Genomic DNA, 56652 nt, shown 5'->3' with positions numbered 1-56652 from the left:
GGGAACGCCAGCAGCACGTCCATCGTCCGCATGATCACGTTGTCGGTGACATCGCCGTAGTAGGCGGCGACGATGCCGAGGCCGACCCCGAGCACCGTCGACGCGCCGACGGTCACCGTCCCGAACAGCATCGCGTACCACGCGCCGTACGCGACGCGGGGAACGAGGTCTCGCGCCTGCCCGTCGGTGCCGAACGGGTACTCCAGGCTCGGCGCGGCGCGGTTCGGGTTCGTGCCGAGCTGTGTCTGGGAGATGACGTCCAGATCGAGCGTCAGGCGGGCGTAGATCGCGATCACGAGCATCGCGACGATGATGGCGAGGCCGGCCAGCGCGAGTCGGTTCGACAGCAGCTGTGAGAGGAACGGCGAGGCGCGGATCCGATCGACGAGCCCGCGGCTCGTCGTCTCCCCCTCGCCGTCTCTGAGTGTTTCGGTGCTCATTGTTGGATCCTCGGATCGAGGTACGAGTAGGTGATGTCGACGACGAGGTTCACGAGAGTGAACAGGAACGCGAACATCAGGACGGTCCCCTGAACGATCGGGTAGTCGCCGACCTCGATCGCCTCGACGAGCAGCGTCCCGAGCCCGCCGATGGCGAACACGGTCTCCGTCAGCACCGCGCCGCCGAGCAGCCCGCCGAACTGGATCCCGATGATCGTGACGACGGGGATCAGCGCGTTACGGAACCCGTGTTTCAACACGGTGATCTTCGCGCCCTGGCCCTTCGCGCGGGCGGTGCGCATGTAGTCCTGCCTGACGACCTCCAGCATCGACGAGCGCATCATCCGCGAGATGAGCGCCATCGAGTACACGCCGATGACGAGCGACGGCAGGAGCATGTGCCTGACCGCCGATTTGAACATGTCCCACTCGCCGGCGAGCAGCGTGTCGATCGTCACCATCCCGGTGACGCGAATGGGAGAGACGCTGAACGTCGACGAGATCCGCCCGCTGGTCGGCAGCACGCCGAGCACCTGTGCGAACAGCAGGATCAGCAGCGGCCCGCTCCAGAAGATCGGGACGCTGATCCCGGCGAGCGCGCCGACGCGGGTGCTGTGATCGGTGAGTGTGTCCTGTTTCACCGCGCTCAACACGCCGAGCGGGATGCCGAACAGGATACCGAACAGCTGCCCGTACAACGCCAGTTCGAGCGTGACGGGGAGCGTGTTCGCCATGATCTCCCGAACGGTCGTGTTCCGGTTGATGACGTACGACTCCCCGAAGTCGAACCGCACGACTTTCCCGAGGAAGTCGATGTACTGGACCCAGATTGGGTCGTTGAGCCCGAGGTCGGCGCGGATGCGCTCGACGAACTCCTGGCTCGCGCGCTCCCCGGCGATCGTGAGCGCCGGGTCGCCCGGCGAGAGGTGGAGGATGGAGAAGACCAGCGTCGCCACTCCGATCAACACTGGGACGAGTAACAGCAGCCGCTTGAGTACGAATCGTTTTGGGAACATCGAAGGTGAGACTGAAGTGACCGACTACTCCAGCGAGACCAGGTTCAGGAACGGACCGCCGATAGCGGCGATCTGGAACCCGTTGACCCGGTCGGCGACGCCCCGAAGCTCTTCCGCGTAGTCCAGGTACACCCACGGGGCCTCGTCGTGGGCAACCTGCATCGCCTCGTTGTACAGGCTCGCGCGCTCGCTCTCGTCGGTCGTCTGCTGACCCTGCTCGACGAGGTCCATGTACTCCTGGTTCGCCCACGCCGAACGGTTACTGGTGTTGTACCCCTCGGCGTCGAAGCTCACCCAGTCCTGGTCCTCGGTGAGCTCGCCCTCGTCGACCTGCGGGTGAAGCAGCACGTACGCGAAGTTGTCCGGGTCGGCGTTGTCGGTGTACCAGCCGAGGAAACACGCGTCGTGGCGGCCCTGGGCCGTGTACTCGAGGAACGGCGCGAACGACTGCTGGTTGATCTCGACTTCGATCCCGACCTCGCTGAGGTTAGAGGCGACCGTCTCGGCCGTCTGGATCGGCGAGGGATTGTACCCGCGGGGGTTCTGGAACGTCGCCAGCTCGAAGGAGAACCCGTCGCCGTAGCCGGCCTCCTCGAGGAGGCTCTGCGCCTCCTCTGGGTCGTACGGGTACGGGTCAATGTCGTCGTTGTGCCCCATCACGTTCGGCGGCAGCGGCTGGCTGGCCTGCGTCGCGAAGCCGGAGTAGAGCTGGTTGACGATCGCCTCGGTGTTGATCGCGTGGCTGACGGCCTGCCGGACGCGGCGGTCCTGGAACTCCTCGACCGCCGCGATGTTGAACGCCATGTAGCCGATGTTGATTCCCTCGGTACGGACGAGCTCGGCGCCGTCCGCGCCGTCGACCTGCTGGGAGGACTGCGCGCCGATGCCGTCGATGATGTCGAGCTCCCCGCTCGCGAGCGACTGCGCCCGAGTGGAGTTCTCGCCGACCGTGACGAACACGGCCTCGTCGACTTCCGGGCCGTCGCCCCAGTAGTCGTCGTACGCGGCGAGTCGGACCTGCTCGTTGGAATCGTCGAGGGTGTCAAGCTCGAACGGCCCGGTCCCGACCGCGTTCTCCGAGAGGTCGGTGCCGTACTCCTCGATCGCGGCCTCGGAGTGGACGGAGGCCGCGAACATCGCCAGGTTGCGCAGGAACGGCGCGTACGTCTGCGTGAGCTGGATCGTCATCTCGTAGTCCCCGTCGACCTGGATATCGTCGATCCAGTTGCCGAGCGTGAAGGGACCGTACGCGGAGACGTAGTCGTCGCCGGCGTAGTACTCGTACTCCGAGTCGACGAAGCGGCGGTACGTCGCCTCGAAGTCCTGCGCCGTGAACTCCTCGCCGTTGTGGAAGGTGACGCCCTCCTTCAGCGTGAGCGACGCCGTCTCGCCCTCGATCGAGTAGTCGGAGGCGAGCCCGTCGGTGAGCGTCGACTCGCCCGGCTCGAAGTTGATGAGCGTGTCGTAGATCTGCTCGGTGACCTTCGCGACCTCACCGCTCGTGCTGTTCTGGAAGTCCAGCGTCGACGAGTGGCTCCCCCGACCGTATCGGAGGAGGCTGGTGTCGCCGTCGCCGTCGGAGCCGTCCGAACCGTCGGAGCCGTCCGAACCGTCCGAACCGTCCGACCCATCAGAGCCGTCAGAGCCGTCGCCGGAACAGCCGGCGAGACCGGCCGTCACTGCGGCGCCACCGGCGGCGCCGAGGAATCTTCTCCGCGAAACGTTCGTGTCTCGGGATGACATGGATCGAATCTGAACACTTGCCAGTATAAACCTACCGAACGAACGGGTGGAAATGTTCTGATTCGAATGGTTTCGAGCTGTATGGTTTCGATCCGCGTCCGGCACGCGTCGTCCGAATCGGGGAGCGTCGTCGCCGCCGCGGTTAGTCGAGCAGGTGACACGCGGCGGGGTGGTCGCGCTCGGGAAGTGTGGGCTCCTCGCGCTCGCAGACGCTCGCGAACGTCTCCTCCAAGACGGCCGCCGCCTCGTCCCACTCGCCCGCGATCACCAGCCTGAGCGAGCGGTCGACGACCTCGCCGGCGCGCCCGTCCGGGAACCGGTCGAACTGGGCGTCGCGGACCGCCTCGACCGCGGCGGAGGAGACCGCGCCGACCTCGGACGGGTCGGCGGCGGCAGCGCCGCCGTCGGCCGCGACCTGGCCGGCCGATCCGTCGACGCCGTCGAGTACGGTCTCGACGTCGACCCCCTCCCGCTCGACGCGCTGCCGGTAGTCCATCACCTCGCGGTACGTCTCCTGCTCGATGTCGAGGTCGTCCGGCGGGATGACCGACGGACAGCGGGTCCGGAAGTGGCACCCCGAGGGCGGGTCGATCGGGGAGGGAACGTCGCCCTCGAGGATGACGCGGTCGTCAGTGTCGGCGGTCGGGTCCGGCTCGGGGATCGCGGAGAGCAGCGCCTTGGTGTACGGGTGTTGCGGGTCGGCGAACAGCTCGTCGGTGGCCGCGACCTCGACGATCTCGCCGAGGTACATGACGGCGACGCGGTCGGAGATGTGCCGCACCACCGACAGGTCGTGCGCGATGAACAGGTACGTCAGGTCGAACCGGTCCTGAAGGTCCTCCATCAGGTTGAGGATCTGCGCCTGGACGCTCACGTCGAGCGCGGAGACCGGCTCGTCGGCGACGATGAACTCCGGATCGACCGCGAGCGCCCGGGCGATGCCGACCCGCTGGCGCTGCCCGCCCGACAGCTCGTGCGGGTACCGCTCGTACTGGCCCGCCTCGAGCCCGACCGCCTCCAGCAGCTGGCGGACGCGACGCCGTCGCCGGAGCCTGTCGGTGTCACCGGCCGAGACCGTCACCGAGACGCGTTCCACGTCGCCGGCGTCGGTGCGCTCGACGGTCCCCTCGACGCCGAGGTGCTCGCGCACGTCGACGTCGACCTCGCCGTCCGCGACCGTCACGGCCACGTGGGCGGTCGCCACCCCGTTCCCGGAGCCGACGACGGCGTCGATCTCGTCGTCGACCGTCACGTCGACCCGGTCGCGAGCGATCCCCGAGACGGTCACCTCGGCCTCGGCCGCCACGCCCGGGTCGCTCTCGGGCAGGCCGTGGATCGACAGGGGCTCGCGGATCGTCTGGCCGACCGTCTGGCGCGGGTCGAGCGAGGAGAGCGGGTCCTGGAAGATCATCTGGAGGTTCTTCCGCTGCTCCCGCAGCCCCGACCCGTCGAGGTCGGTGAGGTCGGTCCCGGCGAACACCACCCGACCGTCGGTCGGCTCGGTGAGGTGCAACAGCGCCCGCCCGGCGGTCGACTTCCCGCAGCCGGACTCCCCGACGAGCCCGAGCGTCTCGCCGCGGTTGATCGTGAAGTCGATCCCGTCGACCGCCTTCACGCTGCGGTCGTCGGCGCCGAGGACCCGGTCGAGCACGCCGTCGGCCTGCTCGTAGTACTTCCGGAGCCCGTCGATCTCGACGAGGGGCTCGCCGATCGAGCGGTTGCGACCGGGAGCGATCGTGTCGTCGCCGTACTCGTCTTTGTCGAACGACTCCATGATGCATTTCGAGCGGTGGTCGACCTCCTCGGCGCCGTGCTGGAGGTACGGGATCTCGCCGCTCGTACACTCCTCGGTCGCCCACGGACACCGCGGGGCGAAGTGGCACCCGTTCGGCATGTCGATGAGGTCGGGGACGTTCCCCTCGATCGGCGTGAGCCGCTCCTTCTCCTCGGTCGGGAGCGACTCCAGGAGGGTGTACGTGTACGGGTGCGAGGGGTTCCCGAAGATCTCCTCGACGGGGCCCTCCTCGACGATCTCGCCGGCGTACATCACGGCGACGCGGTCGCACGTCTCGGCCACGACGCCGAGGTCGTGAGTGATCATCAGCACCGACATCCCCAGATCGGTCTGGAGGTCGTCGATCAGGTCGAGGATCTGCGCCTGAATGGTCACGTCCAGCGCGGTCGTCGGCTCGTCGGCCACGAGGAGGCCCGGCTGACAGGCCAACGCGATCGCGATGAGCACCCGCTGGCGCATCCCGCCGGAGAACTCGTGGGGGTACTCGTCGACCCGGGCTCCGGGCTCCGGGATACCGACCTCCTCGAGCACCTCGATCGTCTCCTGCCGGACCGCCTCGTCCACGTCGCGGCTGATCTTCGGGATGATCTCGCGCACGGCGTTGAACCACGAGTCCTTGCGGCGCCCACCGTACTGGTGGAGCCTGAGGCTCTCGGCGACCTGCTCGCCGACCGTCACCGAGGGGTTCAGCGACGTCATCGGGTCCTGGAAGATCATGCTCACCTCTCGGCCCCGGACGAACCGGAGCGCCTCCTCGGGCGCGGCGGTGAGGTCGATGGTGTCGCCGTCGATGAACCCGGCAGTGTCGTACCGGTCGCGGAGCTCGTCGGCGACGCGGGCGTCGGTCAGCTCGACGGTCCCGCCGACGACCTCGCCGGGGTCGTCGACGAGCCCCATCGTCGACAGCGCCGTGACGCTTTTCCCCGAGCCCGACTCGCCGACGAGGCCGACGGTCTCGCCGTCGTGGATCTCGAGGTCGATCCCGTCGACCGCCTTCACCTGTCCCCGCTCCGTCGAGAACTGGGTTCGGAGGTCCGAGAGCGAAAGTAGAGGAGGCATGGGGCGAGTTTCCGACCCTCTATGGATATACTTTTGCCTTCAGTCGTCGCCGGACGTCGCGGCGAGTCCGGTCGGCGAGCGGGGCCGCAGCGCGCTCGCCCCGCGGCCGCAATGCACTCGCTCCGCAGCCGGCAGCGGACAGGAGGGAACCTTTACCCGCCGTCGACCGCCTACGCCGTGCATGGACGTGGAAGACCATCCGCTCGCCGACGACAACGACACGTGGACCACGGTCATCGAGGAGTGCCGTGCCACCGCCGAAGAGTACCGAGAGCGGGGGTGGACGGCGTTCGCACCGGTCCCCGGCGACGTGGTGCCGGTCCCCGCGCCGGGCGACTCGGTCGACGAGAAGGTCGGCCTCGACGTGCTGCTGTCGGGCGAGGAGTTCGACCGGCTCGCGGAACTGGTCGAGGTGGACGAGTTCGACGAGTTCGAGGCGTTCCGCGCCCACGAGAACGGGATCGTCTACCTCACGCTGGTGTTCCGGGCGACGGCGAGCGAGACCGCGCTCTGCCTCCCGCTGTACTACCGGGTCGCCGAGGCGGACCGCATGCTCGGTCGCGTCAGGGCCGGCGACGCGATGACGACCTACTGTCACGCGCTCTCCGGAGACGAGCGGATCGAGTTCGACCACGAAGACCCGACCCCGCTGTTCCCGCCGCAGGACACCGAGGACGCCTGACCGGCGCGGTAGCGGTCCTACCGCTCCCTGACGACGACGAACTCCGCGAGGTCCCGGAGGTACTCGATCGCCTCCGTGTCGGGCGGGTCGGCGTCGTCGAGCGCCGCCAGCGCGAGTTCGGACTGCTCGCGGGCGCGCTCGTCGATCTCCTCGGGCGAGAGCGACGTGACCTGCAGGACCGAAGGACGGTCCATCTCGGCGTCCTGCCCGGTCGGCTTGCCCAGGTCGTCGGCGTCGGCGGTCGCGTCGAGCACGTCGTCGCGCATCTGGAAGGCGACGCCGACGCGCTCGGCGTACTCGCCGAACGAGTCGACCGCGTGGGGCTCGGCGCCGCCGGCGATCGCGCCAAGCTCGGCGGCCGCACGGAACAGCGCGCCCGTCTTGCGGCGGGCGAGATCCATGTACTCGGCCTCGGTGGTGGGTCGAGCGGCCAGCTCGATGGCCTCGCCCTCGCCGAGTTCCACCATCGCCTCGGCGACGGTCCGCATCGCGCGCGCGTCGGTGGAGAAGAGCGCGAACGCCTCGCCGAGGAGCCCGTCGCTGGCGACGATCGCGGGCCCGTAGCCGTACTCGGCCCACGCCGACGGCGTGCCGCGTCGCACCTCGGAGCGGTCGATGATGTCGTCGATCACGAGCGACGCGTTGTGGACGAACTCGATCCCGGCCGCGAAGTCGACGGCCGCGTCGGGGTCGCCGTCGAACGCCTCGCAGGCGAGGATCGTCACGGCGGGACGGACCCGTTTGCCGCCGGCGAGGACGACGTGGCCGACCTCTGCGGACAGCTCGTCGGGTTCGACCTCGTCGATGACGGCCTTCAGCCGGTCCTCGACCAGCGCGACCCGGCGCTCCAGGTACTCCATCTATCTTCCGGAGGGGCCGGGTGCGCAAAGGCCTAACGGAACGGCGGCCGCGGACGCCTACGTGAAGCGGATCCCGAGGTCGTTGAGCCCGTCGTTGTGGTGGGCGACGTTTATAAGGAGCGGCGTGAGCGCCTCGATCTCCGGCGCGTTGGCGATGCCGCCGGCGTCGAGGGCGCGCAGCCCCTCGATCCCCTCGGCGAGGTCCGCGACCGTCCGCTTGGCGTCCTCGTCGTCGCCGATCACGAGCGTGTCGATCCCGAGGTCGGCGTCGAGGTTCGCGAGCCGCGCGGCCGCGAGGTTGTGGAACGCCCCGACGACGGCGACGCCATCGGGCGCGGCGTCCGCGACGATCCGCGTCACCGAGCCCGCGCCGGGCTTGTGGTAGTGGAACCCCTCCTCGTCGCGTTTCATGCCGGTCGCGGGCGAGACGAGCACGTCGTCGGGGTCGAGCGCGTCGGCGATCGCCTCGACGGTGTCGCCGACGTGATACGGCGGGACCGCGAGCACGACGACCCGGGCCGCGGCGGCGGCGACCTCGTTCTCGGCGCCGGCCACCCCCGCGTCGAGGCCGCGGCTGTCGAGTTCCGTCGTGTACTCCTCGGCCTTGGTCTCCGCCTTCTCCGCGTCGCGCGAGCCGATCGTAATCTCGTGACGGGTGTCGGAAGCGAGCCGAAGCGCGAGCCCCTGTCCGATGTCTCCCGTGCCGCCGAGTATCGCGATTTTCATACGCGTACTGCGGTCGCTCGCGTCTTAGGGGTTGCGCGACCGGCGGTCCTCGCCACCGTTCGGTCCGGGCGTCGGTTCAAGTGCGTCGACCGCCTACCGGGGTCATGACCGACACGCCTGGACTCGCGCTCCGCTACGCCGCCTGCGACGCCTGCGAGACGGTGTTCGCGCTCCCCGACGACCCCGCGGAGCCGGACGTCTGCGGGCGGTGCGGCGCCCGCCCGCTCCGCGATCTCACTGGGCTACGGGGGCCGGACGGGTACTTCGCGCCCTGACTCCGGGCGGCGGGCAGCAGACTGTCGGCTGTCCAGTCAGGCCGATCCGGTCGGGGTGACTCGGTCAGCGCAGGTCGTCCATCTCCAGTTCGCCGTCCGCGATCGCTTGCAGCTCCTCGTCGGAGAGCCGATCGATCACGAACGCCGGCATTCCCTCGGGGAGCCCGGCCGGAACTGAGCGGTCGCCGTCGGTCCCCGTTGCGACCGTCCCGCCGTCCGCTCCCGTCGCGACCGTCCCGCCGTCCGCTCCCGTCGCGACCGTCCCGCCGTCCGTGAGAGACGCACCGGTCGATCTGCCGTCGTCCCGGTCGCTCGCGGCCAACCGACGCACGGTCCGCTCCACCGTTTCCACCGCCTCTGACTGCCGCTCGCTCTCGGCGGCCAGCTCCTGCATTTTGTCGGTGATGCGGTTCGACTGATCGACCACCCCGTCGACCGTCGCGGCGATCTCCTCGGCGGCGGCGGCCTGTTCGTCGGTCACGTCCGAGACCTCGCCGATACCGTCCGCCGTCTCCGTCACCGCCTCGGCGATGGCAGTGAGGTTCTCCGTGGCGTCGGCGACGCGCTCGCTCCCCTCGTCGACGCGCTGGGTCGTCTCTGAAAGGCTCTCGACGGTGTCTTCGGTGTCGGTCTGGATCCCGCCCACCATCGACTCGATGTCGCTCGCGTGTTTTTGAGACTCCTCCGCGAGCGACTTGATCTCGTCGGCGACGACGCCGAACCCGGCGCCGGCGTCGCCCGCGCGCGCCGCCTCGATCGAGGCATTCAGCGCGAGCAGGTTCGTCTGGTCCGCGATCCCGTTGATCGCGTCGACGAACTCGTCGATCTCCTCGACGCGGCGCTGAAGCGCCTCGACGTCGTCGGCCACCTCGTCGACGGCGTCGCCGATGTCGTCCATGGCCGCCGCGGCGTCGTCGGCCGCCTCCCGCCCGTCGTCGGCCATCGCCTCCGCCCGGGCGCTCGTGCGCTCGACCTCGTCGGCGGTCGACGCCACCTCCTCGACCGTCGCCGAGAGGTTCGCCACCTCCGAGGAGATCTCGTTGACCCGCTGCGACTGCTCTTCCGACGCCTCGCCGACCGAGGCGGCGCTGTCGGCGACGTCAGCCGCCGACTCCCGGAGGTCGCCGATCGGCTCTCGAACCTCGTCTTCCACCTCCGCCATCAGGCGCTTGTTCCGCTCGACTTCCTCGGAGAGCTTCTCGCTGTACGAGTGGATGTACGTGTCCGTGACGACCTGCATATCGAGGTTGATGATCCGGAGGATGGAGAGGAGGTCCTCGATCGCGTCGTCGACCTCTTCTTCGACCGCCGCCTCGACCGCGTCACCGATTCCCTCACCAGCGCCCTCGTCGGCCAGCCGGTCCGTGAGCGAGTCGGTGAGCCGGTCGCCGATGATCGGAAGGATGAGGTCGTAGTACACGCCGTACTGGCCGAGGTAGTGTTTCATCGGCATCTCCAGCATGTCGTGGAGCTTCCCGATCCGCGCCCGGTCTTCGAAGTACTCCGGGCCGTAGTCGCCGTCCGCGAGCGTCACGAGGTACGCCGATTGGGTGCGCTTGAGCTGCTCGACGCCCTTTTCGGACCGACCGATCACCTCGGCGGTCTGCTCGTGGCCGGTGAGGTTCTCGTAGAAGTCCTCCGCGATCCGGTCCGCGTTCTCCGCGAACGCGTCCTCGTACCGACTCAGCCGCCGCTCGTCTTCCTCGTCGAATCCGACGAACTCCTTTCGCCACCGGATCTCTTCGGCGTCCAGGCCGATCGCCTCGACCAGCGCCGCGACGTCGAGTCCGTCGTTCAATCCGCCCTGCCCGAAGTCCTCGCGGCCGTATTCACCGGTCATCGCCATGTGGCGGCCTCCTCTTTGGGATCATATAAGGGCTGAGCCCCGTCTCTCACGGGTGATAGCGGCCGGGCGTCGGTCGCGCGCCTCCTCAAGCGAAACCGACCGCTCCGATCAGGCCGCGCGTTCGATCGCCGACTCCAGCGTCGCGCGGTCCTGCGCGCCCGTGAACCGGTCGACGGCCTCGCCGTCGACGTACAGGAGGAGGGTAGGGATGCTTCGAGCGCCGAGCTGTTGGGCGATGCCCTGGTTGGCGTCCACGTCGACCTTCGCCACGGCGGCGTCGGTGTCGCTCGCGAGCGCCTCGATCGTCGGCTCCATCATCTGACACGGCCCGCACCAGTCGGCGTAACAGTCGACCAGCACCACGTCGTGCTCGTCGACGACGCGCCGGAACTCCTCGGGTCCGGCGACCTCGATCGGCTCGTCCGGCGTCGGCGTCGCCGGGTCCTCGCCCGCCGGATCCTCCGACCCGCCGCCGATCTCGCCCTCGCGTTCCAGTTCCTCCCGCAGCTCCCGCAGCTTGCGCTCGCGGATGCGTTCGCGCTCGCTCGTGGCCGAATCGGTCCCGTCGGTCGCGTCCGCGGTGTCGCTCATGCTTCAGTATTGGGTGTTCAAAACAATATACCTTCCGGCGGCGGCATCGGGGGGCTCTCGAGCCGGGCCGTCGCGAGGCGCGCGCGGTCAGCACACGTCGCCGAGCCCCGCGGCCGCGAGGTCGACGTGGTCGGCGACGAGGTCGGCGGCGCGGTCGTAGGGCGACCGGTCGGCGGCGCCCGCGTCCGCGGCCGACTCCGACCCTCCCGCGGGTCTCGGCGTGTCGGCCGCCGCGAAGACGGTCGCCGCGAAGGCGTNGTCTCGAAGAGGCCGTGGAGGTACGTCCCCAGCGCCCGGTCGGTCGCCGCGCTCTCCGGCCCCAGCGGTCGGGCGACGTCCGCGGTCGGCGACGACCGGCCCATGTGGATCTCGTAGCCGGCCGCGGTCCCGGTCGCCCCCGCCAGCGGGCCGGTCCCGTCGACCGTCCGCGTCACGCGCTCGACGCGCTTGTCGGGCGAGAAATGCGTCTCGACCGGGAGCACGCCGACGCCCTCGACGGTCGATTCCGAGCCGGTCCCCTCGACGTCGGCGCCCGTGATCCGCTCGCCGAGGATCTGGTAGCCGCCGCAGACCCCGACGACCGGGCCCTCGAAGCGGCGGAGCGCCTCGTCGAGGCCCGCCTCGCGCAGCGCGAGCAGATCGTCGACCGTGTTCTTCGAGCCGGGGAGGACGACCGCGTCGGCGTCGGCGAGCGGGGCGTCGACGGCGGCGTCGAGCGAGACGTACGCGACCCGAACGCCCGGCTCGCGCGCGAGCGGCGCTAAGTCGGTGAAGTTCGAGATGCGCGGGAGCCGCGGGACCGCGATCCGGACCGACTCCTCGTCGGGGACGCCGTCGTCGGCGCCGAGAGTTCCGAGAACGCCCTCGCCGCCGCCGGAGTCCCCGGCGTCCGGCAGCGAGAGGCTGTCTTCCGCCGGGAGGCCCGGGTCGTCGTGCGGGACGACGCCGACGATCGGGACCCCGGTCCGCTCCTCGATCTCGTCGATGCCGGGCTCGAGCAGGGAGGGATCGCCCCGGAACTTCGTGATCACCGCGCCGGCGACGCGCTCGCGAACGTCGTCGGGGAGGAGCTCGAGGGTGCCGTAGAGGCTCGCGAAGGCGCCGCCGCGCTCGATGTCGACCGCGATCAGGATCCGCGCGTCGGCGAAGCGGGCGCACTCGACGTTCGCGAGGTCGCGGTCGTGGAGGTTGATCTCGGCGATGCTCCCCGCCCCCTCCGCGACGACCACGTCGTGGTCGGCCGCCAGCCGGCAGTGGGCCGCGACCGCCGCGTCCCGCGCCGTGTGCCAGTGGTCCTCGTAGTACCCACCGGCCGCGACGTGGTCGATCGCCTCGCCGTCGATCACCAGCTGGCTCTCCCCGTCGCCGCGGGGCTTGAGCAGGACGGGGTTCATGTCGGTCGTCGCCGGGACGCGGGCGGCCCGCGCCTGCACGTGCTGGGAGACGCCGAGCTCGCCCCACGCGCCGTCGGGCGTGAGCGCGACGCGGGCGTTGTTGCTCATATTCTGCGCCTTGAACGGCGCGACCGAGACGCCCCGGCGGGCGAGGAGCCGACAGAGCCCGGCCGCGAGCGTGCTCTTGCCGGCGTGGCTCGCGGTCCCGGCGATCAGGACGGTTCGGGTCACGGGCGGGATCGTCGGATCATCCGCTCAGTACTCCGTCCCTCGCCGGGCGCGGTGGCCCGCGTCGAACGGGTGCGCCACCTTCCGGACGTTCGTGATCAGGTCGGCCACGCCGTCGAGGTACGCGGGCTCGACGTGGCTCCCGGTGAGGACGAGTTCGAGGCGCTCGGGCTTCGACTCGGCGAGCGCGACGACGTCGTCGGGGTCGACGAGCCCGCGGTCGGCCGCGTACAGCACCTCGTCTAAGATCAGCATGTGGACGCCCTCGTCGGGGCCGCCGTCGAGCGGGAGCGGTTCGATCAGGTCGGCCTCGGCGGCGCCCGCGACGAGCGACTCGGCGCGCTCGAACGCCGCGCCCGCCTTCGCCTCGTGCTCGTCGTCCGCGGAGCCGTCGAGGAGCCCGTGCCAGCCGTAGTGGCCGGCGTTCTCGTAGGAGAAGCCGGGCATGGCCGCGATCGCGTTGTACTCGCCCCTGACGCCCTCGACGCTGTCGGCGCCGCCCTTCATGAACTGGAGCATGTGGACGCGGTAGCCGTGGCCGGCGGCGCGAAAGCCCATTCCCATCGCGGCCGTCGTCTTCCCCTTGCCGTCGCCCCACCAGGCCTGCACGAGCCCGAACTCCTCGGGCGCGGCGGGTTCGATCGGCTCCGGCTCGGGGGCCGCGCCGCCGCCGGGCGTCCGGGCCGCGGGGTCCTCGTCGATCGATCTGTCCGTGTCGGTGTCGTCGCCGTCGGTGTCGCTGTTAGATGCTGTCATGGTTCGAAGACCTCCGCCCGGTCGTCGGCGACGACGCCGTGTTCGGCGTCGGCCGCCGGGCCGGGCGTGTCGCCGTCCGGGTACCGCGACCGCAGGCCCGCGCGGACCGCGTCCCGGACGCAGACGCGGGCCGCCGCGCCGACCGGAGTGGCGCTGCCCGAGAACGCGGCCGGCTCCCCGGTCGGGTCGTCGCCGACGACCACGGCGTCGCTCGTCGTGCCCGGGACGCCCGCCGTCGCGAGCAGCGTCGCCGCCTTCGCCTCCGCCGCGACCGCGACGAGGTTCGCCGCCGCGCCGTCCGCGAGCCGCCGGGTCGTGCCGACGACCAGGTTGACCGTGCCGGGGCGCGGCGGGTCGTCGGTCGCCGCTCCGGCCCCGGAGTCGGGCTCGGGAGCGCCGCCGGCCGCCCCCGCCGGGTCCATCGGGAGCATCGCCGGGTTCGACAGGCCGACCGTCGCGTACGCGACGACCGGCCCGAAGCGGGCGCCGCGGGCGTGGTCCATCGAGACGCCGGTGAAGAGGGTCGGCGGGGCGCCGTCGCGTCCGGCGCCGCCCTCGCTTTTAAACGCCGCCCGAGACAGCCGCTCGTCGCGGTACGCGCCGAGGTCGGTCCGGTCGAACCCCTCTGGCACCGAGACGTTGTAGGCGGCGTCGGCCCGGGAACGTCCCCCGTTCCAGCCGGTCGAGAGCCAGCGCGTCTCGGGGCGGCGCAGTCGGAGCACGCCCTCGCGCACCGCGGCGTCAAACATCGTCGTCCCCCGCGTCGGTCGCCTCCGCGTCGGTCCCCGCGCCGTCCCTCGCGCCCAGCGCCGCGAGCAGCCGGTCGTTCTCGGCGGGCCGGCGCACCGCGACCCGGACGTGCGAGTCGAGGCCGCGGAAGGTGGTCGCGTCCCGGACCGCGACGCCGCGATCGCGGGCGTCCGCGACGACGCGCTCGACGGACCGCCCGCCCTCCGCACCTCCCACGTCGAGCAGCAGGAACGGGGCCTCGGAGGGGACCACGTCGTAGCGCTCCGCGAGCGCCGCGGCCAGCCGCGACCGCTCCGCGCGGACGCGCTCGCGGGTCTCGTTTATAAACTCCTGCTGGCCCATACAGTGCGCGCCGGTCGCGAGCGCCGGGACGCTCACGTTCCACGGTCGCCGGGCGCGCTCCACCGCCGCGCCGAGCTCGCCCGTCGCGACCGCGAACCCCGTCCGGATCCCGGGGAGCCCGAACAGCTTCGTCAGCGACCGGGCGACGACGACGCCCTCGGTCCCCGCGAGCGAGGGGCGGTCGGTGAACCCGCGGAACGCCTCGTCGACGAGCAGGGGCGTGTCGGCCGCGCGGCACCGCGCCGCGAACCGCTCCAGCTCCGCCCGCTCGTAGTCGGTCCCCGTGGGGTTGTTCGGGGCGCAGACGACCGCGAGCGCGTGGTCCGCCGGGTCGGCGTCGAGGACCGCGTCGGCCGCGACGAAGGTCGGGTCGCCGCCCTGCAGGCGGACCTCGCGGGCGTACTCGGCGAAGCTCGGCGCCGGGAGCAGGGCGGTGTCGCCCGGGTCGACCGCGAGAGCGATCGTCGCCCGAATGGCGGCGAGCCCCCCCGGCGTCGGCACGACCGCCTCCGGGTCGCAGTCGACGTAGTCGGCGGCGGCCTCGCGGAACCCCGCGGGGGGTTCCGCCGGGTACGACCGGGCGGCCGCGAAGGCGTCGCGGTACGCCTCCTCGACGCCGGGCGGGACCTCGGGGTTGGTGTTCGCCGAGAAGTCCAGCAGGTCTGGGTCGTCGCTGCTGCCGTGCGGTTCGCGGTCGAGGCCGAGGGCGCTGTCGAGGTTCATCGGTCGGTGTGGTGGTCGGTGTCGCGTTCCAGCAGTCGCTCTGCGGTCCGCACGTCAGACGGGTAGTTGACGTTGACGGCGATCCGAGCGTCGTCGGTGAGGTGGACCGCGCCGGCGTCGTCCCGTTCGGTTTCACTGCTCGTGCCGACGACGTTGATCCCGGCCGGAACGACCTCGCGGCCGCCGATCTCGGTCGTCGCGTCCGCGCTGACGCCCAGTTCGCGCTTGCGGGCCGCCGGCACGCAGACGGTGAGCGAGTCGCGGTCGGCGGCGCGGGCCGCGTCGAGGACCGCGTTCACCACCGCGCCGTTTAAAAGCGGGAGGTCGGCGGCGACGGTCAGGAGGGGGGCTCCGTCGGCGCCGACCGCGTCCGTCGCGAACTGCAGGTCGGCGACGTAGCCGTCGCCGGGCGCGTCGACGACCGACAGCGACGGGGAGTCGCTCGCCCGCTCGGCGAGGCGCTCCCGCGTCCGGGTCGCGTGCGGGGAGACGACCGCGTGAGTCGCCTCGACCCGGCTCTCGGCGAGCGCGTCCAGCACGCGGTCGACCATCGGCCGCCCCGCGACCGGCCGGAGCGGCTTCTCCGTCTCACCGCCGAGGCGGGTGCCACGACCGCCGCACATCAGAAGCGCGTCCACGCGATCACCCCCGCGTGCAGCGCGGCGACCCGCGCGAGCTCGTTCGTCGCGCCGAGGGCGTCGCCCGAGATCCCTCCGAGCCGTCGCCGGGCCCACCGCGCGACCAGCGCCGCCGTCGCCAGCGCGGCGAGGAGCGCGGTGAGCCCCGGTAGGAGCCGCGGCCACGCGAGCGGCGCGGCGGGCGCCGCCAGCGCGAGGACCGGAAGGGTCGCTCCGGCGGACGACTCGCCGGTCAGCACGGAGCCGAGCCCCTCGTGGGGCGCGTCGCCGACGCAGACGAGCGTCGCGGTCGCGGCCTTCGCGCCGACCTCCGCGGCGACGACGATGCCGAGCGCGGCGAGGGGGGCGCCACTGCCCCCCGCGGCCGCTGCGATCTCGATCAGCGCGAGCGCGGCGGTCGCCAGTCCGAGGACGACCAGCGCGAGCGCGACCGTCCCGCCGACGCCGAGCGCGGAGTCCTTCAGCGCCCGCCGGCGCTCCTCGCGGTCCCCGTGAACGACCGCCGCGTCGCCGAGGTCGGCCACGCCGTCGAGGTGGCCGATCCCGGTGACGACGTAGACGGCGAGGACGAACGCCAGCGCGACCGTGGGGGCGGGGGCCGACGCGGGGGGCGAGGCGAGCAGCAGCGGGACAGCGAGGAGCCCGCCGACGAGGTAGCCGACCACCGGGAACGTCCACGGCGACCGCGAAAACGCCTCCCACGCCGCCTCGTCGCGGCCGACCGGGACCCGGGTGAGAAAGCCGAGCGCCCCCCGGAGCGCGGTCAGAACCATCCGACCACCCCCGCGGCGGGCAGGGGCCATCCCGCCGACAGCCCTCTCGCCGTCAGCCACCCCACCGCCGCCAGCCACCCCACCGCCGCCAGCCACCCGGCCGCGAGCGCGACGGCGACCCCGCCGGCGACGCCGACGAGTCGGACCGCCCGCTCGGCGTCGGCGACGCCGGGCGGGACCGCGTCCGGGTTGAGGACGTAGTGCCCGGGCTTTTCGAGCCGAGCGTCGAGCGCGGCCGCCGCGGTCGCCATCGGCCACCCGGAGTTCGGCGACGCCGGCTCGCCGGCCCACGAAGCGCCGCGACGAAGCGCGTCGATAGACCCGGCCGCGACCGCGAGGCAGGCCGCGGTCGCGCGCGCCGGGAGGAACATGACGGCGTCGTCGAGCCGAGCGCTCGCCCAGCCGACCGGCTTCGAGCGGTAGCCGAGCATCGAGTCGAGCGTGTTGACGGCCTTGACCCAGACCGCGCCGGCGACCCCCGCGGCGAGCGGGAGAGCGGCACCGGAACCGCCGCCGGCGAGCCCTCCAGTCGCGCCGACCGCGAGCCCGGTCGTCGTCCCCAGCGCGAGCCCGATCGCCGACCCCAGGGCGAACCCGCAGAGCGGTGCGACGAAGCCGTCTGCGAGGTTCTCGGCCGCGCTCTCGACGGCCGCGCTCCGGAGGTCTGCCGGCGAGAGGGCGGTCGCGTCTCGGCCCGCGAGCGCGCGGACCGACTGCCGAGCCGCGTCCGGGTCGGCCTCGGTCAGCGCGACGACCTCGGCGGTCGTCGCCAGCAGCATCCGGAGGCTGACGGTCGTGAAGAGGACGGCGCCGGCGGCGGCGACGGGAAGGAAGGGACCGGCCAAAGCCGCGAGCACGACGACCCCGCCCGCGACCGCCGCGGCGGCGATCGGGAGCCCCACCGCGACCGCGACGCCGACGAGCCGTGGGCGCGACCACGACCGGTCGAACCGCCCGACGACCGACCCGAACACGGCGACGGGGTGGACCCGGGCCGGCGGCTCCGCGACCGCGAGGTCGAGCGCGACGGCGAGCGCCAGCGCGGCGAGGGGGGCGAGCGCGGGGCGGAAGGCGGACGCGGGGCCGAGAAGCGAGGCGGTCGCCATCGCGGTCACAGCCCGTCGAGGAACGCGTCGAACGCCCCGCTCTCCGGGTGGACGTGACAGTACGTTCCGAGCGTTCGGTGTTCGATCAGGCCGTCGCGGTCGCCGTCGATCCCGGTCCCGCGCTCCACGTCGAAGGCGAACCGGGCGTCGGTCGCGGCGTCGGCGTCCGAGTAGTGGAACTCGTGGCCGCGCAGCGTCGCGCCCGCCGAGGCCGTCGGCGCGTCCCGCGTCGCCCGCAGCTCGACGTGGTCGAGCGCCCGATACCGGTCGCGCATTCGCACGTCGGCCGGGAGGGCGCCGGCCATCGCGTGCGTCTCGCCGTCGACGGTCGTCAGCGACTCGGCGAGCGTCATCAGTCCGCCGCACTCGCCGAGCACGGGAGTCCCCTCGGCGGCCGCGCTCGCGACCTCGCCGAGCGCCGGGCTCGCCGCCAGTTTCGCGGCGTGGAGCTCCGGGTAGCCGCCGGGGAGGTAGACGCCGTCGCAGGGCGGGAGCGAGTCGCCCGCAAGCGGGGAGAACGCCTCGACGGTCGCCCGCTCGCGTAAGCGCTCGATCGTCGCCGGGTACGCGAACCGGAAGGCGTCGTCGCGGGCGACCGCGACGCGGGGGCGGTCGGCGTCGGGCTGGGCCGGCGTCGCCTCGGTCGGCTCCGCCGCGCCCGCGGGCTCCCGAGCGATATCGACGAGCCGGTCGGTCCGGAGCCCCTCGGCGGCCGCGTCGAGCGCGTCGGTGGGGACGGGCGACTCGTCGCCCATGTGCAGGCCGAGGTGGCGGTCGGGAACCGATAAATTGTCGTTCGGCGGAACCCGGCCGAGATACGCGACCTCGTCCGGGAGCGCCTCGCGGATCCCGTCGGCGTGGCGCCCGCCGTGCGCGCGCTGGGCGATGACGCCGACAACGTCGACGTCGCGCCCGATCCGGTCGGCGTAGGTTCGAAAGCCGAGCGCGGTCGCCGCGACGCTCTCCATCCCCGCGCTCGCGTCGACCACGAGGACGACCGGGAGGCCGAGCGCCTCGGCGACCGCGGCGGTGCTCGACTCGTCGCCGTCGTACAGCCCCATGACGCCCTCGACGACGCAGACGTCGCCCTCGCCGCGGTCGTAGTTCCGGCGGAGTCCCGCCTCCCCCTGTAACCACAGGTCGAGCGTGCGCGAGGGGCGCCCCGCGACGTGTTCGTGGTGGCTCGGGTCGATGAAGTCGGGGCCGGCCTTCGCCGGCTGGACGTCGTGGCCGGCGGCTTCCAGCGCCCGGATCGCCGCGAGCGTCGCGACCGTCTTGCCGACGCCGGAGGCGGTGCCGCCGAGGACGAGGCCCCTCATCGAGGGGCGCCCCCCGTCGCGCTTCCGGCCTCCCGCTCGGCCAGCAGGCGGTCGGTGATCGACGCCACGCGGTCGCGCACGTCGGCGGCGGAGACGCCGGCGCGCTCGGAGAGGGCCAGCGCCCCGCCCATTCCGACGCCCTCCTTCGCCTCCCCGCGGGCGTACGCCGCCATCGCCGGGTGGTCGCTCTCGTCGAACGCCGGGTCGGTCGCGGCGAGCCGCAGCCCGAGGTCGTCCGCGAGCGCGCTCACGTCGGCGGAGGGGTCGTCGGCGACGAACGAGGTGGTCGCGAGCGGGAGCCGGCGCTCGACGCCCGCGTGTCGCGCGAGCGCGGCGACGGCCGCCATCTGGGTCCCGCCCGCGAGCGTGACCGGCACGCCGCGCTCGACCGCGCCGACCGCGAGGCCGGCGGCCGCCGCGAGCACGGGGTCGCCCATCAGCCGGATCGCGTCGAGCGGGGCGTCGGCCGCGTCGCCGGCGGCGAGGCCGCTCGCGTCCAGCCCCTCGTCGACGACCGCGCGCTTGGTTCCGAGGGGGTTCGCCGGCAGCGACGAGGAGACCGCCGGGCGCTCGCCGAGCGCGGTGAGGACGCCGAGCGCGGTCGTCGTGCCGCCGGGGACCGTCTCGGCGACGAGGAGTTCGGGGTCGGCATCGCTCGCCTCGGTACTCGCTTTTTGTCCCGCAACTACCTCCGGCGCCAGCCCGCGCGCCCGCTTAAAAATCGCCGCCGCGTCCGGGACGGGCTCCGGGTCGCGCACGTCGCCGCCGGGCGCCGCGCCCGCGTCGAGGACCGGCGCCTCCGTCGGCGACGTCGGGACCGCGAGCCCCGCGTCGACCCCGACGAACTCGAACCCGACGAGCTCGCGGACGGCGCGGGTGACGACCGCCGGGGTCGGACAGCCGGAGGGGCTGACCGGAACGGCCGAGTCGGGGGCCGGTCGCCCGTCGGCGACGATCTCGAGGTCGGCGCTCGGGGTGTGTCTCCGCAGCTCGGGGTCCGCGCCCGCGGCGCTGATCCCGTCGATCGCGGCGGTCGCGGTCGTCCCCGCGACGACCGCGAGGGTCACGTCGGTCACGCGGCACCTCCCGCTGACAGCGTCGGTCGAGCCCGTCCGCCGGCGTCTCCCTCGATGATAACCACTAGCGGTTGGTTAGCACAAGTCGACTTTAATCGGTCGGGTCGAGAGCCGCCGGCGGCGCGGCGTCGGTCAGTGCTTGCCGACAGTCGCCGCGTCGATCAGTTCTTCCCGGTGGCCGCCGCGTCTGGGACGGCTCTCCCGGGATCCGCGGTCGACGCGTCTCGGTCAGTCCCGGGCGATAGGTGGCTCCGTTTGAATCCGGTCGGGTACTTCAGTCCGTAGCCGACGGCTCGGTCGGCGCCGACGTGCGCGGCCCAGACGAGCGCGACCCACACGAGCGGCGTCGCGCCCAGCCACGCCCCCGCCGCGCCGAGCGCTAGGGGGGCGAGGGACGTGTGGAACGCGTTGTAAACGCTGCTGCCGAGGCGCGGGCCGGCGAGGTACGCCAGCATCGACACGTCGGGGGCGAGCGCCAGCACCGCGAACAGCCACAGTGGCCCCCCGAGCGCGAAATATGCCGCGGTCGCCGCTCCGAACAGTCCCGCCCACTCCGACCGGAGAATCAGCTCCGGGCGCATCACACGGACTCCATGGACACGGATACGGCGGGGAGAGAAATATACGCGTACTGAACCGTGCTAGCCGGGCTCAGAGACCGCCCGACACGCTCTCCCCACCTCCAACGGACTCCGACCACCGGGAACGTGATGTCCTTTCGACGACATGTAGCGGTCATGCCTTCGCCACCGTTCATCGATCGGGAATCCGGAGAGCTCGACCTGGGTCAGATTCGCGCCGAAGCGTTCCCCGTCGCGGGGCTCGTCGTCCTCTTCGGAGCGCTGGCGCTCCTTCCGTTCCTGCTCACGCTGTTGGTCAGTTCCAACCGGCTGCTCGCCGGCTTTTTCACCCTCGTCTCGCAGTTCGTCATCGCCGTCGGCGTCGGCGTCGTGTTGCTGTACGTCGTCGCGCGGGGGATCCAGCTCGCCGACGGGTGAACGCGTCGGATCCGCGGCGGCGGGAACGGTCTCCGAGCGCTCACATTTATAAAAGCCCGCCGAGCGTGAAGGCGACGTAGCAGAGCCCCACGAGCAGCCCGGAGTGGAGCAGCGCGGCGTAGCGCCCCCGAGAGGCGGTGCCGGCGAACCAGCCGGACGCGAGCATCGTCGCCTGCGTGACGACGTACAGCCGGAAGCGCTCGAGGTCCGGGTGGACCGTCTCCGGCTCGGTCACGAGGTCGGTGGCGCCGGCGAGGCCGGCGAGGCGCGCGGCGTCGATCACCTGCGTGTTGACGACGGCGACGACCGCCGCGACCAGCGCGGCCGCCGCCCAGCCGACCGCGACGTACGGGTGCATCGACGAGCGGAGCGCGCGCTGCTCGCTGTAGAGCCGACCCACCTCGATGCGGAGCGTCTCGAAGACGGCGTCGGCGTCGCTGCCGGCGTTCAGGGCCCCGGTGACGAGCCCGAGCGTCCCCTCGGCCAGCGGGGTCCCGACGCGGTCGACGAACCGGTCGATCGCGGCCTCGCGGACGTCGGTCGGGGGCGCCGACTCGGTCGGCGCTACCGTTCCCCCCGCGCCCCCGGCCGCAGTCGTCGACCGGAGCGCGAACGCGAGGTCCGCCACGTCGTCGTCGAGGACGCCGAGGTCCGCGTCGCGCGCGACCGCCTCGACCGCCGCGGGGAACGGCCGGCCCTGCGCGACGTGGCCCGAGACGGCGTGGACGAAGTCGGCCAGCTCGCGGTCCCTCGCGTCGTCGATCCGGGTGCGTCTCCCCGCAACGGCGCCGACGGGGACCGCGAACGCCGCGTACGAGAGCAGTCCGACGTTGACGAGGGTGTAGCCGGCGAGCGCGAGGGCGAGCGCGAACAGGACCGCGGGGGGCGCGCAGACGACGGCGGCGCTCGCCGGGTTGCGCCCGGCCGAGGCGAGGATCTTCCGGGGCGTCGCCGGCAGGTCGTAGCTCGCGCGCTGGCTCGGCGGGCGGAGCGTACCGACCGCGACCGCGCCGGCGAGGCCGATGGCGACGAGGAAGGTGACGGCGCCGTAGAGGACGACCGCCCGCGTCGGCACCACCCCGACCGGCGTGTCGACCGGGGGGAGGAGTTCGGGGACGACGACCGTGAGCGCGGTCGCCGCGATGACGAGCAGCGCCGGCAACACCAACACGAGGACGAACAGCTCCGTGAGCAGCTCTAAGAACCGCCGCGCGCGCTTCCGGGCCCGGTCCTGTCGGTGCGCGAGCATCCGGCGCTCCGTCCGGAGGAACTCCGCGAGCGCCGCGTCGCCGGTGGCCGCGTGCTTGCGGAACTTGAGGAGGAACGGCGCGAGCAGCTCCCGCGAGGGGGTGTCGCGGGCGACGCGACGGAGCCCCTCGTCGAGGCTCCCGGCGAGCCGCGCGGCGTTGAGCGCCTTCCGCAGCGAGGTCGCCGTTCCGCCGTAGGCGTCGTTCGCGGCGGCCTTCTCGACCATCTCGCGTGGGCCGTCGCTCCCGGCCGCGAGCAGTTCGAGGTAGCGGACCGCGGGCGGGAGGGTCCGCTCGATGTCGGTCCGGCGCGTCGCCGTGAGCCATCGGAGGTGGATCCCGCCGAGCCGGATCGTCGCGCGCTTCGCGAGGAGCCCGGCGGTCCCCGCGACGGCGACGGCGACCCGGTCGGCCGGCAGCGACCCGATCGAGACCGGCAAACGCGCGCCGATCCGGGCGTCGGCCGCCGCGAGCAGGTCCGGGGCGACCGACGCGGCGACGAGCAGCGAGGGGGCGGCGACGGCGACGCAGACGACCCACGAGAGCCCGTACACCCGCGACAGGTGCGTCTCGAACCCCGTGTCGAGCGCGGTCCCGCGGTACCGCTTCCGGTCGGCGTCGTGCCGGCGGTCGCTCGCGTGGCGCGCGAACAGGGCGTACAGGACGCGGTCGACCACCGAGGAGCCGCCGGCCCGGGTGAACCCGTCGGCCTCGGCCGCGTCGAGGGCGCGGCTGCCGCCCGCGGCGTCGGTTCCCGTCTGCGACTCCCCGCTCACGAGCGTCCCTCCCCGCCCATCGTGCGGGCGGCCCGCTCGACGGTCGCCGCCTCGTCGGTCCGGAGGTCGGCGAGGAACTCGAACAGCGCGTCGAAGTCGTCGACCCCCTCGCGGACGAGGTACTCGACGTACCGCCGCTTGGACGCGAACTCGGACTCGACGGCGTCGACGTCGCGGTCGGTGTGGTCGGCGACGCGAGCGAGCGCGTGGAGGCGCCGCCCGTCGCCGGGAGCGGCCGGGTCAGCGCCCGCGTCCGCTCCGGAGCCGCCGGTCGACGACCGGCCCGGCGCGCCCGGGAACCGGAACTCGCCGTCGGCGTCGCGCCACGCGACCGTGTTGTAGTACACGGCCTCCGCCCCCTTGTCCACGACACCGGCGCCGCCGTGTTTGGGGTTCCCCGTGGGGCTGCGCGTCGCCTCCGGGTCGAGCGCCTCGTACTCCGCCTCGGAGAGCGGCTCGACCGCCCGCGAGACGTAGCGCTCGCCGTCGACCTGCCGCGGGAAGACGACCAGATCGACCTCGCGGAGGAGGTAGGCGGGGAGCCCGCGCTCGATCACGCGGTTGACGAGCGCCTCCACGTCCTCGGCGTGCGTGGTCCCGATCACGCCGTGCCCCGTATTCAGGGTCTCCGCGAACGTCTCGAAGCTCGCGGGCGTGTTGATCTCGGCGATCACCTCCACGTCCGGGTTGAGGTAGTTCGCCTCGGCCATCAGCTCCGACATGCTCACGGCCTTATACGCGTCCTCGTGGTCGCGCGTCGTGAGCGACACCCCGGTCTCGTGCGGGAGCCGGACCTCGCGGGACCCCTCGTCGATCGACACCGGCCGGTCGTCGAACGGGATGAAGGGCGTGTGCGCGTTGAGCAAGGTCGTCTTCCCCACCCCGGTCGGCCCGGCGAAGAGGACGACCCCGCGGTGCTCGTACAGCAGCCACAGCAGGGTGACCAGGTCGGGCGAGATCGTGCCCCGGTCGACCAGATCGACGGGCGTCAGGGCGTCCGCGCTCTGCTTGCGGATCGAGACGTGCGGCCCGCCCTCCGAGATGACCGGAAGCGCCACCGCGCACCGTATCGTCTCGTCGACGCCGTCGACGTCGAGGTTCACCTTCGCCGACGGCGTCGACGCGTTGAGTTCGGTCCCGTCTCGGGCCGCCAAGCCGGTGACGACGTTGACGAACGCGGTCTCGTCGTCGAACGCGAGGTTGGTCGGGACGCGCCGGCCGGCTTCGGCGGAGCGTCCGCCGTCGGCCCCCCGCAGGATCGACGTCCGCGGGACGACCTTCACGCGCTCGCCGACGCGGTTCGCCTCCACGTCCTCCAGGTTCGGGTCGCGGATGGGGATCGTTAAGATCCCCTCGCCGACGAAGTCGCGCAGCACGTAGTACGCCAGGTCGTCGAGCCGGTCGTGGGCGTACCGCGAGTCGACCGGCGGGACGGCGAGCCCGCGGTCGGCCAGCGCGGAGCGGACCCGGTGGGCCGCCGCGCCGAGCCACGCGCGGGTGTTCCGCGCGGTGAGCCGCCGCGAGAGGAACCGCCGGGCGTGCTCGGCGACGAACGCCTCGCGGTCGTCGACGACGCCGTTGACGGTCGTCTCCCAGATGCGCTCCTTGCACTCCTCGATCAGCGCCTCGTCGCCCGGGAGGAGGTCTGGCTCGCGGACGGCGTACTTCGTCTCGAAGGCGTCGGAGCCGAGCAGTCGCTCGCGGGCGACGACCACCTCGACGGAGAGCCCGGCGAAGCCGACGGTGTACCGGGCGAGCCGCTCGGCGGCGACGCGCTCGACGTACTCGGCGTCGGCGTCGAGGCCGGTCTCTAGGGGCGCGAACGTCTCGGTGTGGACGACCAGCTCGCGCTCGTCGCCAACGTCGGCCACCTCGATCCGGTCGTCTAAGGCGAGGGGCGTCACGTCGCCGAGGAGCCGGAGGTCCCGCAGCGCGTGGTAGTCGATCCGGCGGCGCGCCGCCGCGCTCGCGTCGAGCAGTCGGTCGAGCGCGCGCTCGTACTTCGGCTCGAACCCCGCCTCGGCGCGCTCGTTCACGCCGACCCGCGTGAGCGGGCGACGGTGGCGCACCCCGGAGAAGTGGTCGCGGACGCGGTCGAGCGCGCGCTCGCCNCCGCCGACAGCGGCGGCTCGCGCGCGTCGTAGCCGAACCGGCCGCCGTCGCGCTCGCGGACGGTCACGACGACCCCGGGCGCCGATTCGTACTGCGCGCGCACGTCCGGCGCGTACCACGCCTCGGGGTCGTCCGGCGGCACCGGCGCGGGGACCGCGCCGCCCGGGTCGTCGTCCGCGTCGTCGACGATCCGGAGGGTCGGCCCGTCGCTCACGGCTCGGCCCCTCTCGCCGTCGATCCGCCGCACCTCTTCGGTCCGCCGCACCTCTTCGGTCCGCCGCGCCTCGTCGTCATTGTGCTCGTTCGCGGGTCGCCCGGTGAATCTGTTAAGCGTTTTCTTCTCGAGTATCTTAGTTATTTCAGATAGTATAAACGGGGAATCACCGAACAGAGATCCGCGTCCGCGACCGCCTCTGACCGGCGCGGGGCCCGCGCGGGACCGGCGGACGGCGCGGTCCACCGGTGGATATTTGCTTCCGATACACGACGACCCAGTGATGGGGTACGACCCGGCGGCGCCGGTGAGCGTCGTGTTGCCGACGCGGGAGTGGACCGGCGCGTGCGACGAGCTGACGGCGCAGACGACGCCGGCGGACGAGTTCATCGTCGTCTGCGACCGGTCGACGGACCCCGTCGTCGAGGCGGCCGCGGAGCGCGCCGCGACGGTCGTCGTCGCCGGGGAGCCGGAGGGCTGCTCGGCGAAGTGCAACGCGCTGGCGGCGGGGCTGGAGCGCGCGACGCACGACCGGTTGGTGTGCACGGACGCCGACTTCGAGCACGGCGACGAATGGGTTGACACCGTCCGGCGGCGTCTCGCGCGGGTCCCCGACGGGCACGTGCTCTCGACGGCGCCGGTGCTGGCGAGCGAGGGGCCGCTCGGCAAGCTGCTGGAGCCCTCCAGCGTCGTGGGCGTCGCGGCGACCGTCCGCTTCGACACGGGCGTCTGGGGCGGGACGATGGCGTTCCGGCGCGGCGATATCGACCTCGGCGCGTTCGTCGCCGACCTCCGGCGGACGATAGGCGACGACGCCCTGCTGGCGGAGCGGGCCGACGGGGTCGAGGCGTCGCGCTCGCTCGTGCGCGAGATGCCCGTCGACGGCACCCTCCGCGGGACGCTGGCCCGGCGGGTGCGGTGGACGCGGATGGGCCTGTACCTCGGTCCCGCCGGGATCGCGTCCAGGGCGCTGCTGTCGCTGGCCGTCGTTCTCGGAGCGCTGTTCGCACCGCTCGTCACCGTCCCGTTGGTGACCGGGGTCGCCGCGGCGGCGTACGCGGCGCTCGGCGTTCGCCGCTGGACGTTCCTCCTCGCGGTGCCGGGGTACGCCCTCGCCCTCGCGCTGCTGTGCTACGGGCTCGTCCGCGTCGAGTTCGAGTGGAGCGGGCGCCGATACCGGTGGCCGTCGCTGTACGACGTGACCGTCTGCGACCGCGGCGAGGAGGTCGCGACAGACGGCGGGTCCGCCCGAGACCTCCCCGACGACGCGAACAACCTCGGTCCCGCGGGAGTCGAGACGGACGAGACCGGTGGCGCTGCTCAGTGTCGAAGAGACCGGTGACGCCGCGCTTTTCTGCGAGCCGCTCTGAGCCGCGGTATGCGCGCCGCCATTTTCAACGGCCCCGGCGACATCGGCGTCGAGGAGCGACCCCGCCCCGAGATCGAGGCCCCGACCGACGCGATCGTTCGGGTGACCCATACCGCTGTCTGCGGCTCCGACCTCTGGTTCTACCGCGGCGACAGCGACCGCGACCCCGGGTCCCCGGTCGGCCACGAGCCGATGGGGATCGTCGAGGCGGTCGGCGACGCGGTCACCTCCGTGGACCCTGGAGACCGCGTGCTCGCCCCCTTCGCGATCTCCTGCGGCGAGTGCGAGTTCTGCCGGAAGGGGCTCCACACCTCCTGTGAGAACGGCGACTCGTGGGGCGGCGACAACGGCGGCGCGCAGGGCGAGTACGTCCGGTCGACCCACGCCGACGGCACGCTCGTCCGGGTCCCCGACCGGTTCGCCGACGACGAGGAGACGCTCCGGTCGCTGCTCCCGCTGACCGACGTGATGGGCACCGGCCACCACGCGGCCGTGAGCGCGGGGGTCGAGGCCGGCTCGACCGTGGCCGTCATCGGCGACGGCGCGGTCGGGCTCTGCGGCGTCCTCGCGGCCCGCCGGCTCGGCGCCGAGCGGATCGTCGCGGTCGGCCACCACGGGGACCGCCTCGACCTCGCCGCGGAGTTCGGCGCCACCGAGACCGTCTCCGAGCGCGGCGAGGCCGCCGTCGAGCGCGTCCGCGAACTGACCCACGGCGGCCCGAACCACGTGATGGAGTGCGTCGGCGCCGCGAGCGCGATGAACACCGCCATCGACGTCGTCCGTCCCGGCGGCACCGTCGGCTACGTCGGGGTTCCCTACGGCGTCGAGGAGGAAGGCCTCGACGTGTTCGGGATGTTCGGCGGCAACGTGACGCTCTCCGGCGGGGTCGCGCCGGTCCGCGCGTACGCCGAGGAGCTGATGGGCGACGTGCTGCAGGGGACGCTCGATCCCGCCCCCATTTTCACCGAGACGGTCGGACTCGACGAGGTCGCCGAGGGGTACCGCATGATGGACGAGCGCGAGGCGATCAAAGTGCTCGTGAAGCCCTAAACGACCCGGTTCGGTCTCTCTCTCCCGGTCCCGGCGTAATCCTTATCTGCGGGCACTCCATGGCAATAGTTGTCATGTGTCATCACTACTCCGAGGCGCGCTCGGTCGAGGAACTCCGGGAGCGCCACCGGTCCGAGGAGGCGGATAGGCGTTCCGACGAGTTCGCCGATGCCGAGGCCGTGGACGACCCGGCGGACGAGCCAGAGCCGCCGGCCGAACCGCGCCCCCCGGCCGACGACTGACGCGGCCGGGGCCGACTTCGCCTCGAACCCCGACGATTTTTTCGCGACCGACCCCGCGCTGAGCACCGATTCCGTATCCCGCAGCACAGCGACTGAAACCTCGGTTCAGGGTGTACCTGAAGACGTTTCAGTAGACAGAAACGACGGTTCTGGCGGCGAAATACTACACCTCCCCCGCTACTTCATCGAGACATCTCCACGACGAAGTATACGAGTATCCGTATGTCTACGGACGCTCTATGCGAGGCGGAACAACCGACGGGTGGTAGCAGATGGTACGCTTGCAGCACCACGCCGCAATCGTGATGCTGCCCGTGGTTGCGTTGTCGCGAGCAGCCGAGGCCGCTCCGGTCGAGGAGCCCGGCCTCTTCTCGCTGACCACGCTCGGCGCGGTGATCGGGGCATTCATCATCGCCCTGCTGATCGTGGCCGCCGTCCGACGCGTGGACCGTTGACTCACCGGCCGCAACGGGTGGACCGCGGGGCACCGCGTTCGTTCACCACCTGTTACCGGCCGCCCGTGCCACACATTTACTCGCTTCATACTCAGAGAAAATACCCCCGCGTAAGGTAGCTTTATTTTCATGGACAAGCGTGATAGATTCGCTAAACATGACCGACGTCACTCTTCGCCGAACCCAGTTGGCGACCCCGGCGAGCGACGAGAAAATGATGCACTCGGCGGCCGACAGCGACGCAGACGAGGTGTTCCTCGATCTTGAAGACTCCGTGGCCCCGAACGCCAAGCCGGACGCTCGCGAGCCGCTCATCGAGGCCGCCCGCGAGGAGGACTGGAGCGACAAGGTCCTCAGCTTCCGGATGAACGGCATCGACACCAAGTGGTGGTACGACGACCTGATCACGGTCGTCGGCGAGGCCGGCGAGTTCATCGACGACATCATCGTGCCGAAGGTGAAGTCCGCCAGCGACATCCACACCGTCGAGAACCTGCTCGCACAGGTCGAGGAGAACAACGGGCTGGAGGTCGGCGGCATCGGCCTCGAACCCCAGATCGAGGACGGCGAGGGGATCCACAACGTCCACGACATCGCGCACGCCTCCGACCGGCTCTCGTCGATCATCTTCGGGCCGGGCGACTACTCCGCGGCGATGGGGACGCCCGGACTGGACATCGGCCAGTTCCCAGAGTACCCCGGCCACTACTGGCACCACGCCCTCTCGGAGTGTAACTCCGCGGCGAAGTCGGCCGGCCTGCCGTGTCTCGACGGCCCGTACGCCGACATCGAGGACGCCGACGGCTTCCGCGAGTCCGCCGAGAACGCCAACATGATCGGCTGCGACGGCAAGTGGGCGATCCACCCCTCGCAGATCGAGATCGGCAACGAAGTGTTCGCGCCGGACCCGGAGACGGCCGACCGCGCCAAGCGCATCGTCGACGCCTACGCCGAGGCGATGGAGGAGGGCAAAGGCGCCGTGAGCGTCGACGGCCAGATGGTCGACGAGGCGACCAACAAGATGGCCCAGGACATCGTCGAGACGGCCGAGGCCGCCGACATCCTGTAATCGGTCGACCGAACGCTCGACCGCGGACCTCCGACACACCGATTTTTTCGCGGCGACCGCATCTCGGAGCGACAGCGGTCGATGACGGGAGCGGGGGTTGCGATCTGTCCGTGACGAGGGTGTATTTAAAAACGTGAGCGACTGCGACGATCGCTTATAAACAACAGCGCGGTGGCGCGCGCGTCCGAGCGGTCGCCATCGGCGACCGCGAGGAGCACGCGCGAGGGAGTCGCTCGCCTCTGGCGAGCGACGAGGCTGGGGAGGTGTGAGGTGCGGTCGCTGTGCGGGGTGGGACTCAAAGGGGCAGTCGCCGGCGGCGTAGCCACCGGCTTCCAGAGGCGCGAAGCGCCTCGCTGCCGGGAGGACGGCGCAGGAGACGTAAGCACTGGAAGGAGCGAGCAACGCGAGCGACTGAAGCGCGCGGCGAGCGTGCGCCGTCCTCCCGGCTGGGGCTTTGGCGGTGTTCACCACGCCGTCGACGGCGTCTGTACGACCGCCTGCAACGCTCCGGAGTCAGTTAGAAACTCACCCCTCGATCGCCGACCCGATTTATAAGGGTTCGATCAGCTCGACCGCGTGCCCGTCGGGGTCCTTCACGAACGCGGTCCGCGCGCCGGCCTCCGGCTGGTCGCCGGGCTCCTTCACGACGCCGTGGTGGTCGATTCGATCGAACGCCGCGTCGACGTCGTCGACGCCGACGGCGACGTGGTCGTAGCGGTCGCCGTCCGCGCTCGGCTCCGCGCCGTCGGTGTCGGACAGCTGGAACTCGACGCCGGCGTCGTCGGCGACGTACACGTTGCGCGTGTCGCCGTCGGCGGTCGTGAACTCCCAAGAGCGCTCGAACCCGAGCTGCTCGACGTACCAGTCGGCGGCGCGGTCGGCGTCGGCCACGTTGAGACACGTGTGGAGTATCTCCATGCCCCGCGGTCGCACGGCGACGCAATAAATCCCGGCGGGGTCGCACCCGCCCGCAAAACTATCATTAACAAAGGTTTTATTCACGGTTCGACCCCCGGTTACGGTATGGCAACTGAGCCCACGCGGGGGAGTGACACGCCCGACTTGGACACGTCGGCGGCCGCGCTCGGTCACGACCGACCGGACGTGCCGGCCTACCGGTCGCTCGCGGCGGACCTCCGCGAGCGCGTCGACGGCGACGTCCAGTTCGACGAGTACGCGCAGGTGCTGTACGCGACCGACGGAAGCATCTATCAGGCGCGCCCGGCCGGCGTCGTGATCCCGCGGTCGGTCGAGGACGTGCAGGCGACGATGGAGGTCGCGGCCGACCACGGAGTCCCCGTCATCCCGCGGGGAACCGGGTCCTCGCTGGCCGGGCAGAGCGTCGGCCCGGGCTGCGTCGTGCTCGACTTCTCGACGCATCTGGACGAGATCCGCGAGGTCCGCCCCGACGAGCGCCGAGCCGTCGTCCAGCCCGGCGTCGTGCAGGACCACCTCGACGACCGGCTGGCCGAAGACGGGCTGAAGTTCGCGCCCGACCCGGCGTCCTCCGCGCGGGCGACCGTCGTGGGAGGTATCGGGAACAACTCGACGGGCGCGCACTCGGTGCGGTACGGGATCACCGACGCGTACACGGAGGAGCTGCGGGTCGTGCTCGCTGACGGCTCGCTGATCCACACGCGCGAGGTCGCCCTCGACTCGCCGGAGTACGAGGAGATCGTCTCGAAGGACGACCGGGAGGCGGCGCTGTACGAGACCACGCGCCGGCTCGTCGAGGAGAACGAGGCCGAGATCGACGAGCGGTACCCGAACCTCAAGCGCTCCGTCTCGGGCTACAACCTCCACAAGGTCATCTACGAGAACGACGACGGCGAGGAGGTGATCAACCTCACGAAGCTGTTCGTCGGCGCCGAGGGGACGCTCGGCACGATCGTCGAGGCCGAGGTGTCGCTCGTCACCCGCCCCGAGGAGACGGCGCTCGCGCTGTACACCTTCGACTCGCTGGTCGACGCGATGAAGGCGGTCCCCGAGGCGCTGGAGTTCCCGGTGAGCGCGGTCGAGCTGATGGACGACGAGGTGTTCTCGCTCGCCGCCGACTCGCAGGAGTTCGCCCAGTACGCCGAGCCGATCCCGGACCGCGCCACGGCGGCGCTCATGCTGGAGTGGGACTCCGAGCTCGTCGACGACTTCGAGGACGCCGTCGCCGACACGAACGCGCACTTCGTCGAGGAGGGCGACGCGTTCGACGTGTTAGAGGCGTACACCGACGAGGCCCAAGCCGACCTCTGGAACCTCCGGAAGGCGGCCATTCCCCTCTTGATGAGCATGCAGGGCGATCCGAAGCCGTACCCGTTCATCGAGGACGCGACGGTGCCGCCCGAGGAGCTCGCGGAGTACGTCGGGCAGTTCGAGGAGGTCCTCACCGACCACAACACTTCGGCCGCGTACTTCGCGCACGCCGGAAGCGGCACCCTCCACATCCGACCGATCCTCTCGCTGAAAGAGGAGGAGGGCGTCGAGAAGATGCACTCGATCGCCGACGACGTCACCGACCTCGTCTTGGAGCACCACGGCGCCTTCTCGGGCGAGCACGGCGACGGTCTCGCGCGCACCGAGTTCAACCCCAAGATGTACGGGGAGGCGCTCTGGAGCGCGTTCCAGGAGCTCAAGTCGACGTTCGACCCCGAGTGGCGGATGAACCCCGGGAAGGTCGTCTACGTCGACGGCGAGACGGCCGCCGAGCGCGGCTACCCCGACACCGCCGCCGACACGGACATGCGCGAGAACCTCCGGTACGGCCCGGAGTACCAGTCGATCGAGCCGCAGACCGAGCTGGACTTCGCCGACGAGGGAGGATTCACCCACCTCGTCGAGCTGTGTAACGGCTGCGGCACCTGCCGGGAGACGGACTCCGGCGTGATGTGCCCGACTTACCGCGCGTCCGAGGAGGAGATCCAGGCGACTCGGGGCCGGGCGAACATGCTCCGGGCCGCGATCAGCGGCGACCTCGACGACGACGAGATCCACTCCGACCGGTTCCAAGAGGAGGTGCTCGGGCTCTGCGTCGGCTGTAAGGGGTGTCAAAGCGACTGTCCGACCGGCGTCGACCTCGCGAAGCTCAAGGCCGAGGTGAAACACGAACACCACGAGGAGGAGGGGTCGGGGCTCCGCGAGCGGATCTTCCGGGACATCGACCGCTTCTCGGCGCTCGGGAGTACGCTCGCGCCCGTGTCGAACGCGGCGACGAAGGTCCCCGGCGCCCGCGCGGTGATGGACGCGGTCGCGGGGATCGCCCCGGACCGCGAGCTGCCGACGTTCCGGTCGACCAGCTTCGAGGAGTGGTTCGAGTCCCGCGGCGGGTCGGCGGTCGCGCCCGAGGAGGCGGTCGACACGGTCGCGCTGTTCCCCGACACCTACACCAACTACAGCTACCCGGCCGCCGGCAAGGCGGCCGTCGAGGTGCTGGAAGCGGCCGGCGTTCGCGTGGAGGTGCCTGACGATCTGGCGCCGTCGGGGCGGGCGGCGTTCTCGACGGGGTTCCTCGACGAGGCCCGCGAGCGCGCCGAGACCAACGTCGCGGCGCTCGTGCCCCGCGTCCGCGACGGACAGTCGGTCGTCTTCGTCGAGCCCTCGGACGCGGTGATGTTCCAGGACGAGTACCTCGATCTGCTCGACGGGGAGGAGGTTGAGGCCGTGTCGGCCGCGGCGTCCGGCGTCCTGGAGTACCTCGACGTCGGACGGATCGACGAGCGCCTGGCCTTCGACGCGCCCGGGGAGTCCCTCACGTACCACGGCCACTGCAACCAGAAGGCGACGAACAAGGACCACCACGCGGTCGGCGTGCTCCGCAGGGCCGGCTACGACGTGGACCCGCTCGACTCCTCCTGCTGCGGAATGGCGGGCTCGTTCGGCTACGAGTCGGAGCACTACGACCTCTCGAAGGCGATCGGGCGGATCCTCTTCGACCAGGTCGAGGAGAGCGGCGGCGAGACGGTGACGGCGCCGGGCGCCTCCTGTCGGTCGCAGCTCGGCGACCGCGACGGGGCGGAGGAGAACCCGCCGCACCCGATCGAGAAGGTCGCCGAGGCAGTGACCGGCCCCGCACCCGACGCCGTCGCCGACGCGGGCGCCGACGACGCGACGAGCCCGTCGCCCGCTGACGACTGAGGCGGCGTCGCTGCTCGCGTGTGCACTCGCGTTGGAACCGCCCGTCGTTGTTAGAATCACCCGTTTTCCCGTCTGCGGTGGCGCGCTGTCGCCAGTGCCGACGCGTCGTCGCCGTCCTCTCAGGCGACGCTATCGATTGTTATCCAAGTTACATTACATATACGAAGTCTGTCAACGTCAGGCTCAAACACTTCGATTGCTCCGTTTTCGAGGATGATCGCGAGGTGACTATAATTATTGTTTCCAGTAGATTTAATTGATGAGATTGAGACGCCCCAGATATGCCACTTCGTGGCAAACTCAAGAGACGGGTTCACGGGTGGGTGGGCCCTTGGGGTATCGCGAGTCGGAATGACGACTCCAGCGTAGGTTTCGGAGGTGGTGTTTGTGGCTGACCCGCTGCTCATTCTGCTGGCCCTGCTGCCGCTCGCGGCGATTGCGATCATCATGGTCGGCCTGTACCAGCCGGCGACGATCACGATGCCCATCGCGTGGGGTATCGCGGCCGTGGGCGCGTACGTCGGGTGGGAGATGTCTCCGACGCTGATCGCGGCGGCCTCTATCCGCGGGGCGTTGACGGCGACGCGAATTCTCGTCATCGTGTTCGGCGCGATACTGCTGTTGTACACGCTCAAGCAGTCGGGAGCGTTCGAAGTCATCAACGCGGGCTTCTCCTCGATCAGCGACGACAGGCGCGTGCAGGTCATCCTGCTCGTGTTCCTGATGGGGTCGTTCATCGAGGGGGCGGCCGGATTCGGGACGCCGGCCGCGATCGTCGGCCCGCTGCTGGTCGGGCTCGGCTTCCCGCCGCTGGCCGCGGTGGTCGTCGCCCTGACCGGAAACATCCTCGCGATTACCTTCGGCGCGGTCGGGACGCCGCTTATCATCGGGTTCGAGGACGTCGTCTTCGGGCAGGACCCGACAGAGGCCGGCACGGCCGCGTACGCCGTCGTCCAGAACGGCGGGTTCGAGAGCGTCGGCGCCTACGTCGCCCAGATCGGATTCTGGGCCGCAGTCATCCACGCCATCGTGGGCATCGCGATTCCGTTCATCGGCGTGGCGATGATGACTCGCTTCTTCGGCGAGGAGCGCTCGCTCAAGCCCGCCATCGAAGTGCTCCCGCTGACGCTGTTCGCGTGGGGCGCCTTCGTTGTTCCGTACCTCCTGACGGCGTACTTCCTCGGCCCGACGTTCCCGGGACTGCTGGGTGCGATGATCGGCCTGCTCGTCGTCGGCTCGACGCTGCGTGCGGGCTACTTCATCCCGGAAGAGGAGTGGGACTTCGGACCGCAAGACCAGTGGCCGGACCACTGGATCGGCAAGATCGAGCCCGGAACGGGGATGGGCGACTCCAGCTCCGGCCAGCGTGTCGCGACCGACGGCGGAACGAGCCGCTTCGAGGAGATGCACAGTCAGGACATGTCGCTCGGGATGGCGTGGGCTCCCTACATCCTCGTCGCGGCCCTGCTGATCGTGACCCGGGTCGTCGGTCCCGTGCAGAGCTTCCTGTCGTCGACCGGCGTCATCGCGTGGAACAACATCCTCGGAACGCCGTTCTCCGAGGGCATCGAGATGCTCTACCTCCCGGGGTCGCTGTTCGTGGTGGTCGCGGTCGTGACGTACGGGCTCCACGACATGGACGCCCAGGGGATCAAAGACTCGTGGGGTGAAGCCGTCAGGAACATCATCCCGGCGGTCATCGCCCTGTGGTTCGCCGTCGCGACGGTAATGATCATGCAGAAGACCGGTGCCGACGTCGTGATCAACGGCGTCGAAACCGTCGATCTGGGCATGCTACAGCTACTGTCTCAGGAGACGGCGAATCTCACCGGGCAAGCGTTCCCGTTCTTCTCGGGGTTCATCGGGGCGTTCGGCGCGTTCATCGCCGGTTCGAACACGGTCAGCGACATCCTGTTCGGCCTCTTCCAGTTCGAGGCGGCCCAGCAGATCGGCGCCCCGACCCAGATCGTGGTCGCCGCGCAGGCGGTCGGTGGGGCGATCGGTAACCTCATCGCCATCCACAACGTCGTGGCCGCGCTCACCGTCGTCGGCCTCATCGGCGAGGAAGGGCGCGTCATCCGACTGGAGCTGATACCGGTGCTGTACTACGGGGTCGCGACCGGCATCCTCACGCTGATTCTCGCGTACGTGGTGGTGCCGGGGACGTTCTGAGGTCCTCAGCGGGGACATTTTTCTCGACGGCGGCATTTTCCGCGGCGACACGTCCGACGACAGCACTGGCGGCGACCGCGTTTCGCCCGAGCAGTCATGCCGCTCGCGCCCCAACCTCGCTCATGGACCGCAACGACGTGCGGCGCGCGTGGGAGGACGTGGCGGCGACGTACGCCGCCCGTCGCGACCCGGACGGCTCCGACGCCGCGCTGATCGACGACCTGCTCGCCGGGCTCCCGTCCGACCCGAACATCCTCGACGTCGGCTGCGGCGACGGCGCGCGGACGCTCGCGAACCTCCCGGCCGGCAGCGTCGGGCTCGACGTCTCGCGGCGCGGGCTCGACCTCGCGGCCGAAGCGGTGCCGGGCGCGCGGCTCGTCCACGGCGAGATGTCCGCGCTGCCGTTCGACGCCGACCGGTTCGACGGGATCACGGCGTATCACGCGGTGTTTCACGTCGAGCGCGACCGGCACCCGACGGTGTACGAGGAGTTCGCGCGCGTCCTCCGGCCGGGCGGTCGGCTCCTGATGACCCTGCCGGGCGGCCGGTTCGAGACGGTGCGCCGCGGCTGGATGGGCGGTCGCATGTTCTTCTCGGCGCCGGGCCGCGACCGCACTCTCGCGCAGCTCCGCGAGGCGGGCTTCGAGGAGGTCGAGACGACGACCGCGACCGACCCGCTCGGGAGCAACACCGAGTTCGTCTTCGCGACGCTCGGCGGGGAGTGACCGGCGCGACCAGAGACGGCGGCGGGACCGCGGCGAGGCTCTCGGCCGAGTGAGTCCGGCGGAGCGCTTTTCGCTCCGGCCCGCCCACGGTCGGTATGCGCGTCGCTACGCTGCTCCCCTCCGCCACGGAGACGCTGTGCGCGCTCGGCGTCGAGCCGATCGGCGTCTCGCACAGCTGCGACCACCCGCCCGCGGCCCGCGATCTGCCGACACTTACGAGCACCGTCGTCGACCACGCGGACCGCTCTGCCGCCGACATCGACGCCCAGATGCGGTCGGTCGACGGCGCCGTCTACGATCTCGACGTTGACCGGCTCGCCGCGCTGGAGCCGGACCTCGTCGTCACGCAGGCGACGTGTGACGTCTGTGCGGTCGACGCGGGCGCGGTTCACGAGGCCGTGGCCTCGCTCGCCCCCGCGCCCGAAGTGCTGACGCTCGACCCGCACTCGTTCGAGGACGTCCTCGGCGACGTGACTCGCCTCGGCGAGGCGGTCGACCGCCCCGACGCAGCCGCGGCGCTCACCGACCGACTGACGGCTCGCGTCGAGCGCGTCCGCGAGCGCGCGACCGACACCATCGCCGACGAGGGCCGTCCTCGAACCGCGGTCCTCGACTGGACCGACCCGCCGCTCCGGGCCGGTCACTGGGTCCGCGACATGGTGGAGATGGCGGGCGGGGACCCGTCCTTCCAGCCCGACGGCGCCTCCGAGCCGGTGGCGTGGGACGACGTGCGCACGTCCGACCCCGAGGCGCTCGTCGTCGCTCCCTGCGGCTTCGATCGCGACCGCGCCGTCGAGGCGGTGGCCGACCTCGCCGGTCGTCCCGGCTGGCGGGACATCGCCGCGGTCGCCGACGACCGGGTGTACGCGGTCGACGGGAACGCGCTCTTCAACCGCCCGAGTCACCGGCTCGTCGACTCGCTGGAAGCGCTGTTCGCCTGTCTCCATCCCGACGACGCCGCGACGCCGCCCGCCGAGAACGACCGGATCGCGCGCGTCGATGACGCCGCGGTCCGGTCCGCCCGCGCCGACGGCGGGTGAGCCGGCCCTCCGACCGCCCGGGCTGGCCTCGTCTCACTCCCCGCGACCCGTCCGGTCGCGGAGCGCCGAGAGCGTGGCCGCCGCGCGCAGGTCCTCGACCGTACAGTACCACGCGCCGCGCACCCCGTTCGCGTCGTTCTCGACCGGCGAGTCGAGCGGGACCAACTCCTCGAGCTCGAAGACGACGACGACCCGCTCCGCGGAGACGGGGTCGATCAGCGCCGCCCAGTCCGCGTCGTCCATCGGCCCGGGCTCGCCGCGAGTCTGCTCGATCCGGTCGACGACGCGGGCGTAGTGGGTGATCGCCGAGACGGGCGCGGTCCGGTAGAAGGCCATGTAGTCGAAGCCGGCGCGGGTGCGGTCGTACGACCGCGGCGCCGGATAGACCCCGCCGCGACAGCGCTCGAAGGTGTCCGGTCGCGTCGCGACGACGCAGACCCGCGCGTCGCCGGGCGCGTCGTCGGCCGGCGCGTCCGTCGCGAACCGATCGAGGTCCATCGTGTGCTCCGGGGTAGCCGCCGGACGCGGATATATCCGCGCTCGGCACGTACGAGCGGCCGATGGCACGCAGCGCGGCGAACGACCGCGGCGGACCACGCGAGCGCGATGACTCTCGGCGCGACGGCGCCGGTCGTGACGACGCAGGACCCGACGCCCCGGCGGACTCCTCCCCGCCGGCGCTCGCGATCGAGGGCGTCTCGAAGCGGTTCGGGTCCGGAGAGGCGTCCGTCCTCGCGGTCGACGACGTGAGCCTCACCGTCGAGCGCGGCTCGATCGTCGGGCTCCTCGGGCCGAACGGCGCCGGCAAGACGACCCTTATCAAGTGCGCGCTCGGGATCGTCCTCCCCGACGCCGGCTCGGTCCGGGTGTTCGGGACGGACGTGGGCGACGGCCGCCGGGCGGCCTACGCGAACGTCGACGCGATGTTAGAGGGCGCGCGCAACGACTACTGGCGGCTCACCGTCCGGGAGAACCTGCGGTACTTCGCCACGATCGCTGGCGTCGACCCGGACTCGGTGCAGGCCCGCCACGACCGGCTGCTCGACCGGCTCGAGCTGACGGCGAAGGCCGACACGCCGGTCCGGGACCTCTCGCGAGGGATGAAACAGAAGGTGTCGCTGGCGAGTGTGCTCGCCGGGGGCGCGGACCTCGTCTTCCTCGACGAGCCGACGCTCGGGCTCGACGTCGAGAGCTCCCGGACGCTCCGCCGGGAGCTCCGCCGGCTCGCGCGGGAGGAGGGGCTCACCATCGTGCTCAGCAGCCACGACATGGGCGTCATCGAGGACGTCTGCGACCGCGTGGTGATGATGGCGAACGGGCGGATCGTCGCCGACGACACCGTCGGGGCCCTCCTCTCCGGGACCGAGCGCGACGTCGTCCGGGTCGTCAGCGCCGACATCGACGACAGGGTCGTCGCGACCCTCCGGGAGCGGTTCGACGTGCGAGCGGTCGAGGCCGGTCCCGGTGCAGCCGGGCGCGACGGGCGCGGCTCGACGGCCGTCGAGGTCGCCGCCGCGGGCGACGCCCTGTACGACCTCATGGACGCGCTCCGCGAGGCCGGCGTCACGGTGGAGGACGTCAGGACCGTCCGCCCGGAGCTGGAAGAGGTGTTCGTCGACCTCACCGGCATGGAGTCGGGCGGGAGCGGAACGGTCGGAGACGATCGAACAGCGGCGGAACCGCGGGGGCGGTCGTCGTGAGCGGCGGCGAGGACATCCCGTCGTCGGCCGCCGCCGACCCTATCGACGAGCCGCGGCCGGCCACGTACTACCACCTCGCGCGGGCCGTCCTCTACCGCGAGTACCTGATCTTCGTCCGGTACCCGGCGAACGCGATCGGGGGGATCGTCGTCGCGCTGTTCTTCTTCGGCGTCCTCTTCTACGGCGGCCGGCTGCTGGCCGGGCAGGCGCTCACCGACTCGCTGTCGGGGATCATCGTCGGCTACTTCCTGTGGACGCTGTCGGTCGGCGCCTACTCGTCGGTGTCGAACGACATCGGCAGCGAGGTCCAGTGGGGGACCTTAGAGCGGCACATCACCACGCCGTTCGGGTTCGCGCCGGTCGCCCTATTTAAAGGAGTCGCGAAGGTGATCCGGACGTTCCTCACGAGCGCGGTCGTGCTCGCCGTCATGCTGCTGCTCACCGGGACCCGGCTCAGCCTCGACCCGCTCACGGTCGTCCCCGTCGCGGGACTGGCGATCACCTCGGTCCTCGGCCTCGGCTTCGCCGCGGGCGGGGTGACGGTCCTCTACAAGCGGATCGGCAACTGGCTGAACCTGCTGCAGTTCGGCTTCGTCGCGCTGATCTCGGCGCCGGTCCTCGACGCGCCGTGGACCCGCTTTCTCCCCCTAGCCCACGGGAGCGCGATGCTCCAGCGGGCGATGGTCGACGGCGTCCGGCTGTGGGAGTTCGGCCTCGCAGACATCGGGCTCCTCGTCGCCGTCGCCGCCGGCTACCTCCTCGGCGGCTACGTCGTCTTCCACTACGCGACGCGGCGGGCGCGGCGCCTCGGCGTACTCGGGGACTACTGAGGCGGCGCGGGTCGCACCGAGGCCCGTCGCGCTCAACGAGCCGCCAGGACGCGAGTGACGGAGCAGGCGGGACGCCGCCGGGGGGCGACCTACCCGGGCCCGTCACTGCTGTTCGCCGTCACCACGACGTAGATCAGCGCTACCGGGATTGCCGCGCCGAGCGCGCCGGTCGGGATCAGCGCCGTGGACGCGCCGACCGTGACCAACAGCCCGACCGCGACGCCGGCCGCCGCGGCGCCCGCGAGGAGGACTTCGACGGTTCTCCGCATATCCGATCGATGACACCGAGTTCACATGGGCGTGTCGCTCCCGGCCTTCGGAGCAAGACTGCGCTTCGCCTACCGATCCTCCTCCGGCTCGGCCGCGAGCGCCTCGTCGCGGAGCTCTCGGCAGCGGTCGCCGGCGACCTCTAACTCGGGGACCGGGGTCGGCTTCCCGTCTGCGTCGACGGCGACGAAGACGAAGTACGACTCCGTCGTCAGCTCGCGCTCGCCCGTGCGCGGCGACTCGCGGTACGCGCGGATCCGCGTTCGGAGGCTCGTCCGCCCGACGGCGTACACGTACGACTCGACGATGCAGGTGTCGCCCTGCGGCACCGGTCGCTTGAAGTCGAGCCCGTTGATCTTGGCCGTGACGCACGTCTCGCCGGCGGCGCGCATCGCTGACATCGCGCCGATCTCGTCCATCCACTTGACGACGTTGCCCCCGTGGGCCGACTCGTAGTTGTTGGTGTGCGTGGGCTGAACGCGCTGGCGGTTCTCGATGTAGGTGTCGCTGACGGACGGCATACCGACCGGTGGTGCCGCTGGGGCAAAAGCGTCGCACCTCGGCTTGGGTCGTGCTTTCGCGTTCTCGCGGGCCGTGGTTTCGCGTTCTCGCGGGCCGTGGTTTCGCGTTCTCGCGGGCCGTGGTTTCGCGTTCTCGTGTCCGATTGCCACGTCACGCGGAGCCCTCAGGTCAGTCGATCCGAGGCGCAAACAAATTATCGAAAAGAGTAATTTGAGCTATGCTTTTAAATAGAGCGACAGACCCTCCGTGAGTACAATTTATGTTAAACGCGATCACCGCGCGGTACGGGCGACGCGTCGGGGCGGCGGTGCTCCTGACGCTCGCCGCGACGCTCGGGTTCATTGCCCTCTTCACGGCTCACGCCGCGACGCTCGGGACGCCGGCGGCCGCGACCGCGGCGCTGACGTCGACGGCGCTCGTCGTCACGCTAAATCTCGGTCTCCTGGGTATCGTTCTCGTCGGCAACGTCGCGGTCGAACTCCGCCGCCTGACGGAGACAGCCGAGGCGGTTGGCCGCGGCGAGTTCGACGCCCGCGCGACCTCTGACCGGAGCGACGAGATCGGGCGGCTATTCGTCGCCTTCGACGAGACGCGCCGGTCCCTCCGCGACGCGGTCGCGGACTCCGAACGGGCCCAGTCGGAGGCGGAAGCGGCCCGGGAGGAGGCGGAAACGATGTCTGAAACCCTGCTGGAGCGCGCCGAGGATATCGGCGGCGCCATGGAGCAGGCGGCCGAGGGCGATCTCACGCGTCGGCTTCCGGAAGAGACCGAGATCGACGCGATCGAGCGGATCACGGCCGCGTACAACGAGATGACCCGCGGGCTCTCGTCGACGGTCGAGGACATCCAGTCGTTCGCGAGTGACGTGGAGTCGACGAGCGGTGAGATGGCGACCCGCGCCGACGACGTTGCCGGGATGAATCAAGAGGTAGCCGCCGAGATGCGAGCGCTGGCCGACGAGTTAGACGAACAGACGGACCGGCTTCGCAAGACAGCCGCGGACACCGACGACTTCTCCGCGACGGTTGAGGAGATCGCCTCCACCACGGATGAGGTGGCAGGCGACGCGACCGCCGCGGCCGAACTCGGTGAGGAGGGCGAACGCCGCGCGACCGAGGCGATCGAGGCGATCGTCGCGATCGGCGACCTGCTCGGGGATCTCGACGGGCTCGTGGCCGGGCTCGACGACCGGATGGACGGGGTCGCGGAGACGACCGACGTGATCACAGATATCGCCGAACAGACCAACATCCTCGCGCTCAACGCCTCCATCGAGGCGTCTCGCGCCGGGGGCGACGGGGACGGATTCGCGGTCGTCGCCGACGAGGTGAAGGGGCTCGCCGAGGAGACGCGCGAGGCGACGACGGAGATCGAGGCGACGATCGGCGAGGTCACCGAGGACGTGTCGGCGGTCACCGGCGAGATGGACCGGACGATGGCGGAGTTGGACGAGACGACCGCTGCGGTCCGAGCGGCCGGCGACGCGATCGAAGAGCTCACCGGCACCGTCGAGGACGTCGACGTGGCGATGGGCGACATCGCCCGCGCGACCGACGAGGGCGCGGAGGGGATCGAGGCGGTCGCCGCACGCGTCGAGGCGGTCCACGCCTCCGCCACGGACGCCGCGGACCGCGCTCGGTCGCTCGCGGAGACCGCGGACGACACCGCCGAAACGGTCGGCGATCTGGCCGAGACGGCGACGGCGCTCTCGGAGCGGACCGCGTCGCTCACCGAGCGGCTCGACCAGTTCCAGACACGGGCTGACGCGGCGACCACCGGAGGAGGGCCGACCGACGCGGAGGCCGACGCTCCCGCCGTCCCCGCCAGCGTCGACGCGGAGGTGAGCGCCGATGATTGAGCCGTCGACGGTGCGGTTCGCGTCCGCGGGGATCTACGCGGTCTCCGCCGTGGTGTTGCTCGCGCTCGCGCGCCGCAAGCCCGCGGAGCTCAGCCGGTACTGTTACCCCTTCGTCGCGGTCGTCGCGCTCGCCGGGGTCGGGGTCGGCGCGTGGGGTGCCGAGGTCGGAACCATCGAGGTCGCGAACGGGTCGCTGCGGGGCGGACAGCTGCTCACCGACTACGTGGCGTACCCGTTCCTGTTCGGGTTCGCGGCGTTCGTCGCCGGGGTGAGTCGGAGACACGTCGGCGGCGTGGTCGCGATCACCGTCGTGATGCGGCTCGGATACGACTTCGCGGAGGTGTTCGAGGGGGCGCTCGCGTTGGCGGGCAGCGGGATCATCCTCGTCGGGTACGCGACGCTCGTCGGGCTGTTCTTCGGTCCGATCGCGACCGTGGCGTCTCGCCAGCCGCCCGCCCGCGAACTGTTCTACAAGAAGACGCGGAACCTCTCGCTGTTCGCGTTCGGCGTGTTGATCGCGTGGGCGATGATCCAGATCGCCGGGCTGTTCGACGCGTTCACCGCGACGGTAACGCTGGAGTATCTCGACATCCTCCTGCGTGTCGGGTTCGCGGGCTTCGTCTTCGCGAACGTCGAGACGCTACTCGCCGACGGCGACGGCCCGGAGAGCACAAGCGGAGACGACGCCGAGAGCGGACCTGCAGAGTTCGGTTCGGGAACCGCTCCGAGAGCGACCGACTGATCAAGCGAACGGGGCGGCGGGGCAGCCGCCTCCCGTCGGTTACAGACGATTTGCACAGTTCTGTCGGCGAAACCCGATCGTTCGTGGCCGTTTTCGCAGATCGATAGAGCCACAAGAAGATATATATACTCGCGTGGCATTGTTTAGCACGCATGTCTAGTAGTGCACCCAGCGCGGACGACGACGTGTTCGACGAGTTCCTGTCCGACCGCGGCCACGAGACGGAGATCGTACGCTGGGAGCGATCCTATAACAAGCTTCAGTGTCCGGAGTGCGGTGCGCTACATCCCGAGGGAACCGCGCGGTGTGACGTCTGCGACTGGCGCCCCACCTGACTCGACGGCGTCGCACGACGGGTTAGCGGTTTTCTTTCGACTGGAGCCGGCGGCAGTATTATGTGCTGTCAATCGATAGTTGCGATCATGCCGACCTGCCAGAACTGCGGTTCGTTCGTCACGACCGACTACGTTCGGGTGTTCACGCCGAACGAAGTCGACCGGCCTCGCGTCTGCCCCGCCTGCGAGGACCTCGTCCGCGACGGCGCCGACGTGCGCGAGGCGCGGGCGACGCGAAGCAACTGAACGTGCCGTCGATCCGACGAGGGACTGAGCGCACATCCGACCCGACAGCGACCATGTCGACGAACCGACAGCCGACCCGGAGTACCCCCGACGCGGCGTTTCCTCGGGAGCGCCCCGAGCCACGTCGTTTAAGAAGAGTCGGGAACAGGAGTAGACAATGACCGATCCCACGGTGACGCGACTGTTCGGCGGTCCGGGCAGCGGGAAGACCACGGCGCTCCTGGACCGCGTCGAGGGGATCCTCGACGACGAGGACGCCGACGTCCGCGACGTGCTCGTGGTCTCGTACACGCGCGCGGCCGCCGCCGAGATCCGCGAGCGCCTCGCCGAGCGCCTCGACATCTCCCCCCGCAGCCTCCAGGGGAACGTCTGTACCATGCACGCGAAGGCGTACGAGCTGCTCGACCTCTCGCGCGGCGACGTGGTCGGCGAGGACGACAAGGAAGCGTTCTGCGAGGAGTACGGCGTCGAGTTCGAGGACCAGCACGGCGGCGCCGGCCGCCGGACCGCGCGGTCGACGACGATCGGCAACAAGATCATCGCCACCTCGCAGTGGCTCCAGCGCACCGAGCGCGACGTGGCGGACTGGTACGACGTGCCCTTCCAGTGGAACGTGGAGGAGGTCCGGCTCCCGCCCGAGGAGGACCCCAACGCCCAGGAGGGGAACAAGTACACCCCGACGTGGCCCTCCGACGACGAGCGGATCGACATCCCCGAGACGATCCGCGCGTGGCGGGCCTACAAGGGTGACAACGACCTCGTCGGCTTCGCTGACATGCTCGAACGGGTCGCGCAGCGCTCGCTGGTACCGAACGTCGACTACCTGATCATCGACGAGTTCCAGGACATCACGACGCTGCAGTACAACGTCTTCGAGGAGTGGAAGCCGTACATGAAGAAGGTGCTCATCGCCGGCGACGACGACCAGGTCGTCTACGCGTGGCAGGGCGCCGACCCCGACCTCCTCCTCGACACCGAGGTCGACGAAGACGTCGTCCTCCCGAACTCCTACCGGCTCCCCTCCGAGATCCTCAACGTCGTCAACGCGGAGATCCGCCACATCGACAAGCGGCAGGAGAAGGACCTCCACCCGCGCAAGGAGGGCGGCACCGTCGAGGCGATCGAGTCGCCGTCGATGCTCGAGCTGGTGCGGAACGTCCGGTACACCGTCGACGACGACGAGGGGAGCGTGATGTGTCTGTTCCGCGCGCGCTACCAGATGTTCGACTTCATCGACGAGTTCATCGACCACGGGATCCCGTTCACGATGCTGACCGACGGCCGGATGTGGACGGACCGGGTACAGGACTACGTCAGCGCCATCGAGAAGACCGACGCGGGCGATCCCGTGAACGGGCTCGAGGCCCGTCGGCTCGCCGACATGCTGCAGGACTCGGCGTTCGGCACCCACGATCGCGACGAGTTCTACGACTTCCTCGACGACCGGGAGGAGGCCGCCGACGCCGACGACATCGCCCAGATCGAGGTGACGACCGACGAACTCGACGAGCACATCCCCTTCATGCCGGACACCGCGAGCGTCGACGACATGGTCCGGAAGGTGACGAGCTTCCAGCGGAAGTCGATGGGCGCGTACTTCGACGGCGACTACAAGGGAATGGATCCGACCCGCGTCCGCGTCGGCACTATCCACTCCGCGAAGGGCCGCGAGGCCGACCACGTGTTCGTCGCGACCGACCTCACGGAGAAGGTCGTCGAGCAGATGGCCGCCTCCATCGACGACCCGACCGACGTCGACGGCGTCGAGGAGTTCACGAAGACCACGAGCCCGGTCCCCGTCCTCACCGACAACGAGCGCCGGGTCTTTTACGTCGGGATGTCCCGCGCCCGCGAGCGGCTCGTCATCATGGAGAGCCTCATCAGCGGGGCGCCGACGCTCCCGATCAGCGTCCTCCTCTTTAACGAGCTCCGCGACGAGCCCGCACAGGAACTCATCGAGGAGGTGCAGGCGGAGTTGGCCGTTCCCGAGCCTGAGCCGTGAGCGGCGGGAGCGACGCGGCCGAGTCGCTCGACCGCCCCCCGCTGCGTACCGACCTCGTCCCGATCGTCGAGGCGATCGCGGCCGCCGACGCCGACGCCTTCGTCGCGGTCGGTGACCGGTCCGACGACGACCTCCGGTACCTCACGCGCTTTGCCGGTCCGGACCGGGCGTACGCGCTGGTGGTCGTGCCGACGGACGAGGCCGTCGGTCGCGCCGTCTGCTGTGCCCCTTCGCTGTTCCGCGAACAGGCCGAACGGGAGTTCGTTTCGGGAGCGCGTCGCCGGGGAGAGGGCGACGGCGAGTTCTACGACGGCGTCGCCCGCGAAGTGCGGACCGAGCGCGCCGGCGACCACGCCGGCGAGCGCGCGGCGGCGGTCGTACGCGACCTGATCGGCGGCGACGACGAGCGCGGCGACCGGACCCTCCTCGTCCCGCCGTCGATCCCGCACGACGCGGCCGTGTACCTCGAACGGGCCGGCAACGCGCTCGCGTCGACCGATGCGGTCGCGACCGCTCGAGCGCGGAAAACCGACGCCGAGATCGACCGACTCCGCCGCGTCCAGCGCGCGGCGGTCGCGGGACTGGCGCGAGCGGAGGCGGTCCTCGCCGAGAGCGATGTCGTTGAGCCGACCGACAAGAGCGCGGGAGAACCCCGGTCCGACGCCGATCGCCGCCCCCCGCTCTGCTGGGGCGGCGAGCCGCTAACGACGGAGCGGCTCCGCCGCGAGGTGAACGCGGTCCTCGCCGCTCGCGGGGTCCGCGACGCCGGCAACACGGTGATCGGCGCCGGCCTGTCGGCGGCCGACCTCCACTACGTCGGCGACGACCCCATCCGACCGGGAGAGACGGTGCTGATCGACGTCTCGCCGCGCGGCCCGGACGGCTACCACGGGGACCTCACCCGGACGTTCGTCGTCGACGGCGACGGCGGCTGGGAGCGGCGGGCCTACCTCGCGGTCGAGTCGGCCCGAGAGGTCGCGCTCGCCGAGATCGAGCCGGGCGCGACCGCCGCGAGCGTCCACGGTGAGGCGGCCGCCGAGCTCGGCGCGTACGGGTTCGACCCGAGCGCCGGGGAGGGCGAACCGGGATTCACCCACGGCACCGGCCACGGCGTGGGCGTGAGCCTCCACGAGTCGCCGTCGCTGTCGGGCGCGGGCGAGCTGCGGCCGGGCCACGTCCTCACCGTCGAACCGGGGGTCTACGACCCCAAGGTCGGCGGCGTCAGGCTGGAGGACCTCGTCGTCGTTACCGAGGACGGCTACGAGCTCCTCGCGGAGTACCCGTTCGGGATAGTCCCGTCGGAGCGGGAGTGAACGGCAGATAGCTACGACCGCTGTTTGAGCTATCGGCGTTTCTTTTTCAGTGCCCATCGAAGCCCGACTCGAATGCGATCGAGACCCTCCATCGGAGCCGGTGAAGCCGACGAGTCCGAGCCGGGTTGCCGTGTGACGAAGAGATACCCGACCGCACTGACGCTTCTCGTGGCGGCGGTCGCGGTCGTCGGAATCGGTGTTGTCGGCGCCGGCGTCGCCACCGCTCACGGGAGCGCCGAGTTCGACACGGGAGCCAGCACCGTGACCGATGGCGGAACCACCGTGATCCCCGTCGAGAGCGATAGTATCGACGCGTTCGAGATCACCGTCGGCGACGAGGACGAGGTCGGATACGAGCTCCGCGCGACGGTGACGCCGGCAGAGGACGGTGTCACGGCGCTCGTCTTCGACCACACGGAGGCCGGCGGGGGCGGCGAGACCGTGACTGCCCAGGGCGACGGCGCGGTCGAGATCGACTACGAGACATCCCTCGACGACGCGGTCGCCCCCGGCAGCTACGACGTGGCGCTGTTCGTCGGCGGCGGCGAGCCGACGGACGTCAGTACCCTCGTCGTCGAGGACGGAGACGACGACGATACCGAGCGCGACGAAGACGACAATACCGACGGAAACGACGCGGACGAGACATCGGCCGAGCCTGCCACGGTCACCGAGTCCGACGTGGAGGAAGCCGACCTCGTCGTCGAGTCGGCGGAGGCCGAGGTGAGCGTTCCGGTGGACCTCGACGACGGCGAGACGGTGACCATCCGGATTCGGTCGGCCGGGGACGCGAGTCCGGGGTTCATCTTACAGAAGGAGACGACCGTCGAGGACGGGTCGGCGAGCGCGATCTTCGACCTGAGCCAGGCGACCCACGGCGACCGCGCGACGCTGACCGTCAGCGGGAACGAAGCCCTCGACGAGCCGGTTGACCGCAAGGTGCTCGTCGTCGACGAGAAGGTCGGCGTCGAGGAGAGCGACGGCGGTCTCGACGTCGAGACGCCCGGGTTCGGTGTCGTCGCCGGCGGACTCGCGATCCTCGCCGCCGTACTCGTGGCCCGGCGACGGGGATAACGGGGCCGAACCGCGCTACTTTTCGACCGAATCGCCCTCCGAACCGTTGGCTTCGGGGTCGTTCGCTCCCCGGACCTGTCGGGGGAGTAGCCCAGAAAGAAGCCTGCGGAGGATCCGGGCCGGATCGAGGAAGTACTGCGGGAGGACGACCATCGCGACGGCGACGACCAGCAACCCGGCGCCGAGCGCGACCTCGCCGGCGACCAGCCGGATGACGGCGTAGTTCGCGAGCGGCAGCGCGAAGACGAGCGACGCCGCCAGTCCGATCATGTCCACCAGTCCGAGTCGCATCGACCGTCCGTTGATCCCCGGGGGGCAAAAGGGACGCGGCGACGGCGCGGCGCGGCGCGCGACGAGGCGGGCGTCCCGATCGCGCGGACCCAGAACCGATATCCGTCGCCCGTCCCCAGTTCCGGTATGTTCACCGGCATCGTCGAGGACACCAGGACCGTCCGCGAGCGGACCGAGACCGAGGACGGCCTGCGGTTGCGGATCGGCGTCGACGGGTTCGACGACCTCCACCACGGTCAGTCGATAAGCGTCAGCGGCGTCTGTCTGACCGTCGAGGAGTACGACACTGCAGCCGGCGACGCAAGTAACGCCGACGGCGACGACTGGTTCGCGGTGTTCCTCGCGAGCGAGACGGTCGCGAAGACGTACCTCGGCGACGTCAGCGAGGGAGACCCGGTCAACGTCGAGCGCGCGATGCCCGCCGACGGGCGGTTCGACGGCCACGTCGTACAGGGCCACGTCGACACCGTCGCAGAGGTGACGGCGATCGAGCGCGTCGGCGAGGACTGGCGGTTCACCTTCTCGATCCCCGAGGGCCACGGCGACTACCTCGTCGACAAGGGGTCGGTGACGCTCGACGGCATCTCGCTGACGGTCGCCGAGAAGCGCGAGGCGGAGTTCGACGTCGCGATCATCCCGACGACCTACGAGCTGACGACGCTCTCGGGGAAGTCCGTCGGCGACCCGGTCCACCTCGAAGTGGACGTGATCGCGAAGTACGTCGAGAACATGGTCGAGGGGTACTGACCCCGGAGCCGGGAGCCGCGCCGCGGACACCCGGACTACGCGTCCTTCGCGCCCTTCACCGTCTCGCGGACCGCGCCGACGCCCTCGTCGTGGAGCAGGTCGCCGACGACGATCACGTCGCTGTGAGCGGCCATCTCGTTGGCCGACTCGTAGCCGTGTATCCCGCCGCCGTAGAAGAGCGCGGCCTCGTCGAGCGCGTCGTGAGCGGCCGCGACTTTCTCCGTGTCGCCGAACGTGCCCGAATACTCGACGTAGACAATCTCCTGTCCGAACATGCGCTCGGCCACCTTCGCGTAGGCCTCCACGTCGTCGGCGCTGAGATCGCAGTCCGCCTCGGTCAGCTGAGCGACCGACGCGTCGGGGTTCATCACGATGTACGCCTCGGTGTGCGTCCGGTCCCAGTCGAGGTCGTCGATGCGGACCCACTCCTTGTGTGCGCCGGTGATCCAGAACGGACCGCCGGCGTTGAACACGGTCGGGATCAGGTACCCCTCGAGCGCCGGCGAGTCGATGACGACGCCCGGATTCGACGGCTCCTGATAGAGCGGCACGTCGTACTCGGCGGCAGCGTCGACGACGCGGGTCATCTTCTCCGCGGTGACGTCGAGGGTCCCGCCGATCTCGATCGCATCGGTCCCGGTCCGGCAGACGTCCTCGAAGGTGTCGTCCCCGTACAGCTCCTTGTCCGGGTCGACCTTCAGCACGTGGTCCCAGTCGTCCCACGGGTTGTTCATCGGAAGCGACTCCACCGGGCGGAACCAAAAAGGTGCGGAACCTGTCTCGCCAGCGCGCGGACTCGACAGCGGGGGCTACAGCAGGTCGTCGAGGTCGTCGTTCCGGAACGCGTCGGCGGGGTCGGGCCGTTCCTCCGGCTCGTCGCGGACCGCCTGTCGCGCGCGTTCGAGAAACTCGTCGACGCGGCGCGAGCGCTCGACGCCCCCGAGGAAGACTAAGGCGGCCACCCGGTCCGACTCCAGCGGGAAGTCACCGCCGCGCACCTGCATCGACCCGGTCTCCTCCTGCAGCCACTTGCGCGCCTTCTCGGCTCCCTTCCGGGAGATACGGTCGGGGTCGCCCGCGACGGCGACCAACGCGGCGTCCGCGTCGGTCGCGTTCGGGAGCGACATCCCGGTCATCATCGCGCTCCGGACCGCGCTCATCACGGTCGTGACGTTCTCCTCGGCGTCCTCTGCGGCGGGCGCGGACGCGAAGCCGACCGCGGCCATGCCGCCGGCGCGCAGGGTGTTGATCACCTCGCTCGTGTCGACGACCGACTCGGCGACCCCCTCGACCGACTCGCCGGCCGCGAGCAGAAGCCCGACCCGCTTGGCCATCGAGGCGTTGATCGCCGCGTAGCCGCCCTCGACCGACTCGCCCGAGGAGCGCCACGCGTCGTTGTCGAGCAGGATCGTCGCGTCCGCCTCGCGGACGAGCGTCTTCAGCGACCGGCCGGCGTTCACCTGATACATCGCCCCCTCGTCGCGACCGGGAAGGACGCCGAGCGCGTACACGGGCACGTCGTACACGCGGCTCAGTTCGCGGACGAGTATCGGCGCGCCGCCGGAGCCCGTACCGCCGCCGAGCCCCGCGACCACGAACAGCGCCTCGGCGTCGGCGGTCACCTTCGGCGCGAGCGAGTCGAGCACCTCGACGGCGTCCTCTTCCATCACCTCGGCGCCGAGTTCGTTGTCGCCGCCGACGCCGTGCCCGTTCACCCGCGACTGGCCGACGAGGACCGTGTCGAGCGGCAGCGGGTCTAAGTCCGCCGCCGCCGTGTTCACCGCGAGCGCATCGAGCACCGCGCCGTAGCCGGCGTCGGCGTCGAACTCGGCGAGGGCCGTCGCGAGCATCCCCCCCGCCTGTCCGACGCCGAGGAGGACCGCTTTCATGATCGGAAGCTAACTTATCCCATGATAATACCTTTTCCCCAGAGATTTAAGTAGTGGACCGCGGCCAACCGGCCGCGTGACCGACACTACTCGCGACCACGACCGACCGTTCGCCGGCGGCGGGAAGCCGGACAAGACGACAAGCGACGGGCCGCCGGGTGGCTCTCAATCGTTCGGCCGAGCCGACCGGACGCCCGCCGGGACCGCCGAACCGGCACGGTTGGCGGGAGAGCGGACGACGAGAGATCGACCCGACCGGTCGAACCGACGAGACGGAGGAGACGTGGAACCGCACACGGCGCGAGCCGAGTCGGACGGGGCCTCGCTCACCGGCGAGAGCCGAGTGCGGGCTGACGGTTCGGACGACGGTCCCGGTGTCGGCGCGAGCGCCGACTCGACAGCCCCTCCGGACCAGGGACCCGGCGCCGACCGGATCGAGGAGCGGCTCCGCGCGGTCGAGCGCGCGCTCACCGGAACCGACGACGCCGTCGCCGACATCGGAGACGAGGCGGCCGCGAGCGCGGAGCGGGAGGCGCTGTCGACGCGGATCGACGACCTCGAAGCGCGTGTCGAGGAGTTGGAAGCGGCGACGCAGGCGATCAGAGGATACGTCGGGTCGATCCGCTCGGTGAACCAAGCGGTGGAGCGACGCGCCGACCTCGCGCTCGCCAGAGCGAGCACGGACGGCGGCGGGACAGCGACGGGCGAGAGGACAGCGGACCGGGACGCGACCGAGGCCGGGGCGCTCGACGACGATGTCCCGAGCGAGGCCGCCCTCGACGCCGCCGTTCCGACGGAACGATCCGGGGAAAACGGGACGGGAGCGGCGGCCGAGTCGGCAGTCGATCGTCCGGGGACGCGCGGCGGGGACGCGGACGACTCGTGGCGCGCCGGCGCGCTGGATCGGCTTCGTGAGTCGTTATAGACGGCACCTCGCGGCGCGGGGGGGTCCGTGATCCGCGTCGTCCTCACGGTCCTCGTCGCCGTCGCGCTCCTCGCCGTCTCGATGCCGGCGCTGGAGGACGCCCGCGTCGGAACGACCGACGAGCGGCTCGGGACCGAGTCAGATCGGATAGAGCGGGCGGTCGGCGGGCTCGTCTCCGGATCGACGAGCGTCGCGGACCCGTCGCTCGCCGCCCGGACCACGGTGACCGTTCGCGCGCCGAGCGGCGTCGCCGCCGCGCGGATCGACCGGCTCGCGCTCGTCGAACCGGATCGGTCGGGAGACGAGTCCGGCGCCGCGCTCCGGTATCGGATCGACGGCGGCCGCGACCGGACCGCGGCGGTCGTTCCCGACGTCGTGACCGCGACCGTCGAGGTCGTCGACGGGCCGGTCGCGCTCCGGACGAGCGGCGAGAGCCGTCTGGAGCTCAGCCTCGTCGACGACGGCGGCCCGACCGTCAGGATCACGCGGGTCGAGTGAGGATTTATACGTGATACCGCGGCCACGCCCCGCATGAGCTTCGATCTCCCCTCGCTGTCGGGGCTCGGGGGCGACGACGCGCCGCTGCGGTCGCTCCCGTGGCTCGACGGCGACGCGGACGGCTGTCGATGCAACCCGTCGTTCAGAGAGCCCGTCGGAACCGGCGTCGACGACCGGGTGGTCCTCGCGGTGGACGCCGACGGCTGCCCCGGACGCGGCGACCTCGCCGCGAGTCCCGCCTGTCTGGCGACGGTCGTCGAGGCGCTGACGGAGCGCGACGCCGACGTGGTCCGGACGCGCCACGCGGGTCGAGAGCGGACCTACGCCGGGCGAGCCGCTGCGTGTCTGATCGCCGCCGGACGGTTTCGCGAGCGGGTCGAGTTCCACGAGACGCGGCTCGCGGAGCGCGTGGCTCGGGAACCGATCGAGGCGGCGCGGGAGGCGGGCGGCCGCGAAGGACCGCCGAAGCGGATCGCCGCGGAGACCGGACTGACCGAGGCCGCCGCGAACGCCGCGACGACCGGCGACGTGTTGCGAGCGCACGCCGGGCCGACGGTCGCGGCCACGCGCGTCGCGTCGGCGCCGCCGCCGAACGCGGCGCTCGTCGACCGCTGGGAGGTCGAAACCGGCGCGACCGTGCGGCTGTACGAGGGGGAAGGACCCCTGCGGACGTATCACCTCACGCCGCCTTCGGCCCGGCTCGACGACGAGGCGGTCGAGCGGCTCNGAGCGGCTCGCCGCCGCCAAAGACCGGCTGCTCGACGATCCGACCGGCGGCGACAGGGCGCCGGGGCGGGCGGTCAGAGCGGTCGCGACGACCGGCGACCCCGTCTCGACGCTCGCCGACGTGCTTCGACGGCACACGCGCGGATACGGCGCGTTCGAACACGTGTTCGCCGACGACCGCGTGAGCGACGCGACGCTGTCCGCGCCCGTCGCGGAGAACCCGCTCCGGGTCGTCGTCGACGGGGAGCGCTGTCGGACCAACGTCAGGCTACCGCCCGAGGGGGCGGCGACGCTGGCGTCCCGCCTCCGGCGGACGAGCGGGCGAGGGTTCTCCCGGGCGAGCCCCACGCTCGACGCGACGATCGAGACCGAGTCCGGTCGCGTGCGGGTCGCGGCGACGACGGACCCCGCTAGCGACGGCCTTTCTTTTACCTTCCGTCGCGGCGACCCGGACGCGTGGACCCTCGCGCGGCTCGTGGACGTCGGGACGATATCGCCGGGAGCCGCCGGGCTCCTCTCGGTGGCCGTCGAGCGGGGCGCGACCGGACTCGTAGCCGGCGGCCGCGGCGCGGGGAAGACGACCGCGCTCGGGTCGCTCCTCTGGGAGCTGCCGGCGGAGACGCGGTCGATACTGATCGAGGACACGCCGGAGCTTCCGGTCGCCGCGGTGACCGCCGCCGGACGCGACGTCCAGCGGCTCCGAGTGGGCGACGGCGCGGAGCCGTCGCCGAGCGAGGCGGTGCGGACCGCGCTCCGACTCGGCGGCGGCGCGATCGTCGTCGGCGAGGTCCGCGGCGAGGAGGCGGCGGCGCTGTACGAGGCGATGCGCGTCGGCGCGACCGGCGAGGCGGTTCTCGGAACGATTCACGGCGAGGACCCCGACGCGGTCCGTGAGCGCGTCGTCACCGATCTCGGCGTCTCGCCCTCCTCGTTCGCCGCGACGGATCTGATCGTTGTGCTCGACGATCACCGCGTCGAGACGATCGCCGAAGTCGTCGGCCACGACCGCGGCGCGGCGTTCGAACCGCTCTTTAAGCGAACCGGAGCGGGACTGGCCCCCACCGGTCGGATCGACCGCGGCGAGAGCCGGCTCGTCGACTCCCTCAGAGAAACTAGCGAATCGTACGCCGCTGTCCGCGACACCGTCGATCGACGGGGGGAAGAGATCGGAGAGGCGGCGAGAACTGGACGGGTCACACCTGAGCGGTACGTCGACCGCGGCAGTGACGGGTGGCGACTGGGCGGAGGCGATCGATGACCGGTCCGGACGGGGATTTCGACGGGCCTGGACGACGCGGTGCGACGGACGACGCTGGGGAGTCGAACGACGCTGAGGGGTCGGACGAGCTCCGTCGAGCGGTCGCGTTCCTCGGGTGGGACACGACCAGCGCACGTGTGATCGAATCGGGGTACCGGATCGGAGTGGGCGTCGGGCTCGTCTGCGCCGTCGGCGCCGCGTTCGTCTCCGGACCGGTCCCAGGGCTGTTGTTCGGCCTGGCTGGAGGCCTGGGTACCACCCACGCCGTGCACCGTGGACCGGTGTGGCTCGCCTCGCTCCGACGGACCAGGGCCCTCGGGGCTGCGCCCGGGCTCGTCGGACGACTCGTGCTGCGGATGCGGTTGGATCCGTCGACGGAACGCGCCGTCCGGTTCGCCGCACGGACCGGTGACGGACCGCTCGCTGACGGGCTCGCGCGCCACGAACAAGCGAACGCTGACGGGCCGACCAGCGGTATCCGCGCGTTCGCGCGCGAGTGGCAGCCGTGGTTCCCGGCGATCGATCGGGCGGCCGCGCTCGTCCGGACGGCGGCGTCGGCGCCTCCCGAACGCCGAGGGCGATGTCTGGACCGCGCGCTCGACGCGACGATCGCCGGGACGACCGACCGGCTCGCCGCCTTCGTCGGCGAGGTCCGCGGTCCCGTCTCGGCGCTGTACGCCTTCGGGGTGTTGCTCCCGCTCGCGCTCATCGCCCTCCTTCCGGCGGCCGCGGCGGCGGGTGTTCCGATCGGTCCCGGGGTCGTCGCGGCGCTGTATCTCGTCGCGCTGCCCGCGGGCCTCCTCGCGGCGTCCGCGTGGTTGCTCTCCCGTCGTCCGGTCGCGTTCGCGCCACCGAGCATCGACGAGACCCACCCAGATGTCCCAGAGAGAGGAGTCCACGCCGTGGTCACCGGACTGGGAATCGGCGCCGTCGCAGCCGCCGTTACAGCGCGGTTCGTCGCCGGATGGGCCGCGCCGGTGGCGGGCGTTGGTGTCGGAGCGGGCGTCGGGCTGTTCGTCGCCGTCCGCCACCGCAGAGCGGTGCTGTCGAACGTTCGAGACGTCGAGCGGACCCTTCCGGACGCGATGACGGTGATCGGCGGCGACGTGGCCGAGGGTGTCGCCGTCGAGACCGCGATCGCAAACGCAGGTGAGCGGCTCGATGGAGCGACCGGCGAGCTGTTCGAACTCGCCGGACGGCGGAGCGACACGCTCCGCGTCGGCGTTCGAGAGGCCTTTCTCGGCCGCGGCGGTCCGGCGGTTCCGGTTCCGTCACCGCGGGTACAAGGCGCGGTCGCGCTGCTCTCCGTCGCCGCGCGCGAGGGGCGCCCGGCGGGCGACGTACTACTCGAGCTCGCAGACCAACTGGAAGACCTCCGCGAGCTCGAGAGCGACGCGCGGCGGCAGCTCGCAACCGTGACGGGGACGCTGACGAACACCGCAGCGGTGTTCGCGCCGCTCGTCGGCGGGGCGACGGTCGCCCTCGCCACCGGAATCGACACCGTCGACGCCGGAGGGCTCGGTGCCGGAGCGACCGCCGGGGCGGACGCGCTGGTCGGCCGCGGTGTGGGTGACCCCGCCGCTGTCGGTACCGAGACGGGCGGAGCGACGGTGGGACCGGACGCGAAGTCGACCGACGGCGGCGCGCTCTCGGTGCCGATGCTCGGACGAATCGTCGGTGTGTACGTGTTGATCCTC

The 56652-nt window shown here is 71.3% G+C and carries 50 protein-coding genes and 3 pseudogenes (1 of these 53 only partly in view); 26 read left to right on the top strand and 27 right to left on the bottom strand.

The annotated features are described in order from the left end of the window. From C468_RS10305 to C468_RS10290, 4 genes are all read right to left on the bottom strand, one after another. A protein-coding gene (locus C468_RS10305; RefSeq protein ID WP_008848822.1) for an ABC transporter permease crosses the window boundary here: on the bottom strand, positions 1-440 show its 5' end (the start). The gene continues 490 nt to the left of window position 1, outside the view; 440 of the gene's 930 nt are visible here — the first part of the coding sequence; its start codon is at positions 438-440; the stop codon falls past the left edge of the window. After that, positions 437-1456: an ABC transporter permease gene (locus C468_RS10300; protein ID WP_008848821.1), complete on the bottom strand. Its 1020-nt coding sequence runs from the start codon at positions 1454-1456 to the stop codon at positions 437-439. The genes C468_RS10305 and C468_RS10300 overlap by 4 nt, the downstream gene beginning before the upstream one ends. Before the next feature lie 24 nt (positions 1457-1480). Then, positions 1481-3199 (bottom strand): ABC transporter substrate-binding protein, encoded by a 1719-nt coding sequence (locus tag C468_RS10295; RefSeq protein WP_049912174.1) that lies wholly within the window; start codon positions 3197-3199, stop codon positions 1481-1483. A 142-nt stretch (positions 3200-3341) separates the two neighbouring features. Next, on the bottom strand, positions 3342-6053 hold the full coding sequence (locus C468_RS10290; protein WP_008848819.1) for an ABC transporter ATP-binding protein: 2712 nt from the start codon (positions 6051-6053) through the stop codon (positions 3342-3344). Positions 6054-6234: 181 nt separating this feature from the next. Between C468_RS10290 and C468_RS10285 the strand changes: the two genes are divergently transcribed. Then, on the top strand, positions 6235-6735 hold the full coding sequence (locus C468_RS10285) for a DUF7529 family protein (RefSeq protein WP_008848818.1): 501 nt from the start codon (positions 6235-6237) through the stop codon (positions 6733-6735). Positions 6736-6752: 17 nt separating this feature from the next. Here C468_RS10285 and C468_RS10280 read toward each other — a convergent pair whose 3' ends face one another. Together C468_RS10280 and npdG are read right to left on the bottom strand one after the other, a co-directional pair. Further along, positions 6753-7595, bottom strand: a complete 843-nt coding sequence (locus C468_RS10280; protein WP_008848817.1) for a polyprenyl synthetase family protein — start codon at positions 7593-7595, stop codon at positions 6753-6755. A 57-nt stretch (positions 7596-7652) separates the two neighbouring features. Continuing rightward, on the bottom strand, positions 7653-8321 hold the full coding sequence (gene npdG / locus C468_RS10275; RefSeq protein ID WP_008848816.1) for an NADPH-dependent F420 reductase: 669 nt from the start codon (positions 8319-8321) through the stop codon (positions 7653-7655). Positions 8322-8425: 104 nt separating this feature from the next. On the opposite strand from npdG, the gene C468_RS18630 reads away from it, so the two are divergent. Continuing rightward, positions 8426-8596, top strand: a complete 171-nt coding sequence (locus C468_RS18630; protein ID WP_169330905.1) for a hypothetical protein — start codon at positions 8426-8428, stop codon at positions 8594-8596. A gap of 64 nt (positions 8597-8660) precedes the next feature. Here the strand turns inward: C468_RS18630 and C468_RS10270 are convergent, their stop codons facing one another. The 12 genes and pseudogenes from C468_RS10270 to C468_RS10215 all read right to left on the bottom strand — a co-directional run bounded on the left by C468_RS10270 (position 8661) and on the right by C468_RS10215 (position 20719). Then, positions 8661-10442 (bottom strand): globin-coupled sensor protein, encoded by a 1782-nt coding sequence (locus tag C468_RS10270; RefSeq protein WP_008848815.1) that lies wholly within the window; start codon positions 10440-10442, stop codon positions 8661-8663. 108 nt (positions 10443-10550) lie between these two features. After that, positions 10551-11033 carry a thioredoxin gene (gene trxA / locus C468_RS10265; RefSeq protein ID WP_008848814.1) on the bottom strand — a complete coding sequence of 161 codons (483 nt, stop codon included), beginning with the start codon at positions 11031-11033 and terminating at the stop codon, positions 10551-10553. An 87-nt stretch (positions 11034-11120) separates the two neighbouring features. Next, positions 11121-12658 (bottom strand): annotated as a pseudogene (locus C468_RS10260) (cobyric acid synthase). 24 nt (positions 12659-12682) lie between these two features. After that, positions 12683-13411: a cob(I)yrinic acid a,c-diamide adenosyltransferase gene (locus tag C468_RS10255; protein ID WP_008848812.1), complete on the bottom strand. Its 729-nt coding sequence runs from the start codon at positions 13409-13411 to the stop codon at positions 12683-12685. Then, the gene (locus C468_RS10250; RefSeq protein WP_008848811.1) at positions 13408-14160 is read right to left on the bottom strand and encodes an adenosylcobinamide amidohydrolase; all 753 of its coding nucleotides are present in this window, start codon (positions 14158-14160) and stop codon (positions 13408-13410) included. The genes C468_RS10255 and C468_RS10250 overlap by 4 nt, the downstream gene beginning before the upstream one ends. After that, the gene (locus C468_RS10245) at positions 14153-15226 is read right to left on the bottom strand and encodes a pyridoxal phosphate-dependent aminotransferase (protein WP_008848810.1); all 1074 of its coding nucleotides are present in this window, start codon (positions 15224-15226) and stop codon (positions 14153-14155) included. The genes C468_RS10250 and C468_RS10245 overlap by 8 nt, the downstream gene beginning before the upstream one ends. Continuing rightward, positions 15223-15849 (bottom strand): GTP--adenosylcobinamide-phosphate guanylyltransferase, encoded by a 627-nt coding sequence (locus C468_RS10240; RefSeq protein ID WP_049912176.1) that lies wholly within the window; start codon positions 15847-15849, stop codon positions 15223-15225. The genes C468_RS10245 and C468_RS10240 overlap by 4 nt, the downstream gene beginning before the upstream one ends. After that, positions 15849-16637 carry an adenosylcobinamide-GDP ribazoletransferase gene (gene cobS, locus C468_RS10235; protein ID WP_008848808.1) on the bottom strand — a complete coding sequence of 263 codons (789 nt, stop codon included), beginning with the start codon at positions 16635-16637 and terminating at the stop codon, positions 15849-15851. Before cobS ends, C468_RS10240 begins: the two co-directional genes overlap by 1 nt. Next, positions 16628-17743, bottom strand: coding sequence for a CobD/CbiB family cobalamin biosynthesis protein (locus C468_RS10230; RefSeq protein ID WP_080510629.1), 1116 nt, complete (start codon positions 17741-17743; stop codon positions 16628-16630). Before C468_RS10230 ends, cobS begins: the two co-directional genes overlap by 10 nt. Before the next feature lie 5 nt (positions 17744-17748). Next, a complete protein-coding gene (locus C468_RS10225; RefSeq protein WP_008848806.1) occupies positions 17749-19062 on the bottom strand; it encodes a cobyrinic acid a,c-diamide synthase in 1314 nt (437 codons plus the stop codon). Beyond that, positions 19059-20138 (bottom strand): nicotinate-nucleotide--dimethylbenzimidazole phosphoribosyltransferase, encoded by a 1080-nt coding sequence (locus C468_RS10220; protein WP_008848805.1) that lies wholly within the window; start codon positions 20136-20138, stop codon positions 19059-19061. Before C468_RS10220 ends, C468_RS10225 begins: the two co-directional genes overlap by 4 nt. Positions 20139-20299: 161 nt before the next feature. Continuing rightward, positions 20300-20719, bottom strand: a complete 420-nt coding sequence (locus C468_RS10215; RefSeq protein ID WP_008848804.1) for a DUF4260 domain-containing protein — start codon at positions 20717-20719, stop codon at positions 20300-20302. 156 nt (positions 20720-20875) lie between these two features. Between C468_RS10215 and C468_RS10210 the strand changes: the two genes are divergently transcribed. Continuing rightward, positions 20876-21136, top strand: coding sequence for a hypothetical protein (locus C468_RS10210; protein ID WP_008848803.1), 261 nt, complete (start codon positions 20876-20878; stop codon positions 21134-21136). Between the two features lie 46 nt (positions 21137-21182). Here C468_RS10210 and C468_RS10205 read toward each other — a convergent pair whose 3' ends face one another. After that, positions 21183-23159, bottom strand: coding sequence for a type II secretion system F family protein (locus C468_RS10205; protein WP_008848802.1), 1977 nt, complete (start codon positions 23157-23159; stop codon positions 21183-21185). Continuing rightward, positions 23156-25485: pseudogene (locus C468_RS10200) on the bottom strand (type II/IV secretion system ATPase subunit). Before C468_RS10200 ends, C468_RS10205 begins: the two are co-directional and overlap by 4 nt. A gap of 283 nt (positions 25486-25768) precedes the next feature. Here C468_RS10200 and C468_RS10195 point away from each other — a divergent pair. From C468_RS10195 to C468_RS10180, 5 genes are all read left to right on the top strand, one after another. Continuing rightward, a complete protein-coding gene (locus C468_RS10195) occupies positions 25769-26827 on the top strand; it encodes a glycosyltransferase (RefSeq protein ID WP_008848801.1) in 1059 nt (352 codons plus the stop codon). A 36-nt stretch (positions 26828-26863) separates the two neighbouring features. After that, positions 26864-27904 carry a zinc-dependent alcohol dehydrogenase family protein gene (locus C468_RS10190; RefSeq protein WP_008848800.1) on the top strand — a complete coding sequence of 347 codons (1041 nt, stop codon included), beginning with the start codon at positions 26864-26866 and terminating at the stop codon, positions 27902-27904. A gap of 74 nt (positions 27905-27978) precedes the next feature. Then, positions 27979-28146 carry a hypothetical protein gene (locus tag C468_RS18625; RefSeq protein ID WP_169330903.1) on the top strand — a complete coding sequence of 56 codons (168 nt, stop codon included), beginning with the start codon at positions 27979-27981 and terminating at the stop codon, positions 28144-28146. A gap of 272 nt (positions 28147-28418) precedes the next feature. Continuing rightward, positions 28419-28601 (top strand): hypothetical protein, encoded by a 183-nt coding sequence (locus C468_RS10185; RefSeq protein WP_008848799.1) that lies wholly within the window; start codon positions 28419-28421, stop codon positions 28599-28601. Between the two features lie 157 nt (positions 28602-28758). Further along, complete coding sequence (locus C468_RS10180; RefSeq protein ID WP_008848798.1) at positions 28759-29670, top strand: HpcH/HpaI aldolase/citrate lyase family protein; 912 nt, start codon at positions 28759-28761, stop codon at positions 29668-29670. Between the two features lie 549 nt (positions 29671-30219). On the opposite strand, the gene C468_RS10175 is transcribed toward C468_RS10180, so the two are convergent. Continuing rightward, positions 30220-30588 carry a VOC family protein gene (locus C468_RS10175; RefSeq protein WP_008848797.1) on the bottom strand — a complete coding sequence of 123 codons (369 nt, stop codon included), beginning with the start codon at positions 30586-30588 and terminating at the stop codon, positions 30220-30222. 105 nt (positions 30589-30693) lie between these two features. Between C468_RS10175 and C468_RS10170 the strand changes: the two genes are divergently transcribed. The 4 genes from C468_RS10170 to C468_RS10155 all read left to right on the top strand — a co-directional run bounded on the left by C468_RS10170 (position 30694) and on the right by C468_RS10155 (position 37732). After that, positions 30694-33795, top strand: coding sequence for an FAD-binding and (Fe-S)-binding domain-containing protein (locus tag C468_RS10170; RefSeq protein WP_008848796.1), 3102 nt, complete (start codon positions 30694-30696; stop codon positions 33793-33795). 387 nt (positions 33796-34182) lie between these two features. After that, positions 34183-35967 (top strand): L-lactate permease, encoded by a 1785-nt coding sequence (locus tag C468_RS10165; protein ID WP_008848795.1) that lies wholly within the window; start codon positions 34183-34185, stop codon positions 35965-35967. Positions 35968-36089: 122 nt separating this feature from the next. Further along, entirely contained in the window at positions 36090-36692 is a 603-nt protein-coding gene (locus C468_RS10160) for a class I SAM-dependent methyltransferase (RefSeq protein ID WP_008848794.1), read from the top strand. Positions 36693-36787: 95 nt separating this feature from the next. After that, complete coding sequence (locus C468_RS10155) at positions 36788-37732, top strand: ABC transporter substrate-binding protein (RefSeq protein ID WP_008848793.1); 945 nt, start codon at positions 36788-36790, stop codon at positions 37730-37732. Between the two features lie 33 nt (positions 37733-37765). Here the strand turns inward: C468_RS10155 and C468_RS10150 are convergent, their stop codons facing one another. Next, positions 37766-38230: a hypothetical protein gene (locus C468_RS10150; protein ID WP_008848792.1), complete on the bottom strand. Its 465-nt coding sequence runs from the start codon at positions 38228-38230 to the stop codon at positions 37766-37768. 62 nt (positions 38231-38292) lie between these two features. Here C468_RS10150 and C468_RS10145 point away from each other — a divergent pair, with 62 nt between their 5' ends. Both C468_RS10145 and C468_RS10140 read left to right on the top strand, forming a co-directional pair. Continuing rightward, positions 38293-39432: an ABC transporter ATP-binding protein gene (locus C468_RS10145; RefSeq protein ID WP_008848791.1), complete on the top strand. Its 1140-nt coding sequence runs from the start codon at positions 38293-38295 to the stop codon at positions 39430-39432. Beyond that, entirely contained in the window at positions 39429-40262 is an 834-nt protein-coding gene (locus C468_RS10140) for an ABC transporter permease (protein ID WP_008848790.1), read from the top strand. The genes C468_RS10145 and C468_RS10140 overlap by 4 nt, the downstream gene beginning before the upstream one ends. Positions 40263-40351: 89 nt before the next feature. On the opposite strand, the gene C468_RS10135 is transcribed toward C468_RS10140, so the two are convergent. After that, the gene (locus tag C468_RS10135; protein WP_049912173.1) at positions 40352-40531 is read right to left on the bottom strand and encodes a hypothetical protein; all 180 of its coding nucleotides are present in this window, start codon (positions 40529-40531) and stop codon (positions 40352-40354) included. A 69-nt stretch (positions 40532-40600) separates the two neighbouring features. Then, positions 40601-41050, bottom strand: coding sequence for an acyl-CoA thioesterase (locus C468_RS10130; RefSeq protein WP_008848789.1), 450 nt, complete (start codon positions 41048-41050; stop codon positions 40601-40603). Between the two features lie 260 nt (positions 41051-41310). Here C468_RS10130 and C468_RS10125 point away from each other — a divergent pair, with 260 nt between their 5' ends. The 7 genes from C468_RS10125 to C468_RS10100 all read left to right on the top strand — a co-directional run bounded on the left by C468_RS10125 (position 41311) and on the right by C468_RS10100 (position 48621). After that, the gene (locus tag C468_RS10125) at positions 41311-42909 is read left to right on the top strand and encodes a methyl-accepting chemotaxis protein (RefSeq protein ID WP_008848788.1); all 1599 of its coding nucleotides are present in this window, start codon (positions 41311-41313) and stop codon (positions 42907-42909) included. After that, positions 42902-43651: a bacteriorhodopsin gene (locus C468_RS10120; RefSeq protein WP_008848787.1), complete on the top strand. Its 750-nt coding sequence runs from the start codon at positions 42902-42904 to the stop codon at positions 43649-43651. The genes C468_RS10125 and C468_RS10120 overlap by 8 nt, the downstream gene beginning before the upstream one ends. Positions 43652-43803: 152 nt before the next feature. Beyond that, entirely contained in the window at positions 43804-43986 is a 183-nt protein-coding gene (locus tag C468_RS10115; protein ID WP_049911135.1) for an HVO_0416 family zinc finger protein, read from the top strand. Between the two features lie 87 nt (positions 43987-44073). Next, complete coding sequence (locus tag C468_RS18620; protein ID WP_008002314.1) at positions 44074-44232, top strand: DUF7563 family protein; 159 nt, start codon at positions 44074-44076, stop codon at positions 44230-44232. Positions 44233-44389: 157 nt separating this feature from the next. Next, a complete protein-coding gene (locus C468_RS10110; RefSeq protein WP_008848786.1) occupies positions 44390-46234 on the top strand; it encodes a UvrD-helicase domain-containing protein in 1845 nt (614 codons plus the stop codon). Continuing rightward, a complete protein-coding gene (locus tag C468_RS10105) occupies positions 46231-47547 on the top strand; it encodes a M24 family metallopeptidase (RefSeq protein WP_008848785.1) in 1317 nt (438 codons plus the stop codon). Before C468_RS10110 ends, C468_RS10105 begins: the two co-directional genes overlap by 4 nt. A 132-nt stretch (positions 47548-47679) precedes the next feature. After that, positions 47680-48621: a BGTF surface domain-containing protein gene (locus C468_RS10100; RefSeq protein ID WP_008848784.1), complete on the top strand. Its 942-nt coding sequence runs from the start codon at positions 47680-47682 to the stop codon at positions 48619-48621. 15 nt (positions 48622-48636) lie between these two features. Here C468_RS10100 and C468_RS10095 read toward each other — a convergent pair whose 3' ends face one another. Next, a complete protein-coding gene (locus C468_RS10095) occupies positions 48637-48912 on the bottom strand; it encodes a DUF7533 family protein (protein WP_008848783.1) in 276 nt (91 codons plus the stop codon). A 126-nt stretch (positions 48913-49038) separates the two neighbouring features. Between C468_RS10095 and C468_RS10090 the strand changes: the two genes are divergently transcribed. Continuing rightward, a complete protein-coding gene (locus C468_RS10090) occupies positions 49039-49659 on the top strand; it encodes a riboflavin synthase (protein WP_008848782.1) in 621 nt (206 codons plus the stop codon). A 35-nt stretch (positions 49660-49694) separates the two neighbouring features. On the opposite strand, the gene C468_RS10085 is transcribed toward C468_RS10090, so the two are convergent. Both C468_RS10085 and C468_RS10080 read right to left on the bottom strand, forming a co-directional pair. After that, the gene (locus C468_RS10085; protein WP_008848781.1) at positions 49695-50393 is read right to left on the bottom strand and encodes a phosphoglycerol geranylgeranyltransferase; all 699 of its coding nucleotides are present in this window, start codon (positions 50391-50393) and stop codon (positions 49695-49697) included. 75 nt (positions 50394-50468) lie between these two features. Continuing rightward, positions 50469-51548: a tubulin/FtsZ family protein gene (locus C468_RS10080; protein ID WP_008848780.1), complete on the bottom strand. Its 1080-nt coding sequence runs from the start codon at positions 51546-51548 to the stop codon at positions 50469-50471. A gap of 76 nt (positions 51549-51624) precedes the next feature. On the opposite strand from C468_RS10080, the gene C468_RS10075 reads away from it, so the two are divergent. The 4 genes and pseudogenes from C468_RS10075 to C468_RS10060 form a co-directional block, all read left to right on the top strand. After that, positions 51625-52473: a DUF7310 family coiled-coil domain-containing protein gene (locus C468_RS10075; protein ID WP_008848779.1), complete on the top strand. Its 849-nt coding sequence runs from the start codon at positions 51625-51627 to the stop codon at positions 52471-52473. A 27-nt stretch (positions 52474-52500) separates the two neighbouring features. After that, complete coding sequence (locus C468_RS10070) at positions 52501-52971, top strand: DUF7311 family protein (protein ID WP_008848778.1); 471 nt, start codon at positions 52501-52503, stop codon at positions 52969-52971. Positions 52972-53004: 33 nt separating this feature from the next. Next, a pseudogene (locus C468_RS10065) lies at positions 53005-54955 on the top strand (ATPase, T2SS/T4P/T4SS family). After that, positions 54952-56652, top strand: a 1701-nt coding sequence (locus C468_RS10060) for a hypothetical protein (protein ID WP_008848777.1), incomplete at its 3' end; no start/stop codon positions are given. The pseudogene C468_RS10065 and the gene C468_RS10060, both read left to right, overlap by 4 nt.

The sequence above is a fragment of the Halorubrum kocurii JCM 14978 genome, assembly GCF_000337355.1.
Classification (GTDB): Archaea; Halobacteriota; Halobacteria; order Halobacteriales; family Haloferacaceae; genus Halorubrum; species Halorubrum kocurii.
This window is presented reverse-complemented; position numbering and strand designations above follow the sequence as displayed.

Coding starts and splice junctions, on each gene's coding strand:
- C468_RS10300 (WP_008848821.1), bottom strand. CDS start 1,456: ATGTTCCCAAAACGATTCGTACTCAAGCGGCTGCTGTTACTCGTCCCA.
- C468_RS10295 (WP_049912174.1), bottom strand. CDS start 3,199: ATGTCATCCCGAGACACGAACGTTTCGCGGAGAAGATTCCTCGGCGCC.
- C468_RS10290 (WP_008848819.1), bottom strand. CDS start 6,053: ATGCCTCCTCTACTTTCGCTCTCGGACCTCCGAACCCAGTTCTCGACG.
- C468_RS10285 (WP_008848818.1), top strand. CDS start 6,235: ATGGACGTGGAAGACCATCCGCTCGCCGACGACAACGACACGTGGACC.
- C468_RS10280 (WP_008848817.1), bottom strand. CDS start 7,595: ATGGAGTACCTGGAGCGCCGGGTCGCGCTGGTCGAGGACCGGCTGAAG.
- npdG (WP_008848816.1), bottom strand. CDS start 8,321: ATGAAAATCGCGATACTCGGCGGCACGGGAGACATCGGACAGGGGCTC.
- C468_RS18630 (WP_169330905.1), top strand. CDS start 8,426: ATGACCGACACGCCTGGACTCGCGCTCCGCTACGCCGCCTGCGACGCC.
- C468_RS10270 (WP_008848815.1), bottom strand. CDS start 10,442: ATGGCGATGACCGGTGAATACGGCCGCGAGGACTTCGGGCAGGGCGGA.
- trxA (WP_008848814.1), bottom strand. CDS start 11,033: ATGAGCGACACCGCGGACGCGACCGACGGGACCGATTCGGCCACGAGC.
- C468_RS10255 (WP_008848812.1), bottom strand. CDS start 13,411: ATGACAGCATCTAACAGCGACACCGACGGCGACGACACCGACACGGAC.
- C468_RS10250 (WP_008848811.1), bottom strand. CDS start 14,160: ATGTTTGACGCCGCGGTGCGCGAGGGCGTGCTCCGACTGCGCCGCCCC.
- C468_RS10245 (WP_008848810.1), bottom strand. CDS start 15,226: ATGAACCTCGACAGCGCCCTCGGCCTCGACCGCGAACCGCACGGCAGC.
- C468_RS10240 (WP_049912176.1), bottom strand. CDS start 15,849: ATGTGCGGCGGTCGTGGCACCCGCCTCGGCGGTGAGACGGAGAAGCCG.
- cobS (WP_008848808.1), bottom strand. CDS start 16,637: ATGGTTCTGACCGCGCTCCGGGGGGCGCTCGGCTTTCTCACCCGGGTC.
- C468_RS10230 (WP_080510629.1), bottom strand. CDS start 17,743: ATGGCGACCGCCTCGCTTCTCGGCCCCGCGTCCGCCTTCCGCCCCGCG.
- C468_RS10225 (WP_008848806.1), bottom strand. CDS start 19,062: ATGAGGGGCCTCGTCCTCGGCGGCACCGCCTCCGGCGTCGGCAAGACG.
- C468_RS10215 (WP_008848804.1), bottom strand. CDS start 20,719: ATGCGCCCGGAGCTGATTCTCCGGTCGGAGTGGGCGGGACTGTTCGGA.
- C468_RS10210 (WP_008848803.1), top strand. CDS start 20,876: ATGCCTTCGCCACCGTTCATCGATCGGGAATCCGGAGAGCTCGACCTG.
- C468_RS10195 (WP_008848801.1), top strand. CDS start 25,769: ATGGGGTACGACCCGGCGGCGCCGGTGAGCGTCGTGTTGCCGACGCGG.
- C468_RS10190 (WP_008848800.1), top strand. CDS start 26,864: ATGCGCGCCGCCATTTTCAACGGCCCCGGCGACATCGGCGTCGAGGAG.
- C468_RS18625 (WP_169330903.1), top strand. CDS start 27,979: ATGTGTCATCACTACTCCGAGGCGCGCTCGGTCGAGGAACTCCGGGAG.
- C468_RS10185 (WP_008848799.1), top strand. CDS start 28,419: ATGGTACGCTTGCAGCACCACGCCGCAATCGTGATGCTGCCCGTGGTT.
- C468_RS10180 (WP_008848798.1), top strand. CDS start 28,759: ATGACCGACGTCACTCTTCGCCGAACCCAGTTGGCGACCCCGGCGAGC.
- C468_RS10175 (WP_008848797.1), bottom strand. CDS start 30,588: ATGGAGATACTCCACACGTGTCTCAACGTGGCCGACGCCGACCGCGCC.
- C468_RS10170 (WP_008848796.1), top strand. CDS start 30,694: ATGGCAACTGAGCCCACGCGGGGGAGTGACACGCCCGACTTGGACACG.
- C468_RS10160 (WP_008848794.1), top strand. CDS start 36,090: ATGGACCGCAACGACGTGCGGCGCGCGTGGGAGGACGTGGCGGCGACG.
- C468_RS10155 (WP_008848793.1), top strand. CDS start 36,788: ATGCGCGTCGCTACGCTGCTCCCCTCCGCCACGGAGACGCTGTGCGCG.
- C468_RS10150 (WP_008848792.1), bottom strand. CDS start 38,230: ATGGACCTCGATCGGTTCGCGACGGACGCGCCGGCCGACGACGCGCCC.
- C468_RS10145 (WP_008848791.1), top strand. CDS start 38,293: ATGGCACGCAGCGCGGCGAACGACCGCGGCGGACCACGCGAGCGCGAT.
- C468_RS10135 (WP_049912173.1), bottom strand. CDS start 40,531: ATGCGGAGAACCGTCGAAGTCCTCCTCGCGGGCGCCGCGGCGGCCGGC.
- C468_RS10130 (WP_008848789.1), bottom strand. CDS start 41,050: ATGCCGTCCGTCAGCGACACCTACATCGAGAACCGCCAGCGCGTTCAG.
- C468_RS10125 (WP_008848788.1), top strand. CDS start 41,311: ATGTTAAACGCGATCACCGCGCGGTACGGGCGACGCGTCGGGGCGGCG.
- C468_RS10120 (WP_008848787.1), top strand. CDS start 42,902: ATGATTGAGCCGTCGACGGTGCGGTTCGCGTCCGCGGGGATCTACGCG.
- C468_RS10115 (WP_049911135.1), top strand. CDS start 43,804: ATGTCTAGTAGTGCACCCAGCGCGGACGACGACGTGTTCGACGAGTTC.
- C468_RS18620 (WP_008002314.1), top strand. CDS start 44,074: ATGCCGACCTGCCAGAACTGCGGTTCGTTCGTCACGACCGACTACGTT.
- C468_RS10110 (WP_008848786.1), top strand. CDS start 44,390: ATGACCGATCCCACGGTGACGCGACTGTTCGGCGGTCCGGGCAGCGGG.
- C468_RS10095 (WP_008848783.1), bottom strand. CDS start 48,912: ATGCGACTCGGACTGGTGGACATGATCGGACTGGCGGCGTCGCTCGTC.
- C468_RS10090 (WP_008848782.1), top strand. CDS start 49,039: ATGTTCACCGGCATCGTCGAGGACACCAGGACCGTCCGCGAGCGGACC.
- C468_RS10085 (WP_008848781.1), bottom strand. CDS start 50,393: ATGAACAACCCGTGGGACGACTGGGACCACGTGCTGAAGGTCGACCCG.
- C468_RS10080 (WP_008848780.1), bottom strand. CDS start 51,548: ATGAAAGCGGTCCTCCTCGGCGTCGGACAGGCGGGGGGGATGCTCGCG.